Below are 56484 nucleotides of genomic sequence, written 5' to 3'. Positions count from 1 at the left end.
TCATCCCGGTCGCCACCGAGCTGGAGCACCGCGACGAGTACCCGCAGAAAATCGTCGACGGCCTCAAGGAGCTGGGCCTCTTCGGTCTGATGATCGACGAGGAGTACGGGGGCCTGGGCGAGTCGCTGCTCACGTACGCGCTGTGCGTGGAGGAGATCGCCCGGGGCTGGATGTCGGTCTCCGGCATCATCAACACGCACTTCATCGTGGCGTACATGCTCAAGCAGCACGGCACACGGGAGCAGAAGGAGTACTTCCTGCCGAAGATGGCGCTGGGCGAGATCCGGGGCGCCTTCTCGATGTCGGAGCCGGGGCTGGGCTCCGACGTGTCGGCGATCACGTCGAAGGCGGTGAAGGACGGCGACGAGTACGTCCTGAACGGCCAGAAGATGTGGCTCACCAACGGCGGTTCGTCCACGCTGGTGGCCGTCCTGGTGCGAAGTGACGAAGGACACCCGGAGGCGACGGCGCCGCACAGGTCGATGACGACGTTCCTGGTGGAGAAGGAGCCCGGCTTCGGCGAGGTCCGTCCCGGGCTGACCATTCCGGGCAAGATCGAGAAGATGGGCTACAAGGGCGTCGACACCACCGAGCTCGTCATGGACGGGCTGCGGGTGCCCGCTGACCGCGTGCTCGGCGGGGTCACCGGCCGGGGCTTCTACCAGATGATGGACGGTGTGGAGGTGGGCCGGGTCAACGTGGCCGCCCGCGGCTGCGGCGTCGCCCAGCGCGCCTTCGAGCTGGGCATCGACTACGCCCAGCAGCGGCACACCTTCGGCAAGCCGATCGCCCAGCACCAGGCCATCCAGTTCAAACTGGCGGAGATGGCCACCAAGGTGGAGGCCGCCCATGCGATGATGGTGAACGCGGCACGCAAAAAGGATTCGGGGGAACGAAACGATCTCGAAGCGGGGATGGCCAAGTACCTCGCCTCGGAGTACTGCAAGGAGGTCGTGGAGGACGCCTTCCGGATCCACGGCGGATACGGCTTCTCCAAGGAGTACGAGATCGAGCGGCTCTACCGGGAGGCACCGATGCTGCTGATCGGTGAGGGCACCGCCGAAATCCAGAAAATGATCATCGGGCGCAGGTTGCTCGAGGAGTATCGATTCCAGGGTTGATGCCAAGATGATTGTCCGGGTTGGGGGTGTTTTCTAGGGGAAGAGGATCACATCCCGTCACCCCGTCTCAGCCACCGACTCGGCTTCCCGGCTTACCCAGTTGTGACCGTGAGCCGCTACGATCGCCGGAAAGCCGCCGTCCCCCTCACGCAGCGCGGCATTCATCCGCTACGAAGGTCATCCATGCCCCACAGCCAAACCTCTGCACCTCGCGACCGCCTGGTCGGCGCACGCCTCGCGCGCGGAGCATCGCCGTGGCTCCTCCCGACCGTTGCCACCGCAGCCCTCAGCCTCGCCCGGTCGCGCCGCTCCGGCGCCGCCCGGGCCGTGGCGGTGCCCGCCACCGCTCTCGCGGCGGGCATGCTGTGGTTCTTCCGGGACCCCGAGCGGGAGATCACTCCCGGCAGGGTCATCTCTCCCGCCGACGGCGTGGTGCAGAGCATCATGCCGTGGAAGGACGGGCGCACCCGCGTCGCGATCTTCATGAGCCCGCTGAACGTCCACGTGAACCGGGCCCCGCTGGCCGGCACGGTGACGTCCGTCGAGCACATCCCCGGCGGCTTCGTTCCCGCTTTCAACAAGGAGAGCGAGAACAACGAGCGGGTGGTCTGGCACTTCGACACCGAACTCGGTGACATCGAGATGATCCAGATCGCCGGTGCCGTCGCCCGCCGGATCGTTCCCTACCTCCCGCAGGGCACCAAGGTCGAGCAGGGCGAGCGGATCGGCCTCATCCGGTTCGGCTCGCGCGTCGACATCTACCTGCCCGAGGGCATCGAGGTGGCCGTCGAGGTCGGCCAGAAGACCGTGGCTGGGGTGACTCGCATTGACCGTGATTGACCCGCAGACCCAGGCCGGCTGGGCGCCCGAGACCGACGATGTGGACGACGGGGAGGAGATGCCCCTCTCGCTCCGCCTGTCGATAGCGGACACGCTCACCCTCGGCAACGCCACGTGCGGCTTCATGGCGGTGTACTTCACCACCACCGGAATCCTCATCCCGCACCTCACGGGCAGCGACGAGTCGGCGGGCATGGCCCGCCACAGCGCCGCCACCGCGGTCATCCTGATGCTGTGCGCGGCCGTCTTCGACCTGTTCGACGGCCTCGTCGCCAGGAAGCTGCGCTCCTCGCCGATGGGCGCGGAGCTGGACAATCTCTCCGACCTCATCAGCTTCGGTCTCGCGCCGGCGTACTTCGTGCTGGTGTACGGCATGGTCGCCGACGACGCGCACCAGAGAGTGGCCGCGGTCGGTGGCATCGTGGTGCTGCTGGCGGTGGTGCTGCGGCTCGCGCGGTTCTCGTGCGTGACGCTCAAGGACGGCATGTTCCAGGGCATGCCCTCGCCGTTCGGGGCGCTGACCGTCGTCTCCATCGTGCTGCTGGAGCTGCCGTTCTTCGCGACGCTGCTGGCGATCCTCGGCACGGCGTGGCTGATGGTGAGCCGGGTCGAGTACCCGAAGCCGAGCGGACGGCTCGCCGGGGCGGTGCTCGGGTGGATCGTGCTGTCGATGGGGCTGCTGGCCGGGTGGGCGTTCGATGCGCCGAGCGGGCAGCTGCTGTTGCAGACGGGTTGCGCGCTGCAACTGGTGATGGCGGCGGTGATTCCGTTGTTCGCCACGGCTCGCCGTGTGAACAACTTCCGCGGCAACCGCCGCGAGGCGCGGGCGGCCCAGCTCCCGTAGCCCCCGGCTCCCCCGCGCGACGGGCCCCGTACCTCACCGGTACGGGGCCTTTCCCGTCCCTCAAGGGGCGCTGCCCCTTCGACCCCGGACGTGCGGGTGGGTGGGTGGTTGCGCGGGGAACCGGGAAGGGCGGCGGGGGGCGAGGAACCCTTCGGTCAGAGGACCTCGTGGGCCAGGCGTTCCGCGACGCGCTCCAGGAGCGGGCCCGCTTCCGCCACGCAGCGGGCCACATCCGGCTCCAGCTCCGTCAGCGCGTACGCCCGCGAGATCCCGGCCACCGCCAGTGCCTCCGCCGGCAGCGCCAGCCGCCCGCACACCGCCACCACCTCCCGCCCCGCCGCCCGCGCCGCCGCGGCCACCCCCGCCGGCGCCTTCCCGTGCAGCGTCTGCGCGTCCAGCGAGCCCTCCCCGGTGATCACCAGTGACGCCCGCTCCAGTGCCGGCGCGAACCCCAGCACGTCCAGCATCACCTCGATGCCCGCCCGGAACCGCGCGCCCACCAGCAGCGCCCCGAACCCGAGGCCGCCCGCGGCCCCCGCCCCCGGCGCGACGGCGCACTCCGCCGCCCGCGAGCCGACCGCACGCTCCAGTACCCCCACGAAGCGCGCGAGCGCCGCGTCCAGCGCCTCGACGTCGTCCGGCGAGACCCCCTTCTGCGGCCCGTACACCGCCGCCGCCCCCTTCGGCCCGGTCAGCGGATTGTCGACGTCACTGGCGAGCACGAGGTCGACGGAGGCGAGGCGCGGGTCGAGCCCGGACAGGTCGGCTGCGGCGACCCCGGTCAGCCCGCCGCCCCCCGGCGCCACCGGCTCGCCCTCCGCGTCCAGGAACCGCGCCCCCAGCGCGGTCAGCATGCCCGCGCCCCCGTCGGTGCTCGCGCTCCCGCCCACCCCGAACACGAGCGTGCGCGCCCCCGCGTCCAGCGCGGCCCGCAGCAGCTCGCCCGAGCCGTAGGTGGACGCCGTGAGCGGCGCGAGGACGCCCGCGGGCAACCGCTGCAGCCCGCTCGCCTCGGCCATCTCCACCACCGCGGTGGTGCCGCGTAGCGCGAACGCCGCCGACACCTCCTGGCCGAGCGGCCCGGCGACCCGTACCTCCCGGCGCTCGAAGCCGGCCGCGACCGCCGCGGCCACCGTCCCGTCGCCGCCGTCGGCCACGGGCAGCGAGTCCACCTCCAGCCCCGGTACGGCCCGGCGCAGCCCGGTGGTCACCCGCTCGGCGACCTCGACGGCCGTCAGCGACCCCTTGAACTTGTCCGCGGCGATGAGCACCCGGCGCGCGCCGGTCACGGCTGCGTTGGTCACGGCTGCGTTGGTCACCTTGCGACTCCCTTGTTCCCGACCCCCTCGGCCCGGTGCGACCCTATCCACGCCGCTCCCGCGCCGTCATGCCCCCGACCACGCCCTGGACCCCCCTGGGGCTCCGCCCACGGGCCCGGACGGCCGCGGACGGTGGCTACCCTTCCTGGATGAGCACTCTTGACTACGCCACGTACATCGCCGGCCTGCCGCGCGTCCTGGTGGGGGCCGCCGCGCTCTTCCGCGACAAGAAGGGCCGGGTGCTGCTGGTCGAGCCGAACTACCGGGAGGGCTGGGCGCTGCCGGGCGGCACGGTCGAGTCGGACGACGGGGAGACCCCCCGGCAGGGCGCGCGGCGCGAGACGGCCGAGGAGATCGGCCTGGACCGCGCGATCGGACGGCTGCTCGTGGTGGACTGGGTGTCCGGCACGGACCGCCCGCCCGTGGTGGCGTACCTCTACGACGGCGGGGTCCTCACCGACGAGGAGCTGGGGGCGATCCGGCTGCAGGAATCGGAGCTGCTGTCCTGGCGGCTGGTGCCGCGCGAGGAGCTCGCCGACCACCTCCTCGGCGAGCTGGGCCGCCGTCTCCTCGCCGCCCTCGACGTGCTGGAGAGCGGCGGGCACACGGCGGAGCTGGAGGACGGCCACCGGGTGGGCCCGGTGGACGAGGTGAGCCCGGCCCTCTGAACACCCGACGGTCCGCGCGCCTGCGCGGGGGCTACGCCAGTTCCCGCAGCAGGCGGGGCAGTGCCGTGCCGATGGGTTCGCGGACGACCTCGTCGGCGAGGTCGTCGTACGGGGTCGGCTCGGCGTTGACGACGACGAGCCGTGCGCCGTACTCCGCGGCGATCTGGACGAGCCCGGCCGCCGGGTGCACCTGGAGGCTGCTGCCGACGGCGAAGAACAGCGTGCAGGCCTTGGCGATGGCCTCCGCCCCGGCCAGCACGGCCGGGTCGAGCGGCTCGCCGAACATGACCGTCGCCGGTTTCAGGATGCCGCCGCACTCCAGGCACGGCGGATCGTCCTCGCCGGCGTCGATCCGGGCGAGCGCGTCCTCCATGGCGCCGCGGGACCCGCACTTGACGCACTCCACGCCGTGCGCGCTGCCGTGCAGTTCCAGGACCTTGCGGGCGGGCATCCCGGCGCGCTGGTGCAGCCCGTCCACGTTCTGCGTGAGCACCCGTACCGGTACCCCGGACCGGTCCAGCTCCGCCACGGCGCGGTGCGCCGCGGCGGGCTCCGCGCGCAGCGTCCCCATGCGCCTGCGGAGCTGCCAGGAGCGGCGCCGGACGTCGGGGTCGCCCACGTAGTGCTCGTACGTCACGAGCCGCTCGGCCTCGGGGTCCTGCCGCCACAGCCCGGACGGGCCGCGGTGGTCGGGGATGCCGGAGTCGGTGGAGATCCCGGCGCCGCTCAGGAGCGCGACGAGGGGCTTGGTCGTCATGCGGTCGAGGGTAAGGCGGGTGCGCGGGCCGGTGCGACCGTATATTCGGCCTGCCAGGGGCATATTCGGCCGGGCCGCCGGCGGTTGCGGCGCCTCAGAACAGCGCCGCCCCGTCCGCCCCCCGCTCGAACGCCAGCAGCCGCTGCTTGCGCTCGATGCCGCCGCCGTACCCGGTCATGCTCCCGTTGGCCCCCACCACGCGGTGGCACGGGACGACGATGCCGATCGGGTTGCGGCCGTTGGCCAGGCCCACCGCGCGGGAGGCGCCGGGGCTGCCGAGTTCGGTGGCCAGTTCGCCGTACGAGCGGGTCTCGCCGTAGGGGATGCGGCGCAGTGCGTCCCAGACGCGGCGCTGGAACGGGGTGCCGTGCATGCGCAGGTCGAGGGTGAACTCCTTCAGCTCGCCCGCGAAGTACGCCGCGAGCTGCTCCTGTGCCGCCGCGAAGGAGATGTCGTCGGGGGTGCCGAAGCTCTCCTCGGGCGGACGGTGGCGCTGCTCGGTCATGTAGAGGCCGCACAGGACGCCGTCTTCGGCGACGAGGGTGAGCGGGCCGTACGGGCTGTCGATCACGGTGTGCTGTTTCACGGTCACGGATTTCCTTCAGACGGGCAGGACGTTGATCGGATGGTCGTCCGTCGCCCACAGGTACTGGACGGCGTACGCGCGCCAGGGGCGCCAGGCAGCCGCGCGGGCGGTGAGCGCGGCCGGGGTGGCCGGGAGGCCGAGGTCACGGGCCGCGCGGCGGATGCCGAGGTCGGTGACGGGGAAGGCGTCCGGGTCGCCCAGGGCGCGCATGGCGATGACGTCGACCGTCCAGGGGCCGAGGCCGGGCAGCGCGAGCAGCCGGGCGCGGGTCTCGGTCCAGTCGCTCTCGACGCCCAACTGGAGCCTGCGCTCGGCCAGTTCGCTGACGAGGGTGGTGAAGGTGGCCCGCCGGGTACGGGGCATGGCGAGCGCGGCGGGGTCGAGGGCGGCCAGCGCCTCGGGGGCCGGGAAGAGGTGGGTGAGGCCGCCCTCGGGGTCCTCGACCGGTTCGCCGTGCGCGGTGACGAGACGGGCCGCGTGGGTGCGGGCGGCGGCGGTGGAGACCTGCTGGCCCAGGACCGCGCGCAGTGCGAACTCGGACTCGTCGACCGTGCGCGGCACGCGCCGGCCGGGCGCCTTGTCGACCAGCGGCGCGAGCAGCGGGTCGGTGCGGAGCTGGTCGTCGACGGCGACGGGGTCGGCGTCGAGGTCGAGCATGCGGCGGCAGCGGCTGATGGCGACGGGCAGGTCCCGCATGTCGCTCAGGGTGAGCCGGCAGGCGATGTGGTCGGGGCGTGGGGTGAGGGCGACGACGCCGTGGCCGTACGGGAGGCGCAGGGTGCGGCGGTACGCGCCCGCGCGCCACTCCTCCACGCCGGGTACGGCGGTGGCGGCGAGGTGGCCGAAGAGGTTGTCGGGGTTGAGCGGGGCGCGGAACGGCAGCCGCAGGGAGAGCGCGCCGGGGGCGGTCACCTTCTGCCTCGGGCGCCGTGCGCGCAGGTCGCTCGGGGAGAGCGCGAACACCTCGCGCACGGTGTCGTTGAAGGTGCGGATGGAGGAGAACCCGGCGGCGAAGGCGAGGTCGGCCATGGGCAGGGCGGTGGTCTCGATGAGCAGGCGGGCGGTCTGGGCGCGCTGGGCGCGGGCCAGGGCGAGCGGTCCGGCGCCGAGTTCGGCGAGGAGCTGGCGTTCGATCTGCCGGGTGCTGTAGCCGAGGCGGGCGGCGAGGCCGGGGACACCCTCGCGGTCGACGACGCCGTCGGCGATCAGTCGCATGGCGCGGGCGACGGCGTCGGCGCGCTGGTTCCACTCGGGGGAGCCTGGGCTGGTGTCGGGGCGGCAGCGTTTGCAGGCCCGGAATCCGGCCTGCTGGCAGGCGGCGGCGCTGGGGTGGAAGGTCATGTTCTCGGGGCGGGGCGGGACGGCCGGGCAGCTCGGCCGGCAGTAGATCCCGGTGGTCGTGACCGCGGTGAAGAACCAGCCGTCGAACCGCGCGTCCTTGGACCGGACGGCGCGTACGCAGCGTTCGGTGTCGGTGTGCATCGCGTTCCGCATGCGTCAAGGATCGGGCATGCGGGGGGTGGGGGCTGGCGGGAATCCGACATGGAGGTGGGCGGGGCGGAGCCCCCCGGGGCGAGGTGGTGGGGGCGGCTGTTCTGTTTGCGCCCCCACCACCTCGCCCCGGTTCCCCGCGCCCCTAGGACGCGAACGTCGTCGCCGTCGGGCGCCGGGACATCCGCATCGCGTCGTCCACGTCCGTCAGGGGGCGCAGTCGGTAGCTGTAGGCGTAGTCGCGGTCGGGCAAGAGTTTGTACTCGTCGTGGGTGTGGGCGCCCCAGCTGTTGTCGCCGCCGACGCCCATCTGCCGGTGGTTGACCCGCAGCACGACCTCCTCGCGCGGCGTGAGCTGGTAGTCGTGGCGTGCCCCGACGGACAGGTCCTCGGGGGTGAAGTGCGAGGCGTTGACCTCCAGGAGGGCGTCGCCGGTGACGAGGAGCCCGGTGCCGTCGCGGCCGGTGAGGGCGGCCCAGCGGATGTCGGTCCGGTTGCCGTTCTCCTGCGGGCGGATGTACGGGGTCCACTGGTCGGAGACGGTGGACGAGTGCACGCCCACGTCGGTGCCGTCGTTGCGGTCCCAGTGGTTCTCCTCGGGGCCGCGCCCGTAGTAGCGCAGGTGTTCCAGCCGCCCCGGCAGGAGGAGCATGCTGCCGACCTCCGGGATGTACGGCAGGTCGGCCGCGCCCGGGTGCAGGGTGTGGTCGACCTTGATCTCGCCGTTGCCGAAGACGGTGTACGTGGTGGTGTACGCGGACTTCACGGTGGTGGGCAGGGTGCCGGCGACCTTGATCTCGACGGCCTTGTCGCGCAGGGCGCGCACGGTGACGCCGGTGACCTCGCGGCGGGCGCCGGCGTCGCGCCAGGTCTGGTTGCGGATGTGCTGGCCGTTGCCCTTGTCGTTGTCGGTGGGTGCCCGCCAGAAGTTGGGTGCGGGACCGTCGGTGAGCAGGCGGTGCCCTCCGGCCTCGTAGGAGGTGAGGGTGCCGGTCTTCTTGTCGACGGTGGCGGAGAAGTCCCGGCCCCTGACGGTGACGGAGGCGCCGTTCTCGCTGTGGCGCAGGGAGGGCACGCTCTCCAGCGGGACGGGGGTCACCTTCGGGCTGCCCGCGTCGACGGGGATCTGTTCCCGGGCGATCTCGAAGCCGGCCTTCGCCCACGGGGTGCTCTCCCGGGTGGTGAAGGACAGCTCCAGGAAGTACTCCGCGCCGGGTGCCGGGTCCTCCGGGAGCGGTACGGGCACGGTGATCCGCTTCTTCGACAGTGGCGCGAGGTCGAGCTGGGCGCGGGTGAGCCTGCCGTGCCGTACGGTCCGGCCGTCGGCGACGAGGGACCAGCTGCCGTCGAATTCGCGGAGGTTGGTGAACAGGTACTCGTTGGTGAGGGTGAGCGCGCCGTCGGTGAGGGTGTCGTCGCCGGAGGCCGGGGCGGCGTGGATCGCCTGCAGCACGCGGGTGATCTCGGCGGCCTTGCCGGTGTGGCCGCGGTCGGCGGTGACGATGCCGTCGGCGCAGAAGTTGCCGTCGTTGGGGCTGTCGCCCCAGTCGCCGCCGTAGGCGGGGAACGTGCGGGCCCGGGAGTGCTTCTCGGTGTACCCCGCGGTGGCGGCGTCGAACCAGAGGCGGACGCCGTCGTCGTCGGGGCCGCGCCCGTCGGAGGCGAGTTCGGCGGCGGTGAGAGGGCGGGCGTAGATCCGGGCCCGCCGGATCGTGCCGCTGAACTCGCGCAGCGCGTTGTCCATGTCGGTCGCGAGGGAGACGGGGGTGACGGTGCTGTCGGGTCGGGCTGTGGTGGTGCGGGTGGCCTTCACCTCGCCGTCGACGTACAGGGTGAGCGTGCCGGCGTCGGCGTCGAAGACACCCGCGAGGTGGTGTTCGGTGCCGGCCCAGCCGTCGGGCAGTTTCCAGCTCGCGCTGATCCACTGACCGCCGGAATGTATGAAGAACTCCAGGTTCTCGAAGCTCTGCTTCAGCGCGTACTGGGTGTCGCCCTTGACGAGGATGGGCTGGTGGTCGCCGGTGTAGCGCTGGGTGGCCCACGCCTCCAGGGTCAGCGAGCCGGTGAGGTCGAGGCGGTCGTCGCGGACGAAGACGGTGCCGCCGCTGACGCCCTTGTCGCGGTCGAAACCGCCCTGGGGGGCGAGGACTTCGCCGCGCAGCGCGCCGGGGCCCGTCTCGGTGAGCAGGATGCGCGCGGGGGTGGGCCGGTTGAGGCCCTGGTCGACGAAGTCCCAGATCCAGCCGCCCTGGAGGACGTCGTGGGCGCGGACGGTGTCCCAGTACGTCTTGAAGTTGCCGTTGGAGTTCCCCATCGCATGGCAGTACTCGATCATCACGTAGGGGCGGGTGTCGGAGGTGTCCGCGGCCCGTTCGGCGATCCGGGACGGGCTCTCGTACATCGCCGAGCGGATGTCGCTGATCGCGGGGCGGTCGTCGCCCTCGTACTGGATGACGCGGGTGGTGTCGTAGGAGCGGATCCAGTCGTGCATGGCGACGAAGGTGCTGCCGCCGCCCGCCTCGTTGCCGAGGGACCAGATGACGACCGCGGCGTGGTTCTTGTCGCGGTGCACCATGTTCCGGGCGCGGGCCACGCACGCCTCGGTCCAGTCGGCGTGGTCGCCGGGGTACTCGTCGCGGATGCCGTGGGTCTCCAGGTTGGTCTCGCCGACGAGGTAGAGCCCGTACTCGTCGGCGAGTTCGAGCCAGGCGGGGTTGTTCGGGTAGTGCGAGGTGCGGACGGAGTTCATGTTCATCCGCTTGATGATCGTGACGTCCTTGACCATGTCGGCGCGGGTGAGGGCGGTGCCGCGGTCGGGGTGCATCTCGTGCCGGTTGGTGCCGCGGAAGGAGATGGGCCGGCCGTTGATGCGCATGAGCCCGTCCTTCAGGGCGAACTCGCGCAGTCCGACGCGGTGGGAGAGGGTCTCGACCACCTTGCCCGAGGGATCACGCAGGCGCAGGACGGCGGTGTAGAGGTACGGGTGCTCGGCGGACCACAGACGGGGGTCGGGCACGGCGCGGGCGGCGCTCACGGTGACGTCCTCGCCCGGGGCGGCGGAGCCGAGGTCGGCGGACTGCTGCAACGGCCGGGACCAGACGGCGTGCCCGCGGTCGTCGTAGAGCTGGGTCTCGACGGTGTACCGGCCGCCGTCCTCGCCGCCGTAGGCGCGCACACTCGCGGCGACCTTCAGCTCCGCGCTCGTGTACCCGTCGCCGAGCGGCGTCTCCAGCTTGAAGTCGCGCAGGTGGACGCCGGGCGTGGAGTACAGGTAGACCGAGCGGAAGATGCCGCTCAGCCGGATCATGTCCTGGTCCTCCATCCAGTCGCCGTCGCTGTAGCGGTAGACCTCGACGGCGATCTGGTTGGTGCCCGGCCTCAGGTGGTCGGTGATGTCGTACTCGGCGGGGGTGTACGAGTCCTCGTGGTAGCCGACGAGGGCGCCGTTGATCCACACGTAGTGCGCGGACTTGACGCCCTCGAAGTGCAGGAAGGTTCGGCGGCCCCGCCAGTCGTGGGGGACGGTGAAGGTGCGTCTGTACTGGCCGACGGGGTTGAAGCGGGTGGGCGCGGCGGGCGGCTGCGGTTCCTCGCCCCGGCCGTTGGGGCCCCAGTAGGGGTAGGTGATGTTGACGTAGATGGGGGCGTCGTAGCCGTGCATCTGCCAGACGGAGGGGACGGGGAGGGTGTCCCAGGAGCGGTCGTCGAGGTCGGTGCGGTGGAAGTCGGGGTCCCGGTCCTCGGGGCGGTCGCTGTGCGCGAACTTCCAGGCCCCGTCGAGGCTCAGCCGGTACGGGGAGCGGGTGCGGTCGGCGGCGAGGGCCTGCCGGAGGTCGCCGTAGGGCATGAGGGTGGTGTGCGGGGGCTCGGTGCCCACCTCGAAGGTGGCGATGTTCCCGTTCCACTCCGGGCCGGCCGCCGTGCCGCCGGCCGCGGACCGGGGCCGGCCGGCGGCGAGGGCGGCGCCGGGGGCGGCGGAGAGGGCGAGTCCGCCGAGGACGGCGGCCGTGCCCTCCAGCAGACGGCGGCGGCTGACGAATGTCCGGCGTGGGTCCGCGGGCCGGTCGGCGGACGGGGTGTGGGGGTGCGGCATGACCGTGGCCTTCCTCGGTGCGACAGGGGGCGTACGGGGGCTGTGCGCTGACTGAGGTGCGTCTGGTTCTGTTCGCTGCTGTCGGCTGATGTCGGGAGTTGTCGACTGTTGTCGATAACTCCCGGCTCGGCTGATCACACTAGGACCACGCGTAGGGCTCTATCAATGCTGTTGTCGGACTCTGTTCGTTCCCGTCCGTATCCGAGCCCGGGCGTTACCGCGAGCCCCCGGGCGCGCCCGCGAGCTCCTGAGCGCCCCCCGGCTTTCTTGAATGCCCTCGCGGTCAGCCCCGCCAGATGTTGTCGAACGCCGCCTTCTCGATGCTGCGCCGCTGCCGCACGGCCTCCAGCTCCGCCACCGCGTGGTGAACGGCGGCCAGGACGGTGACGAGCGACTCGTCGGCGAGACTGCCGAAGTCCTCGGCCAGTTCGTCGTGGATGCCGAGGGCGGCGGCGAGCCCGGCGAGGACGGGGTCGCCGGCCCGCCAGCGGACGGCGGCGCGGCTCCGGGCGGGTGAGTCCACCAGGGCGGTGCGGCCGGTGCGCAGCGGGATCCACGCGTGCCGCTGCCGGACCAGCAGGCCGTCCGCCTCCAGTCCCGAGTGGTACGCGGCGGCCAGCCCGTTGCCCCGGCGCCACAGCCAGTCCTCGACCGACTCGTGGGGCGGCTCACGCCGCAGGGACGCCCCCGCCTCGCGCAGCAGCCTGTCGTCCGGTTCCGTCGCGTCCTCGGGGGCCGCCGCGCCGGGGACCACGCGGTCGGCGTCCACGGTGAGGGTTCCGGCGCGCAGCAGGTCGATCAGCTCGGCGCCGGCGAGGGCGAGCGAGAGGTCGCCCTGCCCGACCGGGTGAGCGGACGGGACGTCCAGGCTGACGATCAGCAGGTCCCGGGGTGTGGTCATGAGGGCTTCCCGTTCCGTGCGGTTCAGCTGAGCCGGGCGGCGAACGCGTCGTACGTCTGTTCGTCCAGGAGGACGAACCGGACCTCCTCGGCCTCCGTCCGCACGGACCGTACCGTCTCCACGGCGATCCGGGCGGCGTCCTCGACCGGCCAGCCGTAGATGCCGGCGGAGACGGCGGGGAACGCGACGGTGCGGGCGCCGAGTTCGTCGGCGACGCGCAACGACTCGCGGTAGCAGGAGGCGAGCAGCGCGGAGCGGTCCTCGTCGGCGCTGTACCGGGGGCCGACGGTGTGGATCACCCAACGGGCGTCCAGCTCACCGGCGGTGGTGGCGACCGCCTGTCCGGTACTCAGACCCCGGCCGTAGTGCCCGGCACGCAGTGCGCGGCACTCGGCGAGGATCGCGGGGCCGCCCCGGCGGTGGACGGCGCCGTCGACGCCGCCGCCGCCGAGGAGCGAGGAGTTGGCGGCGTTGACGAGGGCGTCGGCGGTCTGCCGCGTGAGGTCGCCGCGGACCACGGTGAGGGTCGTCATCGGTGGTGCGGCCTCCTCATGAGGGCGGGTGCGGGATGCACGGCGCGTGGGGCTGGGGTACGAGGGGTGCTCAGGTGCGGCGCAGGTGCCGCCAGACCGCCTTCGCCGCGTTGTGCCCGGACATACCGTGCACACCGGGGCCCGGTGGGGTCGCCGAGGAGCACAGGAAGACGGCCGGGTGCGGGGTGGCGTACGGGAAGAGGGAGAGCTTGGGCCGCAGCAGGAGCTGCAGCCCGGCGACGGAGCCGGTGGCGATGTCGCCGCCCACGTAGTTGGCGTTGCGCACGGCCAGTTCGGGCGGTCCGGCGGTGGCGCGGGCGAGTACCCGGTCGCGGAAGCCGGGGGCGAACCGCTCCAACTGGCGTTCGATCGCATCGGTGAGGTCGCCGGTCCAGCCGTGGGGCACATGGCCGTACGCCCAGAACACCTGCTTGCCCTCGGGGGCCCGGGTGGGGTCGACGACGCCGGGCTGCACGGTGATCAGGAAGGGCGCGTCGGGCGCGCGGCCCGCGCGGGCGGCGGCGTGCAGTGCGGTACCGATGTCCGCGCTGGTGGGGCCGATCTGTACGGTGCCGGCGGTGCGGGCCTCCTTCGCGGTCCACGGCACCGGGCCGTCCAGCGCGTAGTCGATCTTGAAGACGCCGGGGCCGTAGCGGTAGTTCTCGTATGTCCGGCCGAGGTCCGCGATGCGGGCCAGCGCGGTGGGCGAGGTGTCGAAGACGTAGGCGCGAGCCGGCGGCAGGTCGTCGAGCCGCTTGACCTCGTAGTCGGTGTGCAGGGTGCCGCCGAGCTCGGTGAGGTACCCGGCGAGCGCGTCGGAGATGGCCTGGGAGCCACCGCGGGCCACGGGCCAGCCGCGGGCGTGCGCCGCGAGCGCGAAGACGAGGCCGACGGCGGAGGTGGCGAAGCCGCCGAGGGGTGCCATGACATGGGCGACGAGCCCGGCGAACAGGCCCTTGGCCCGCTCGTCGCGGAAGCGGCGCATCAGCCAGGTGGACGGGGGCAGCCCGACCAGGCCGAACCGGGCGAGGGTGACCGGGTCCCGGGGCAGCGCGGTGGCCGGGAGCGACATGAAGTCCTTCGCCAGCGTGTCCCACTTGTGGAGGAACGGGGCGACGAGCCTGCGGTACGTGCCCGCGTCGCGCGGCCCGAAGGAGGCGGCCGTCTCGGCGACGCTCCGGGCGAGCACGGCGGCCGTGCCGTCCGGGAACGGGTGCGCCATCGGCAGTTCCGGCTGGAGCCACTGAAGGCCGTGCCGCTGAAGGGGCAGCGCGCGGAACGCGGGCGAGTTGATGCCGAGCGGGTGGGCGGCGGAACAGGGGTCGTGCCGGAAGCCGGGGAGGGTGAGCTCCTCGGTGCGCGCGCCCCCGCCGACGGTCTCCTTGGCCTCGAACACGGCCACCGAGAAACCCCGGCGGGCCAGCTCCACGGCAGCCGTCAGTCCGTTCGGCCCCGCTCCCACCACGACCGCATCGAGCATTGACGGCACCTTCGGACTCCTTCGCCGGCCGACGGCCAATGAGGCATCAGGATATGCCGCGCCTTCGGCGGCGCCGGGGCGCGGGTGGGAGGGCGGTCACTCCGCCCGGCCGCCGCGCAGCAGCTCCACCACCCGGTGGGCGGTGGCTCCGTCGCGCGCGGTGGTGAACGGCAGGGTGTTGCCGCCGGTGATGCGGAACGGGACGCCGTCGCTCGTCAGGTGCGTGCCGCCCGCCTCCTCGACCAGGAGCAGTCCCGCCGCGTGGTCCCAGGCGGCCTCCCAGGTGAACGCCGTGGCGTCCAGCTCGCCGCGGGCCACCGCCAGGTACTCCAGGCCCGCCGAGCCGCAGGGGCGCGGGCGGACGCCCGGCGTGCGCAGGGCGAGCAGCGCCTGCTTCTGTGCGTCGGTGGTGTAGTCGGGGTGCGAGGTGGCCACCTCCAGGCTGTGGTCCGGGCGCGGGGAGCCGGACCGCAGGGGGCTGCCGTCGAGGAACGCGCCCCGGCCGCGTATCGCGGTGGCGAACTGCTCGCGGGCGGGGGCGTACGTCCAGGAGGCGAGCAGGTCGCCGCCGCGGGCCAGGGCGACGAGGGTGCAGAAGCCGGTGTCGCCGTGGACGAACTGGCGGGTGCCGTCGACCGGGTCGACTATCCACACCGGGGCCTCGCCGCGTATCGCCTCGTACACGCGTGGGTCGGCGTGGACGGCCTCCTCGCCCACCACGGTCGAGCCGGGGAGGAGCCGGGCCAGTTCTTCGGTGAGGTGGGCCTCGGCGTTGAGGTCGGCGTCGGTGACGAGGTCGTGCGGGCCGGTCTTCTCGTCGACCTCGTGGGCTTCCAGGCGGCGGAAGCGCGGCATGATCTCGGTGGCGGCGGCTGTGCGGATCGCCGCCGCCACGTCGTCGGCGTGGCGGGTGAGGAACTCGTCGATGGTTCCGAGGGTGGTGTCCGTGCTCTCGATCATTGCTCCATGAGAGCACGGGGCACTGACATTCCCGTCCTGCGCGGTGCACTCCGGGCGGAATCGGGGTGAATTTCGGGAGTGGGTGGCCGGGGTCTTCCTCTCGCCCCCGCCGCCCCTGCCCTTCCCGTCCTTTCAAGGGCCTCCGTTCCTTCAAAGGGGCTCTGCCCCTTCGACCCCGGTGGGGCGCTTCGGAGCTCAGGGTGGGTGGGGGCGTGGGCGGGCGCGGGTGGGTGGGGGCTTCTCGCGCAGTTCCCCGCGCCCCTCATGGGCGCGGGGAGTGCGCGCGCCCGCGGTGGAGCCGCGCGAAAGGCACAGCCCCGCGCCCCTGCGGCGGAGCCGCGTTCAGCGGCCGGCTGCGTAGCCCTGCATGCCGCGTGGGTTCGCCGCTGCCGAGAGGACGGTGGTTTCGGGGTCTCGGGCGACGGCGCTCAGCCGGCCTTCGGACCACGGCTCGCCCACCAGCACGTCGTGTCCGCGTCGTCGTAGTTCCGCGATGATCGCCGAATCCGTGCGCGATTCCACGGTGACGGAGCCCGGTCGCATCCCACGCGGGAAGAAGGAGCCGGGGAAGCTGTCGTTGTGCCAGTTGGGGGCGTCTGTCGCACCCTGCAGGTCGAGGCCTCCGCGGACCCGGTCGCGCAGCGCCACGGCGAGGAAGAAGTGGGTCCCCCACTGGTCCTGCTGATCGCCGCCGGGCGTACCGAACGCCAGCACCGGCACGCCCTCGCGCAGCGCGAGCGACGGGCTGAGGGTGGTGCGCGGGCGGCGGCCCGGCGTGAGGGAGTTGGGCAACCCCTCGTCGAGCCAGGTCATCTGCAGCCGGGTGCCCAGCGGGAAGCCCAGTTCGGGCACGACAGGGTTGGACTGCAGCCAGCCGCCGCTGGGCGTCGCCGAGATCATGTTGCCCCAGCGGTCGACGACGTCGAGGTGGCAGGTGTCGCCGCGGGTCGAACCGTCGCCCGACACCCGGGGCTCACCGGCGTCACCAGGCCCCGCGGGCTCCCCCGGCACCGGGGACAGCGGGCTCTTGGCGACGGTCGGTTCGCCCACCCCCAGCGCCTCGTAGCCGGACGCGGCGGGAGCGAGCCCGAGGGCGTACCGGCTGAGGCGGGGCGTGCGTCCGCCGGGCCCGCCCGGCCGCAGCTCGTACGAGGCCGTCTCCCCGATCAGGGCCCGCCGCTCCGCGTTGTACGGGGCGGACAGCAGCTCGTCCAGGGGGACGTCGGCGGCGTCGCCGTACCAGGCCTCGCGGTCGGCCATGACGAGCTTGCAGCCCTCGACGAGGAGGTGGACGTAGTCCGCGGAGGCGTACGGGGGCAGCTCCGGCGGGAGCAGGGCGAGCTGCTGGAGCAGTACCGGACCCTGGCTCCAGGGTCCGGGTTTGCACAGGGTCCAGCCGTTCCAGTCGTACGTCGCGGGCCGCTCCCACGTGGCGGACCAGCCGGCGAGGTCGGCCGCGGTGAGCGTCCCGGTGTGGCGGGCGCCGCTGGTGTCCAGGGTGGGCCGGGCGGCCTGCCGGACCAGCGCCCCGGCGACGAACCCGGTGCGCCACACCTCGCGCGCCGCGTCGATCTCCGCCTCCCGGCCGCCCGCCCCGGCGACCTCGGTGAGCAGCCGTTTCCAGGTGGCGGCGAGGGCGGGATTGCGGAAGAGGCGGCCGGGGCGGGGCGGCTCGCCGTCGGGCAGGTACACCGCGGCCGAACTCGTCCACTCCGTCTCGAAAAGCTCGCGTACGGTCGCCACCGTCCCGCCGACCCGCTCCACCGGCGCGTGCCCGTGTTCGGCGTACCCGATGGCGTACTTGAGGACGTCGGCGAGCGGTTTGGTGCCGTGGTCGCGCAGGAGCAGCATCCAGGCGTCGAAGGCGCCGGGGACGGCTGCGGCCAGCGGTCCGGTACCGGGGACGAGGTCCAGGCCGAGGGAGCGGTAGTGGGCGATCGTGGCGCCGGCGGGGGCGACGCCCTGGCCGCACAGCACCCGCACCGGGCCGCCGGCCGGGGCGACGAGCGCCGGGAGTTCCCCCGCGGGCCCGTTGAGGTGCGGTTCGACGACGTGCAGGACGAAACCGGCGGCGACGGCCGCGTCGAAGGCGTTGCCGCCGTCCTCCAGCACGGCCATGGCGCACCCGGAGGCGAGCCAGTGCGTGGAGGCCACCATGCCGAAGGTGCCTTGGAGAGTGGGTCGGGTCGTGAACATGCGCTCTGAACACCTCACTGTTTCCGTGGGCCACTGCATGGCCCGCGTGTCGAGGGGTACTGCGTAACCTCCCACCCACCACCCACCACCCACCACCCACCACCGAGTACCGAGCCTCCCGCCGGACGGGAGCCCCCACCGTGACGAGCGGCAGGGCAGCTGGGCAGCAGCAGGAAGGGGTGAGCCACGGATGGCGAAGCCGAACCCGGTCGATCTGCGGCGGGCCCTCGCGTCGGCCGACTGTCCGGCCACCGGCGAGGACCTGGCACGGCTCGCCCGCGGCCACGGGGCCGACAGCGCGCTCGTCGACGCCCTCACGGCACACGGCAAGGACGAATTCGACGGCCCGAACAAGGTCAGCCGCGCCGTTCTCGGTTCGGGCTGATCCTCATGTCCGGGTCCGACCGACGACAGGGGTCTCTCATGTCCACGCACTACGGCAACTCCTCCTCCGAGCCGCGGCCCACCACCCGGGTGGAGCCCGCCGGCCTGGTTCCGCCGGGCGAGACCCCGCCGGCCGAGGACGGCATCTCGGGAACCCTGCCCCGTGACATCGGGTACAACCGGTCGCGCGGCTGGGCCAAGGCGCCACTGACGCTCATTCTGCTGCTGGTGCTGCTGTTCGCCGCGGGGTTCATCGGCTACGCGGTCGGGATCTGAACACCCGCCGCCCGGAGCCCGGCGCTCCCGGTCAGCCGGCCTTCTTCCAGGCCGTGGTGCCGAGCCGTCCGGTGTTGCCCAGGTCCAGGCCGCCGTCCACGGTCAGTACCGTCGTGGGACCGCCCTCGACGGGGGTGATACGCAGGAACGGGGCGTTCACGGCGGTCGTGGTGGGATCGGTGACGGTGTTGCGCCACACCAGCGAGGTGGTGGCGCTCTCGCCGCGGGCCAGGGACACCGGGTGCGGGCCGGGGTCGTCCAGGGTGGTGATCTTCCCCGGACCCTTCAGCACCTGGACGTCGAGGGGTTCGCGGTCCTCGTCGAGCACGGTGAGGACGGGGTATCCGCCGAGCTGGTAGATCTCCTTGCCGCAGTTGGTGAGCCGTACCGTCATCGCGCGCAGACCCATGGCCGCGTCGACCGGCCCGGGCTCGGCGCGTACTCCGGAGGCGGGGCAGGAGGTCGTACCGGGCGCGGCGGGGCGGGTCGGTTCCCCCGGGAGTGCGCCGGTCCGGACCGGGGCGGGGACGGTCATGGAAGGCACCGCCGGGGTCGTCGCCGGGGTCGTGTCCGGGCGACGGCCGGGGTCGCTCTCCCGGTCCAGTTCGTCCGACAGCCCGCAGCCGGCGGCGAGCAGGGACACGGCGAGGAGGCCGGCGGCGCTGCGCAGGCGGCGGTGAGCGGTCACGGCGTGATCATGCCACGCGGCCGGAACCAGCGGGCTGACGGCCCGTCACGGTGACGGCGCGGACAAGTGAGCGTGCGGCCACGGCGACCGCGCGGACAAGTGACCCGTGCGGCCACAGTGACCGCGCGGGCACGCAGCGAGTTCGGCCTTTCCCCGCACAGGGAGTCGTGTGAGACTGTGCGTCCCGTCCGCAGTGCGGACCTCTTCCGCACCCTCCCCCACGAGAAGTGCCCGTGCGCCCACTTCCCTTGTCCCTCGCGCTCACCGCGCGGCTGCTGCCGGTCGCCGTGCTCGCCTCGGCGGGCTGGGCCCTGTCCTCCGGCCCCCTCGCCTCCGCGTCCGACTCGGACTCCGGCCACTCCGCGGCCGACCGGTCGCCGAACTCCGGGGACACCGCCGGGAAGAAGGGCGGCGGCGACGCCTCCTCGTCCGCCTCACCGGCGGCCAAGGCGTACGACGCGGCGCCCGCGCCCTGCGGCAGCGTCTCCGTGAAGACGCTCAAGTCCCTTGTGCCGGGCGCCAAGACGGCCGGCAAGGAGATCCCGTCCACCGACGAGGGCGTGCGCCGCACCTGCTCCTGGAACGCGCTCAAGGGCTTCGACTACCGCTGGCTCGACGTCTCCTTCGAGATCGCGGACTCCGTGTCGGCGGCGCAGAAGGCGTACGGGCAGCGCACGGCCGAGAAGAGCGGTGGCGGTGCGGTGCCCGGCCTCGGCGACGCGGGGTACTCCGTCGTCAACCTCACCACCGACAAGAAGCAGCAGACCCGCGAGGGCGTGGTGCTGGCCCGGGTGTCCAACGCGCTGGTGGTCGTGACGTACAACGGCAGCGACTTCGAGTCGAAGAAGGCGCCGGGCACGGACGAGATCAACAAGGGCGCGATCAAGGCGGCGAAGGAAGCGGTCGGGGCGCTCGGCAAGGGCTGACGGCCACCGGCTCGCTTCCGCCCCGTGCGAGCTGGGCCCGTACCTCGCGCGGCAGGCTCATGCCGTGACCGCGCAGGTCGCCGATGAACCGCGCGACGAGCGGATCCGCCTCCGCGGACGTCACCGCCACCAGTTGCCTGACCCAGCGCGGGGAGAACGGTCGCACCGCCCCCGGGAAGCCATGGCCGATCGCGCTCACGGGGCACACGGCGACTCCCAGACCGGCGGCCGCGAGCTGCGGTGCCGTCGCGGTCACCGATGTCCTCATCACCGTCTCGGGGTGGACTCCCGCGTGGGCGAAGGACTGGTCGAGCCAGGCACCGAGGCCGTTGTCCGGCGCGAAGTGTATGAGCGGCGCGCCCTCGAGGTCCTCGAGGCGTACGGCCGACCGTCCGGCCAGCGGATGGTCGGCGGGTGCCGCCCACACGATCTCCTCCTCCGCGACGGGGGTGATCGTGAAGCGGCCGGCCGAGGGAGCCGTCAGCACCGCCACGTCGGCCTCGTCGGAGTCGACGAGGCCGAGTGCCTCGTCCATAGAGGTGGACTCGCGCAGCGTGATCGCGACCTCCGGGTGCCGGCGGTGCCACTGCCGGACGACGGCGGCGAGCAGCGGCACCGTGAGGCTCTGCGCGCAGACCAGGCGCAGCACGCCTCCGGCCGCCCGGCCTGCCGCGCGTGCCGACCGCACGGCTGACTCGGCCGCTTCGATCGCCCGCCTGGCATCCGCGACGGCGGCGCGCCCCGCGGAGGTGAGTTTGACCCCCCGTGGCTCGCGGCGGAGCAGGACCGTTCGGGTCTCGCGTTCCAGCGAGGCGAGTTGATGGGAGACCGCGGGCTGCGAGGAATGCAGCAGCACCGCGGCCTGCGTGATCGACCCGCAGTCCGCGACGGCGACGAGGCACTCCAGTGCCCGCAGGGAAGCCATCCATAAATATTATCGCAGACCCTCCAGGTATGAATGCTGCTGAGGGAAGTCTTCCGGACGCCCGGTTGCTCTCACCCACGAGACCTTCTCGCCCACAGCGGGCGACAGGGCTCGGCAGAGCGAATGAGCAGAGTTAGGGAGAGACCCATGGCACAGGTATTCGTCACCGGCGGTTCCGGCTTCATCGGCCGGGCATTGGTGCGCCGGCTCCTCGGCGAGGGGCACTCGGTGCGCGCTCTGGTGCGCAGTGAGGCCTCGGCCGCGAAGATCTCCGCGCTGGGCGCGGAGCCCGTGCGGGGCGAGTTGACCGACCCGCTCACCTGGCAGGACCGTGTGACGGGCAGCGACGTGGTGTTCCACCTCGCCGCCGAGACCGACATCACCGCCGATCGCGAACGCCAGGAGCTGGTGACGGTGCGCGGCACCGAGGCAGCCGTCGAGGCCGCGCGCCACGCGCGGGTCCCGCGTTTCGTCCTCTGCGGCAGCGAGGCCGCGCTCCTGGCCGGTAGCCCGCTCGTGGACGTCGACGAGAGCGCGCCGCTGCGGCCCGACTCGGAAGCCGCCTACAGCGCCACGAAGGCCGCGGCCGAGAAGATCGTGCTCGACGCGAACGCCCCTGGCTTCGCCACGGTGTCGATCCGCCCGCGGTTCGTCTGGGGCCCCCACAGTTCCCTCGTCGAGGGCCTGGCCGCGGCCGCGAAGGCGGGACAGCTCGCCTGGATCGACGGAGGACGGCACACGACCGACGTCACGTTCGTCGACAACGCCGTCGAGGGGCTCGTACTCGGGTGGCGGCACGGCCGGCCCGGTCAGGCGTACTTCGTCACCGACCGGCACCGCGTCATCCTGCGCGAGTTCCTGGAGGCCCAGTTCGCGCTCTACGGCGTCGACGTCCCGATCCCCGACATGGACGCCGGGACCGCCGCCGGCGCGGTGCCCGTTCCCGCGCGCTGGTTCCTCGGGCAGGAGTGCACCCTGCGGACGGACAAGGCCGTGGCCGAACTCGGTTACCGTCCGGTCGTCGAACACGCCGCCGGCCTGGAGGCCGTCCGGGACTCGGTGGCCGCCGACGGTGCCTGACAGGCCGTACGCGGCCGGTCAGCCGGCGAGTGCGGGGATCACCTCGGCGCCGTACGCGTCGACGACCGCCTCCTGGGCGTCGTGCATGTCGTACACCGCGAACTGGTCGACACCCAGGGCACGCAGCGCCCGGAGCTTCTCGACGTGGCGTTCGACGGGGCCGAGGACACAGAAGCGGTCCACGATCTCGTCCGGCACGAACGCGGTGTCCGGGTTGTCGGCGCGCCCGTGATGGGAGTAGTCGTAGCCCTCGCGCGCCTTGATGTAGTCGGTGAGCGCGTCGGGCACGGCCGTCGAGTGCTCCCCGTACCGGGCGACCAGGTCGGCGACGTGGTTGCCGACCATGCCGCCGAACCAGCGGCACTGGTCGCGGGCGTGGGCGAGCGCCTCGGGCGAGTCGTCGGCGGTGACGTACGCGGGGGCGGCGACGCACACCGTGACGTCGGCGGGGTCACGGCCGGCCGCCGAGGCGGCGTCCTTGACCGTCCGCACCATGGAAGCGGTGAGGTAGGGGTCGGCGAGCTGGAGAATGAACCCGTCGGCCTCCTCCCCCGCCATCCGCAGCGCCTTCGGCCCGTACGCGGCCATCCACACGGGGAGCCGGGCGCCCGGCCGGACCCACGGGAACCGGACGACCGTGCCGCCGCCGAGGTCGGCCGGCTCACCGCCGGCCAGCGCCCGGATCACCTTCATCGCCCCGCTGATCCTGGCCAGTGTGTTCGGCTTCCGGCCGGCCACCCGCATCGCCGAGTCCCCCCGCCCGATCCCGCACACCGTGCGGTTGCCGAACATGTCGTTGAGGGTGGCGAAGGTGGAGGCGGTCACCTCCCAGGTGCGGGTGCCGGGGTTGGTGACCATCGGGCCGACGGTGAGGGTCGTGGTGTGCGCCAGGATCTGGCTGTGGATGACGAACGGTTCCTGCCACAGCACGGCCGAGTCGAAGGTCCAGCCGTGCGTGAAGCCGTTGCGTTCGGCGCGCCGCATCAGGTCGACAACGCGCGAGGCGGGCGGGTCGGTCTGCAGAACGAGCCCGAAGTCCATGCGCCACTCCTAGTCGAGGTACTGGCAGGTGGAGCGCGGCAGGTATCTGCCGTGCCCCGCGCGGCCGGTGAACTCCCCCTTGGTGACGACCGGTTCCCCGCGCGAGAGCACGGTCTCCACCCGGCCGGTGATCCGCCGCCCCTCGTACGCCGAGTAGTCGACGTTCATGTGGTGCGTCGCGGCGGAGAGGACCTGCTCGGCGTGCGGGTCGTAGACGACGAGGTCGGCGTCGGAGCCCGGGGCGAGCGTGCCCTTCCTCGGGTAGAGGCCGAACATGCGGGCCGGGGTGGCGCAGGCGAGCTCGATCCAGCGGCGGCGGGACAGGTGCCCGTCGACGACGGCCTGGTGGAGGAGGTCCATGCGGTGCTCCACGCCGGGCATGCCGTTGGGGATCTTCGAGAAGTCGCCGCGGCCCAGCTCCTTCTGGCCGGTGAAGCAGAACGGACAGTGGTCGGTGGAGACCACCTGGAGGTCGTTGGTGCGCAGCCCCCGCCACAGCGCCGCCTGGTGCTCGCGCGGGCGCAGCGGGGTGCTGCACACGTACTTGGCGCCCTCGAAGTCCGGCTCGGCGAGGTTGTCGGTGGACAGGAACAGATACTGCGGACAGGTCTCGCCGAAGACGGGCAGCCCGTCGTCACGGGCGCGGGCCAGTTCGGCGAGCGCCTCCCGCGCCGAGACGTGCACGACGTACAGGGGCGCGCCGGCGACCTGTGCGAGCCGGATGGCGCGGTGGGTGGCCTCGGCCTCCAGCAGGGCCTTGCGGACCTCGCCGTGGAAGCGGGGGTCGGTGTCGCCGCGGGCGAGGGCCTGTCGGACGAGGACGTCGATGGCGATGCCGTTCTCGGCATGCATCATGATCAGCCCGCCGTTGCCGGCGGCGCGCTGCATGGCGCGCAGGATCTGGCCGTCGTCGGAGTAGAACACCCCCGGGTAGGCCATGAACTGCTTGTACGAGGTCACGCCCTCGTCGACGAGGAGGTCCATCTCCTTCAGCGTCCCGTCGTGCACGTCCGAGACGATCATGTGGAAGCCGTAGTCGATCGCGCAGTTGCCCTCCGCCTTGGCGTGCCAGGCGTCCAGGCCCTCGCGCAGGGTGCCGCCGACGCTCTGGATCGCGAAGTCGACGATCGTGGTGGTGCCGCCCCAGGCGGCGGCCCGGGTGCCCGTGGCGAAGGTGTCCGAGGCGTAGGTGCCGCCGAAGGGCATCTCCATGTGGGTGTGCCCGTCGACACCGCCGGGGACGACGTACTTGCCGGTGGCGTCGATCGTGCGGTCGGCGGTGAACGCCTCGGCGGCCGGGGTGCCGGTCGTGGCGAGGGCGGCGATGCGGCCGTCCTCGATCAGGACGTCGGCGTGGAGTTCGTCGGCGGCGGTGACGACGAGGCCGCCGCGGACGACGGTACGGCTGCTCATGATGCCTGCCTCTGCCTGTCCGTGTCCGGCCGGCGGGGGCTGTGCAGCGCGCGCAGGAGGATGTCGGCGCCCTCCTCCGCCTCGTCGGCGGTGAGGGTCATCGGCGGGGCGATGCGCAGGGCGCTGGTGTTGTGGCCGCCGCCCTTGCCGACGAGGAGTCCGCCCTCGCGCGCGGCCTCCAGCACGGCGGCCGCGGCGGCCGGGTCGGCCTCGTCCGTGCCGGGCCGGACGAGCTCGACGCCGATCATCAGCCCGCGTCCGCGCACCTCCCGTACGCCCGGGTGGTCAGCGGTGCCGGTCCGCAGCCGTTCCAGGAGCTGTCCGCCGACGCTCCGGGCGTTGTCCTGCAGCTCGTGTTCCAGCAGGTAGGTGAGGTTGGCGAGGCCGGCCGCCATGGTGATCTGGGTGCCGCCGAAGGTGGAGATGCTGTTGGCGTCGAGACAGTTCATGATCTCGGCGCGGGCCACCACACCGCCGATGGACATGCCGTTGCCGATGCCCTTGGCGAAGGTCAGCATGTCGGGCGGGCCGTTCTCGGCGTGTGCCTGCCAGCCCCAGAAGTGGTCGCCGGTGCGGCCCCAGCCGGTCTGCACCTCGTCGGCGATCCACAGGATGCCGTGCTCGCGCAGCACCTCGCGGAAGGCCGCGTACAGCCCGTCGGGAGGGGAGGTGAAGCCGCCGACGCCCTGGACCGGTTCGGCGATCAGCGCGGCCGGCGCGCGGGTGTGGCCGAGCAGGTCCTTCAGGTCCTCGACGCAGGCCGCGACGAACTCGGCGTCGCCGAGGTGGGCGTACGGGCCGCGGGTGCGGACGCCGCCGTGCACGTAGAGCGTCTGCAGCGGGGAGAGGGAGGTGGGCGACCAGCCGCGGTTGCCGGTGATGCCGACAGTGGAGAAGGAGCGGCCGTGGTAGCTGTTGCGCATCGCCAGCAGGGTGTTGCTGCGCCGGTGGGTGGTGGCGAGCAGCAGCGCGGTGTCGTTGGCCTCGGTGCCGGAGGTGGTGAAGAAGACGCGGGCGTCCGGGATGCCGCTCAACCCGGCGATGCGCTCGGCCAGTTCGACCATCGGGCGGTTGAGGTAGAGGGTGGAGGAGTGCAGGATGCGGCCGGCCTGCTCGCTCACCGCCTTGGTGACCTCGGGCAGGGCGTGCGCGGTCATGGTGGTGAGGATGCCGCCGAAGAAGTCGAGGTACCTGGTGCCCTCGGCGTCCCAGACGTGCCGGCCCTCGCCGTGGGTGATCTCCAGGGGTGTGTCGTAGTAGAGGGCGAGCCAGTCGGGGAGTACGGCGCGGTGGCGGGCGTGGAGGTCGTCGGTCACGGCTGCACCAGTCCTTCGTACGCGTCGGGGCGGCGGTCACGGTAGAACGCCCACTGCTGCCGTACCTCGTCGATCAGTCCGAAGTCGAGGTCGCGGACGAGGAGTTGCTCCTCGGTGTCACTGGCGGCCTCGCCGACGAACTGTCCGCGCGGGTCGACGAAGTAGGACGTGCCGTAGAAGTCGTTGTCGCCGTACTCCTCCCGTCCCACCCGGTTGATGGCGGCGACGAAGTACTCGTTGGCGACGGCGGCCGCGGGCTGCTCCAGCCGCCACAGGTGGGAGGACAGACCCCGGTGGGTGGCGGACGGGTTGTAGACCAACTGGGCGCCTTGCAGCCCGAGTTGGCGCCAGCCCTCGGGGAAGTGCCGGTCGTAGCAGATGTAGACGCCGACCTTGCCGACGGCGGTGTCGAAGACGGGCCAGCCGGCGTTGCCGGGCCTGAAGTAGTACTTCTCCCAGAACCCGTGGACCTGGGGGATGTGGTGCTTGCGGTACTTGCCGAGGTACCGGCCGTCGGCGTCGATCACGGCGGCGGTGTTGTAGTAGAAACCGGACCCCTCGACCTCGAAGACGGGCACGACGAGCACCGTCCCGGTCTCGCGCGCCAGCTCCCGCATCCGGGTGACGGTGGGCCCGTCCGGCACGGGTTCCGCCCAGCGGTAGTGCTCGGGCTCCTGGACCTGGCAGAAGTAGGGGGCGTTGAACACCTCCTGGAAGCCGAGCACGCGGGCCCCCTGCCGGGCCGCCTCACGGGCGTGCTCCTCATGCTTGGCGATCATGGATTCGGTGTCACCGGTCCAGGTCGCCTGGACCAGCGCCGCGCGTACGACGTGAGCCATGTGCCGCTCCTTCACCTGATGGCCCCCGCACCGGGGACGTCAGAGAGCCTCTACGCCCGTAGACACGGACGCGGAACGACGACCGTAAGCCTCCGGAGCCGCCGTGCCAAGACACCGCGCCCCAGCGGCGCACGGTGCCGCGTCATTCCGCGGCTCCGCCGCGGGGCGCGACCAGCCACCCCCCGACCTCACCCGCGCACACCCAGGCTCCCCTCCCCTTGGGCGCTCCATGCATAACCGCGAAGCGCACGGGCACTCGCCGTCGGACCGGCACGTAGAGCTATGGCGTCCCGGAACCGACCGGGAAGCCAGGGACGGAAGGCCATGACCAGCGGCTTCACCAGTCCGGAGGGCTTCGGTTCGGACCCCTTCGCGGAGTTCTTCGCACGCTTCTTCGGCGGTGCCCGTCCCGGCCCTCGGCAGATCGACATCGGCGGGCTGCTGAGCCGGCCGGCCCGGGAGCTGGTCGCGGGAGCCGCCACCTACGCCGCCGAGCACGGCAGCCGGGACCTGGACACCCAGCACCTGCTCCGCGCCGCGCTCTCGGTCGAGCCGACCCGGCGCATGCTCAGCCGCGCCGGGGCCGACCCCGACGACCTGGCGACGGAGATCGACGAGCGCTCCGGGCCGACCCGGTCCGACGAGGACCCGCCGCCCACCTCCGTCGCCCTCACCCCGGCGGTCAAGCGCGCCCTGCTCGAGGCGCACGACATGGCCCGGGCGAGCGGCGCCGGCTACATCGGCCCCGAGCACGTGCTCAGCGCGCTCGCCGCCAACCCGGACTCCGCCGCCGGGCACATCCTCAGCTCGCTGCGGTTCGGCAGCCCCGGCGGCCCGCTGCCCACCGAGCCGCCGGAGGCCGCGCAGGGGCGCCCCGAGCGGCCCCGGGGAACCGGGACGGGGACCGGCACCCCGACCCTGGACAAGTACGGCCGCGACCTCACCGACCTCGCCCGCCAGGGCCGGGTCGACCCGGTGATCGGACGCGACGAGGAGATCGAGCAGACCGTCGAGGTGCTCTCCCGGCGCGGCAAGAACAACCCGGTGCTCATCGGCGACGCGGGCGTCGGCAAGACCGCGATCGTGGAAGGGCTCGCCCAGCGCATCGCCGAGGGTGACGTGCCGGACATCCTGCTCTGCCGCCGCGTCGTCGCCCTCGACCTCACCGGCGTGGTGGCCGGAACCCGCTACCGGGGCGACTTCGAGGAACGGCTGACCACCATCGTCGACGAGATCCGCGACCACTCCGACCAGCTCGTCGTCTTCATCGACGAGCTGCACACCGTGGTGGGCGCCGGGGGCGGCGGCGAGGGCGGGTCGATGGACGCGGGCAACATCCTCAAGCCCGCCCTGGCCCGCGGCGAGCTGCACATCGTCGGCGCGACGACGCTGGAGGAGTTCCGGCGCATCGAGAAGGACGCGGCGCTGGCCCGCCGCTTCCAGCCGATCCTGGTGCCCGAGCCGTCGGTACCCGACGCGATCGAGATCCTGCGCGGGCTGCGCGACCGCTACGAGGCCCACCACCAGGTCCGCTACACCGACGAGGCGCTCGTGGCCGCCGTCGAGCTCTCCGACCGCTACCTCACCGACCGGCACCTGCCCGACAAGGCGATCGACCTCATGGACCAGGCCGGCGCCCGGGTGCGGCTGCGCTCGCGCACCAAGGGCACCGACGTCCGGGCCCTGGAGCGTGAGCTGGAGCAGCTCGTCCGGGACAAGGACCAGGCGGTCGCCGACGAGAGTTACGAGCAGGCCACCCGGCTCCGTGACCGCATCGCGGAGCTGAAGGAGCGCATCGGCGAGGACAGCGGGGAACAGGCCGTCGACGAAGGGCAGCACCTGGAGGTCACCGCGGAGGCCATCGCGGAGGTGGTCTCCCGGCAGACCGGCATCCCCGTGGCCAGCCTCACCCAGGAGGAGAAGGAGCGGCTGCTCGGCCTGGAGCGGCACCTGCACGAGCGGGTGGTGGGGCAGGACGAGGCGGTCCGCGTGGTCTCCGAGGCCGTACTGCGCTCCCGGGCCGGGCTCGCCAGCCCCGACCGGCCCATCGGCAGCTTCCTCTTCCTCGGTCCGACCGGCGTCGGCAAGACGGAGCTGGCCCGGACGCTCGCGGAGGCGCTGTTCGGCAGCGAGGAGCGGATGGTGCGCCTGGACATGAGCGAGTACCAGGAACGGCACACCGTCAGCCGGCTCGTCGGCGCCCCGCCCGGCTACGTCGGCCACGAGGAGGCCGGGCAGCTCACCGAGGTCGTACGGCGCCACCCGTACTCCCTGCTGCTGCTCGACGAGGTGGAGAAGGCGCACCCGGACGTCTTCAACATCCTGCTCCAGGTGCTCGACGACGGCCGGCTCACCGACTCCCAGGGCCGCACCGTCGACTTCACCCACACCGTGATCGTGATGACCAGCAATCTCGGCTCGGAGGCCATCACCCGGCGCGGGGCCGGACTCGGCTTCACGGCGGGTGGCACGGAGGCCGCCGAGGAGGCGCGCCGGGAACAGGTCCTGCGGCCGCTGCGGGAGCACTTCCGGCCCGAGTTCCTGAACCGGATCGACGAGATCGTCGTCTTCCGACAGCTCACCGAGGACCAGCTCCGCCGCATCACCGACCTGCTGCTCGACCGGACCCGGCGGCGGCTGCGGGCGCAGGACGTCGATGTCGACTTCAGCGACGCGGCGGTCGACCTGCTGGCCCGGCGCGGCTACCGGCCGGAGTACGGGGCGCGGCCGTTGCGGCGCACGATCCAGCGGGAGGTCGAGAACCAGTTGTCCCGCTTCCTCCTCGACGGGAGGGTGACCGCGGGGCACCGGCTGCGGGTGGACGTGGAGGAGGGCGAGCTGGTGTTCGACGCGGAGCGGTGAGGCGGGCGGGCGGTTCCGGCGTGCCCTGGGTACGCCCGCCCCACCCGCCCGCCTCACCGACGGGCTCAGCGCCCCGGTCGTACCACCATCGCCGAGCCGCCTCCCCGGCGGACCCTCTCGGCCGCCGCCAGCCACGTGCCGTTCGGCAGGCGCTGTACGCCGGTCGCCGCGCCGATCTCCGGGTTCGGGGAGAACGCGTGGCCGAGGGCCTCCAGCCGGGCGCGCTGCGCGCTGTCGTACAGGCCCGGTTCCAGTTCCGTCTTCGCCGCGTTGCGCTGGCTGGCGCGGGGCGCGGCGATCGCGTCGACGAGCGGCATCCCGCGGTCGACGAAGTTGGTCAGGGTCTGCAGCACGGTGGTGATGATGGTCGCGCCGCCGGGCGAGCCGAGCGCGACGACCGGCCTGTCGTGCCGGTCCAGCACGATCGTCGGGGAGATCGACGAACGCGGCCGCTTGCCGGGGCCCGGCAGGTTCGGGTCGTGGACGGCCGGGTTGGCGGGGGCGAAGGAGAAGTCCGTCAGCTCGTTGTTGAGCAGGAAGCCGCGGCCGGGGACGGTGATGCCGCTGCCGCCGGTCTGCTCGATGGTGAGGGTGTAGGAGACCACGTTGCCCCACTTGTCGGCGACCGTGAGGTGGGTGGTGTTCTCGCCCTCGTACGTCGTCGGGGCGGCCGTGCCGCCGGTGCCGCAGGCGGCGGGGTGGCGCGGGTCGCCGGGGGCGAGGGGGCTGGTGAGGACCGCGTCGTCCCTGATCAGGCAGGCGCGCGAGTCGGCGTAACTCTGGGAGAGCAGGCCCTTGGTGGGCACCTCCTCGAAGGCGGGGTCGCCGACCCAGCGGCCGCGGTCGGCGAAGGCGATGCGGCTCGCCTCGATGTAGTGGTGCAGATACTGGGTCTCGCTCGCCCTGGAGAGGTCGGTGCGCTCCAGGATGTTGAGCGCCTCGCCGACAGTGGTACCGCCGGAGGAGGACGGGGCGATGGAGTAGACGCCGAGGCCCCGGTAGTCGGTCCTCGTGGGCGCCTGGACCTTGGCCCGGTAGGCGGCGAGGTCCTTCCGGGTCAGCTTGCCGGGGCGGGCGTTGTAGCCGGAGGCGGGGTCGACGGGCGGCTTCCGGGCGGTGGCGGCGATGTCCTCGCCGAGGTCGCCGTGGTAGATCGCGCCCACACCCTTGCGGGCCAGCTCCCGGTAGGTGGCGGCGAGGTCGGGGTTCGTGAAGGTGGAGCCGACGGCGGGCGGTGCGCCGCCGGGCAGGAACAGTTTCGCGGTGGCGGGGAAGTTCCGGAACCGGGCCTCGTTGGACGCGGTCTGGGAGCGGAAGGTCTCGTCGACGGTGAAACCGCGGCGGGCGAGGCGTTCGGCGGGCGCGAGGACCGTGCCCAGCCGCTCGCTGCCCCAGCGGTCCAGCGCCGTCTGCCAGGTGGCGGGGGTGCCGGGGGTACCGACGCTCAGTCCGCTGGTGACGGCGTCCGCGAAGGCCAGCGGCCTGCCGTCCTCGACGAAGAGGTTCTTGTCGGCGGTGAGCGGCGCTCTCTCGCGGCCGTCGACGGTGTGCACCGTGCGGGAGCGGGCGTCGTAGTAGACGAAGTAGCCGCCTCCGCCGATGCCCGAGGAGTAGGGCTCGGTGACGCCGAGGGCGGCGGCGGTGGCGACGGCCGCGTCGACCGCGTTGCCGCCCTTCCTGAGCACCTCGATGCCGGCCGCCGAGGCGTCCGCGTCGACGCTCGCCACGGCGCCGCCGTGACCGACGGCGACGGGGACCTTCGCCGGTGTCGCCGGTGCCGGCGATGTCGTGTCCGTGGCGGCTGCCGGGCCCGGGGGCGCGGACGGGGGCGCCGCGGCCCCCACCGACACCACCGCGGCCGAGACCGCGAGTACCGCCCAACTCCGTGCGACGGGACGACGCATGCGTACCTCCAGTCAAGAACCGTCCGCGCAGCGTAACGCCGCGGCGCCATGACCGCGACAACGCGTGGGGAGGGCGCGCGCGTCGGCGATCGTCGGCGTACGCCGCGGATCGCGTGCGCGGGTTCACGCGCACCTGCCCGCGTGTGCGTGCCCGTCCGCGCGTGCCCGTCCGCGAGGACTGTCGAACACCGTTGCGGCCGGGACCGCTAGCATGCGCGGCCATGACAGACGACGTGCGCAACATAGTTCTGGGTGTGATCGCGGCCGGCCTCAGCGCCTCGCTCGGCTGGCTCACCCGCACCTACCTGTGGAAGCGCAGACTCCGGCGCAAGCAGGCCTTCTTCGGGCTGCCCGCCAACTCGGAGTCGCTCCTGGTGGTCAACCGGGACGCGGGCAGCACGGAGCTGGCGGTGCACCGCTACGACGTGTTCGCACTGCTGGAACTGTCCGCGCTCATCAAGGACTGCGGGGCGGGCGTCCAGGTCGTCACCCAGGACACGGCCCAGCAGGGCTTCGGCGAGCGCACCGAGTTCTGCGTCGGCGGGCCGAGTTCGAACCGCCGGATGGCGGCGCACATGCAGGCGATGCTGCCAGGCGTACGGGTCAACACCGACCCCGAACCGGTCGCCGACCGGGCGGCGTTCCGCATCGGCGACGAGCGCTACCGGATGGAGCCGGGCGTCGCCGAGTACGTGCTCCTCGCACGGCTCACGGCCGGTCAGCCCGACCAGGTGCGGCCGGTGTTCCTCTTCTCCGGGCAGCGGGCCATCACCAACCAGGCGGCCACCCGTTACCTCGCCCGCCACCACACGCGGCTCGCCCGCAAGTACGGCAACGGCACGTTCGTCCTGCTGCTGAAGGTCGTCAACTCGCAGGCGTACGGGCCGGACGTGGTCGAGCTCGTCGCGGACGTGACCCGTGCGGCGCAGGCCCCGCTGCCGGCCGACCCGGCGCCGGAGCGCCCGTCGCACCGGGCGAGCTGAGGGGGCGCGGGAGCCCGGCCCGTCCGGCGTGCAACTGACCTCCTTCTCGTCGGCGGACGACCCGTCGTGCGTGTCGGTTCCACCGAGCGAGCAGTGATCCTCGGCTGCCGCCGGACAAGGCCGGCCGGGTGCGGTGCGCTGCTCCCCCTGGTGACGCGTGCCGTTCGATCGACGGACCGACAGCCGTGCGGAGTCAGCCTACTCGCTGCGGACGCGGGCCTCCCGTACGGGCGCGGACCGGGACGCGCGCGGAAGGGTGCGCAGGCGCGCGCCGCTTCGGGGACGGTGCGATCTCTCCGGCTCACCGGGCGCGGGGTGCCGCCCGGTGGGGTGGCGTGCCGCCCGCCGGCCGGGGTGTGCCCTCACGCCACTTCCGCGTAGACCTGGGACAGTTCCGGCGCGCCGGTCATCGCCCACTCCTGGCCGTCCGTCACCACGTCGATCTCCCGTCCGGTGGCGAGCAGCACCACGGGGTGGCCGGACCGCAGTTCCCAGACGGCGCCGGGCACCGTCCGCACGATGACCGTGCCGAGGTACAGCCCCGCGTCGTTGCCGAGCCAGGGCAGCAGTTCCTCGTCGTCCCGCCAGCGCGGGACCAGTTGGTCGAGTGCCTCCAGTGAGGCCGCGCTGTCGTCCAGATCGACCCCGGCCTGTTCGGCCTGCGCACGCAGCAGTTCGCACTCGGCCAGCAGCGCGCCGATCCCCTCGTCGACGTCGACGGAGTGTGCGGAGTCACCGGCGGTGGCCACCGCGTCTCCGGGGGCCGTCGCGCCATGGCTCTTGCGCCAGTTGCCCAGGAAAGGGATGTTCATACCTCCAGACTGGCACCACCCCCGCTCCGCGCACCACAAGCGCGCGGTACCGGTGTGTTCACCCTCGTTTCGTCGACGAGTCACTTCCGTGTCCTTGGCTTCCAGGGTCTGTCCCAAGCTTCTAGGGTCTGTCTCGATTCCCGTCGTCCGTCCGGAGAGCGGGCCGGGCGGCGTCAGGTGCGTGCCCCGGGGTCCCCCCTGCTCGAAGAGCTTGGGGGAGCGTGCGTGGCGTCGCCCGGCAGACGGGAATCGAGAGACGGGCCCTGGGCACATCTGTGGCGTTCGGGCACATCTGTTGTCGCGTCAGTCCGGTAGACGGATTTTCGGACGGATCGGCTCCCTGGCGCCCCCGGTGAGTCGTCGGACAGAGAGGAGCCCGTGGTGCGACGCCTTCGTCTCGGGTGGGTGGCCGTGGTTCTCGGAGTGTGCGCGGGGGCCGTGCTGCCCGGCCCGCCGGCCCGGTCGGCGTCCGCGGCGAGCGCCTCCTCCGGTGCCGTGCCGGCCGTGCCGCTCGCGCGGCTGTTCGACAACGTGGCCATCAGCGACGACGCCCGGCCCGGCGCCGCGGACTTCGACGGAGCCGGGCGCTCGTTGTCGGCGCGGGACCTCTCGGCGGCCGGCTGGACCCCCGGACGCGTGCTGACCGTCCAGGGTGCCCGGCTGACCTGGCCGGGCACGGCCCCGGGCAGGCCGGACAACGTACGGGCCGCCGGGCAGTCGGTCCGGCTGCGGGGCCGCGGCGACGCGCTCGCGTTCCTCGTCGCCGGAACCGGCCCCGGCACCGGGGCAGGGGGCGGGGGCGCCGCGGGCGGCACCGGCACGGTGCGGTACGCCGACGGCTCGCGTTCCGCCTACCGGCTGGCCGCGCCCGACTGGCGCACCGGCCCCCTCGCCACCAAGGCGGTCGCGCTGCCGCGTCTGAACACCCCCGCGGGACCGCTCGCCGAGCGGGCACGGCTGTACGTGGTGACGGTGCCGCTGGTACGCGACCGGGCGGTGGCGTCCGTCGCGCTGCCCCACGACCGCGACCTGCACGTGTTCGCGCTGTCGGTGCGGTCGGTACCGCCGGTGCGGCCGGCCGGGCGCGGCTGGACGGGGAGCTGGGCCGCCGCGACCTCCGGGTACACCTCGGTCGGCCCCTGGACCGACCGCACCCTGCGGCTCGTGGTGCACACCTCCGTCGGCGGGCCCCGGGCACGGCTGCGGTTCGACAACACGTTCGCCTCGACGCCGGTGCGGTTCGGCGGCGCGACGGTGGCGGTGCGGGGCGCCGGGGCTGCGGCGGCCGGGACACCGGTGCCGCTGGCCTTCGGCGGGGCGCGGGGCGTGACGGTGCCGGCGGGTGCGCAGGCGGTCAGCGATCCGGTCCCGTTCGCGGTGCCCGCCGACGCCGATCTACTGGTCAGCTTCCATCTGCCGGGCACGGTCACGGCGGCGCCCGTGCACCGGCTCGCGCTGCAACGGTCGTACCTCAGCGAACCGGGCGACCATACGGGCGAGAGCGGCCCCGGGGCGTACACCTCGACGCTGACCACCTGGCCGTTCCTCACCGGCGTCGACGTGGGAGGCGGCCCGGGCACGGTGGTGGCGCTCGGGGACTCGATCACCGACGGCGAGAAGTCCGGCACTGACACCGACCGACGCTGGCCGAACGTGCTGGCCGACCGGCTGCTGCGGCAGCGCGCAGTGCCGCGCTACGGGGTGCTCGACGAGGGGATCTCCGCGAACCGGGTGGTCGCCGACCGCTACCCGGGCGACGGGGTCTCCACCGACACCGGCGGGGTGAGCGCGGCGCACCGGCTTGACCGCGATGTGCTGGCGCAGACGTCGGCGCGGACCGCCGTGGTCTTCGAGGGCGTCAACGACGTCCGCTGGGGCGCCACGGCGGACCAGGTGATCGCCGGGCTGCGGGAACTGGGCACGCGGGCGCACGCGCGCGGGGTCCGGGTGCTGGCCGCCACGATCGCCCCGTGCCAGGGCGAGGCGCTGTGCACGGCCGCCGCGGACGCCCACCGGACGGCCGTCAACGCCTGGCTGCGCCGCGCCGACGGCACCTTCGACGGCGTCCTCGACTTCGACGCCGTCCTGCGCGACCCGGGCCACCCGGCGCGGCTGCGCGCGGAGTACGACAGCGGCGACCATCTGCACCCCGGCCCGACGGGGCTGGCCGCGCTGGCGGACTCGGTGGACCTGCGGCTGCTGTGAGGCGGGCCGGGCGGCGCGGGTGACGCCGGTGGCTCGGCGGGGCGGGCGTCAGACGTCCAGGTCCACCACCACCGGCGCGTGGTCCGACGCGCCCTTGCCCTTGCGCTCCTCGCGGTCCACGTAGGCGTCCTGCACGGCCTTGGCGAACGGCTCGTTGCCGTACACCAGGTCGATCCGCATGCCGCGGTTCTTGGGGAAGCAGAGCTGGCGGTAGTCCCAGTACGTGTAGGGGTGGTCGTACTTCAGCGGGCGTGGGACCACGTCCGCCAGGCCCGCCTCGCGCAGGGAGCTGAGCGCGGCGCGCTCGGCGGGGGTGACGTGGGTGGAGCCCTCGAAGGCGGCGCGGTCGTAGACGTCGTCGTCGGCGGGGGCCACGTTGTAGTCGCCGAGGACGGCGAACGGGCGGTCCCCCGCCGCGTCCCCGGCGACCGCCGCGCGCAGCGCCTCGAACCACTGGAGCTTGTAGGCGTAGTGCGGGTGGTCGACCTCGCGGCCGTTGGGCACGTACACCGACCAGACGCGGACCGGGCCGCAGGTGGCGGAGACCGCGCGGGGTTCCTGGACGCCCTCGTACCCGGGGTCGCCGGGGAGGCCCTTGACGACGTCCGCCAGGCCGACGCGGGAGACCACCGCGACGCCGTTCCACCGGCCGGTCGCGTGCACCGCGGACTCGTAGCCCAGCTCGCGCAGTGCGTCGGACGGGAACTGTTCCTCGGTGGTCTTGGCCTCCTGGAGGCACAGCACGTCCGTTCCGCTGCTCTCCAGCCAGGCGAGCAGCCGGGGCAGCCGAGCGGTGATCGAGTTCACGTTCCAGGTCGCGATGCGCATGCCCTACAACGTACCGGGCGGCACTGACAACACGGCCCGGACCGGCTCATGGCTCCGACCGGCTCATGACTCCGACCGGCTCAGAGCTCGGCGGAGGCTCCGGACCCGAGCCGCAGGTGCTCCGCGCCACCGAGACCGCCGATCATGCCGTCGTAGACGGGGCGGGCGAGGTCGGTCAGGAGCGCGTCGTGGACGTCGTACGCACGCTGCGGCTTGACCTCGCGGACGTAGTCGATGATCTCAGCGATCTTGTTCCAGGGGGCCATCACCGGCAGCATCAGCGTCTCGACGGGATGGCCGGGGACGGTGAGCGCGTCGCCGGGGTGGAAGACCGTGCCGCCGTCGATCAGATAGCCGACGTTGGTGATGCGCGGGATGTCGGGGTGGATCACGGCGTGCAGCTCGCCGTGGACCTGGACGTCGAAGCCGGCGGCGGTGAACGTGTCGCCGTGGCCCACGGTGTGGACGCGGCCGGGGAACGCCGCCGAGAGCTTGTCGGCGACCGCCTTCAGGGTCCAGATCCGGGCCTCGGGGTTGGCTTCCAGACCGGCCCGCAGCCGGCCCTCGTCGAAGTGGTCGATGTGCTCGTGCGTGACCAGGATGGCGTCCGCGCCGACCGCGGCGTCCTCCTCGCTCAGCATGCCGGGATCGATGACGAGGGTGCGCCCGTCCTTCTCGAGGCGGACACAGGAGTGGGTCTTCTTCGTGAACTTCATGGTTCCATCCTGCCCCCGCCGAGCCCCTCCCGGAGCACCTCAGAATGGTGCTCGGACTGCCAGGCTCACCCGGAACCCGCGCCCCGGTTCACTCCTCCGGCGTGGTCTCCTCGCGGATCACCTGCTGGGCCACCCGGAAGGCGGCGTGCGCCGCGGGGATGCCGCAGTAGACGGCGGTCTGCAGCAGCACCTCCTTGATCTCGGCGGGGGTCAGCCCGTTGCGCAGCGCGGCGCGCACGTGCGGGCCGAGCTCCTCCGTGTGGCCGCCCGCGATCAGCGCGCCGAGCGTGACGCAGCTGCGCGCGCGGCGGTCGAGGGCGGGTCGGTCCCAGACCTCGCCCCACGCGTAGCGGGTGACGAACTCCTGGAAGTCGCCGGAGAACTCGTCCGCCGCGGACAGCTCCTGGTCCACGTGGGCGTCGCCGAGCACCTCGCGGCGCACCTTGAGCCCCGCCTCGTGCGGGTCCTGCCGGCCCACCTGCTCGGGCTGGACGGCGGCCGGGGCGATCGCCGCGAGGGGCGCGTTCGACGGAGCGGCGACCGGCACCGCCGCCACCGGGACGGCCGGGATCGGGATGTGGCCGGTCGCCGTGTCGAACATCGGCTGCTGCCACGCGCTGGAGAAGTGGCGCACGAGCAGGTCGGTGACGGCGCCGGGCTGTTCGACCGGGACGAGGTGGGAGGCGCCGGGGACGACCGCGAGCCGGGCGTCGGGGATGCCCGCCACCAGGGTGCGGGCCTCGGCCGGCCCGGTGACCTGGTCGTCCGAGCCGGCCAGGACGAGCGTGGGCACGCCGATGCGGCCGAGTTCGTCCCGCACGTCGAACGTGGCGAGGGCCTCGCAGGCGGCGATGTAGCACCCGGGGTCGGTGGTGCGGACCATCTGCACCGCCCACTCGGTGATCGCGGGCTGCGCGGCGGCGAACCCGCCGGTGAACCAGCGCTCCGGAGACGTCCGCGCGATGGGGTCGAGTCCGTTGCTGCGGACGATCACCCCGCGCTGGCGGAACTCGTCCGCCGTGCCGAACCGGGGCGAGGCGGCGATCAGTACGAGGGAGGCGAGCCGCTCGGGGTGGCGCAGCGCCAGCTCGAGGCCGAGCGCGCCACCGAACGCGCAGCCCGCGTACCCGAACCGCTGTACACCGAGCGCGTCGAGCGTGGCCAGCAACCGCCGGGCGAGATCACCGACGGACCCGCCGGGGTGCGCGGGCGCACCCCCGTGCCCGGGCAGATCGAACCGCAGCACCCGCCACTGTCTGCCCAACTCGGGCACCTGCCGGTCCCACATGTGCCATGTGGTACCCAGTGAGGGACCCAAGATCAGGACCGGAGCGTCTTCTGGCCCGTCAAAGCGGTATTGCAGGGTGTTCATCGGTGTCTCACTCACCCGCCTGACCCTCTCATCTGTCACGAGATGTCACATCGCCGGGGTGAACCTCGCGGACCTTGCCACGCTCCGGCACCGCCAGACCTGCCGACGAGAGCGCAGGCATAGGTTATCCGCCATGCACTCGTGGCCGTGTCGACAGTGGGCCCTCCGGGGGCGTGCCCTCCTTTAGTCACTACGAGCAACGCTTTTCCCTTTGATCACGGTCTCCAGGCAGTTCGCGTTGCAGCATCAAGTGTGGTGGCACGGACGAGGCTCGGTGTGACTCACCTGGAAACCTTCCGGAATCCCGCCCAACAGCAGCTTGAACACCACACGGTGAACGCTTGGTAGACGGCTTGGCCGTAGCCGCATGCTCTCAGTGACAGCCACCGGTCCAAAACCAGCAAGCGGACCTCGAATCCACGTCGCCCCAATCCTGCTGGCCATACTGCTCGCAAGTCGCTCGGCTGATAGTCCGCGTGGCTCACTGTTGCCCCTCCGCCGCACCCCCGTGCAGGCCATCCCAAGTCGTGGCGGCTCCGCGCAGATCCTCTACGTCCGGCTTGACGTACCACCGTTTGGTCGTCTTTACGTTCGTGTGTCCGGCCCATCGCGCGAGGATGTGGTCCGGGACACCGTTGTTGGCCAGGAAGGTGAAGCACGACGAGCGTGCGTCGTAGAGCCTGACGCGGCGGAGCCCGAGGAGCTCCATAAGCCGGTACGCGCGTCGGCGAAGTTGCTTGATCGTGAAGGCGTCGCCCGCCTCGTGCGCCAGCACGTAGCCCGACACTGTGTACGCCTCCCCCAGGGCGAGCCTCTCCTCGGCTTGGAGAGCCCGGAATGCCTTGAGGGCTCCCAGCACCAGCGCCGGCAGCGGCAGATCCCGCTCACCCGCAAGAGACTTGGTGTCCTTCTCCACCACGTACCGGTTGCCCATCATCGTGCGCGTGTTGGCAATGACGATCGTGGCGTTCTCCAAGTCAACGTCTTCCCACCGGAGGCCGCAGACTTCAGCTGGACGAAGCCCCATCAGCGAAAGAAGAAGCGCAGCATAGAGCCGCTCACCCCTAATTCCATGTATGAATCTCTGAACCTCCTGGACATTCCAAGGCCGCACCTCCTCTTTAGTCTTCCGCTCTTCCTTGCGCGCCCTCCGAGGAATGGTCACGTACGCAGCGACATTGACGTACACCAATCGGCGGGTAACGGCTCTCCCCAGCGCTTCCTTCAGCCGAGCAAGGCTCATATCCACACTCGTGACACTGAGTGGCGTCCCGGCCCTTTTACCACGCACGCGGCCTTGCGCCAGCGCCCAGTCCCTCCACTCTTCCACGTGCTCTTCAGTGAGGTCCTGGAGACGGATACTGCCGAGCCTCCCCCGAACTCGGTCCAGGGTAATCCGGTAGTTGTAGATGGTGGTTTCTTCGAGGTCCTCCGCTTTCATGGCCAGCCATCGGTCGAGCCACTCATTCACGGTGATCTTGTTGGGCGGCACAAGCGACCCATCATGCCGCCGATTAGTTATGTTCGCGTACTCAGCCCTAGCTTCCTTCAACGAGTCGAAGGTGCGCCTCAACTGCTTACGCTTACCAGTTTCGGGGTCGATTCCTGCGTCGACAACAAACTGGTATCGAACCTTCCCCTTCGAGTTCGGCGGAAGTTTCTTGATGGGATCGGACAGAATACTCACTCTCCTTGGGGGTGTGGAAACTACACAGGAGCGGAGGAGTCACTGCGCTTCAGCGGAGGGTGCCGCCGGCATCACGGCTGCGGCAGCTGATGCTCCTTCTCTTCCTCCCCAGTGGGTTTGGGGAGCGCTGCCTTCTGCTGTGTCCGCCACGGCTCCACCGCCAAGTACAGCCAAATGCGGACCTGCCCAATGGTCGCGACGATCGCCGGTTTGGCTAACCGGCGAGCGTGGTCTATGTTGCGCGCTGCATCACGAACCCGGCGTCTGCTTGGGCTCGCCATCGGCGAGGGAAAGCAGATATGAGCGCAAGGCTCGGGCTTGCCGTCCGAGGCGACCATCAGCAGGCCGTCGTCCGTGAGCCGGTCGAGATTTCGCGTAGCGCGGCGCTCGAGAATCCTGATGGCCTGTGCCACTTGCCGTGTTGTGGCACCGGGATGCCCCGCAACATAGACGAGGACGACACGATCACCGCGGTACCCTCGTTGCAGGAGATCCTCACCGAATAGGCCGGCCGGGCAGACGCAGACGCAGAGCCCGGTGGATACCGCAAGGTAGGCACCCGTCGTTTGGCCGATCCAGGCGTTCAGTCCGCCAAGGACAAAGAGTGCGGGTGAAGTGAAGCGGGCCGATCGGATAGCGGAGTCTGACAGACGGGCCTCCCAGGTAGGGGCCACGCCAGCGGGACAACTCGCGCAACGTGTCATTCCGAGCAGTTTCGGAAACCTGAGCGCAGTCAACGAGTAGCACCCTCTGACCTGGTGTTTCGCGGGACGTTGTACGTTGACATGGCCCCGGCCTAGCTTTCCAGTCTTTCGGCGCTCTTTCTTGTCTGCCGTCGGCGAATCCCCTACTTACCCTCTCATGAGGGGTTGATGCGGCACGGACGCGACGCGGGAAAGGCTCCCCGCAGCATCACGACCGTCCTGGGAAACCGAGGGGAATGATTCGTCCGTTTCCACCCACCCGAATGACGAAGTCAGCGACGGCCGGCGTCGACAGGGCGGGTCCGTCGCGACGAGGAAAGCAACCCGCGGCCGGGCGGTGCGCCGTTGAACGGCATATTAGGTGGCGATGCCTCGGAGACGGCGGCCACGGACTGCGGACGAGATTCCCCGTGTGGCTGGGCCGGGCAGCGGGCAGGAACGCTCGGGCCGGCCCCATCTGCCGTGGGGCCGGCCCGTTGTCGTGCAGTGCTTTAGGACGGGGTCACAGATCGAGCAGGAAGTCGAAGTCCGTGTCCTTCGCGCCGAGCAGCCACGCCTTGGCCTCGGCCGGGGTGAAGACCTGGGGCGGGCGACCAGGGTTCTGCGAGTCACCGATCAGGACGTACCCGTCCTTGACGGCGACCCGCACGCAGTTCCCGCCGCCGCCGCTGTACTTGGACACCGTCCATTCGACCGACGTGAGGTCGAACGAGGACGGGTCCGGCTTCGCTGTCACTGTTCTAGCTCCTTGATCCTTTTCTTGAGGCGCGTGCGCGTCTCGTCGGGGTCCAGCGCCCGCTCCCACAGGTTGGTGAAAGCCGCGGTGTAGCGCTGCACATCATCTTCCCCGTCGAAGTACAACGAGCTGACCATCGTCTCGACCCACACAACCTGGCGGGCGGCCTCCGGAAAGGCCATCAGGACGAACGGGCCCGCAGACCCCGGATGCAATCCGACGGCGTCTGGCAGGATACGGATGGTGTTGCGAGGATCTTCGGACTCCTCCAGAACTCGTTCCAGTTGCCGCCTCGCCATGCTGAGGTCGTCGTCGGCGATATGGAGCGCACGCTCATCCACCAGGGCGCGGAGCTCGGCGAGTGCACCCTCTCGCACCTGCTGCTGGCGGTCCATGCGGACGTCGACGAGTGCCTTGACCTCGGAGGGACGCAGATCGGGCCGCATCTGGGCGATAACCGCGTAGGCGTAGTCCTCGATCTGGCAGAGCCCCGGCCAGATGTCCCGTTCATAGTTGGACAGCGCAGCGGCCCGGCGCTCCATCTTCAGGAAGCCCTCGAACTGCATGGGTCCCAGCAAGTGTGCGTTGCGTCGCCACAGGGCAGGACGTGGTCGACCGGCCGGAGTGGTGTCCGCCCCCAGTAGTGCCAGGATTTCTGAACTCTCGGAGTCGCTGGCCTGGTAGACCTCAAGCAGCGCTTCGATGAGATCCCGGGCCACACGTCGGCGCTGCCCTCGTTCGAGTCGGCTCAGCCCGCTCTTGTCGATCTTGACTCCGCGCCGGCGCAGCACTTCGTGGCCTGCAACATCGCCCTGCGTGAGGTCCCGGCGTTCTCGCAAGTCCTCCAGGCGCAGGCCGACTTCACTGAGGGTCAGCGACCACGGCGTCTTCGCTTCTGGCATGGTGGCCAGTCTGACGGCTCGTCGCCTTCCCTACAAGCAATATGGTCGCGCAATTTGCTCGACCATATTGCTAACGGCTTGCCTTTGGGAGCATCCTAGCCAGGGTCACGAAGCGTGCAGCGCCCGTCGCCATGCGTGGAGGCCGCTCCGCTGCTCCGCTGTCCGCACACGCCCAGGGAGGGGCCGCCGCGATGCGTCGGACGCTGTTCAGCCTCCTGTTGAAGAAGCAGAACCTCACCACCTGGGAAGTGTTCTGCGTGCCCTACACGGCCACCGGCCGGGAGCTCGCCCGCAAGACCGGCAACCGCCGTCTCGCCACGGTCAGCCTGGGGCGCACCACGTTCGACCGATGGTCCTCCGGCAGCTGGTACGGCCGGCCCCGCGGTGAAGCGGCGCAGATCTTGGAGCGCATGTTCGGGCACCCCGTTGACGTTCTGTTCAGCCCGGCACCCGATGCAAGCGAGTCCCCGGTGGCCGTGGGGTCGGTGGCAACGCGGATCGGATCCCGCTGGCCCACTTCCAGCATGCTGATCCCCGCAGGCGGCCCCGCTGGGACCTGGGAGATCACCGGGCGCCACCGCTTGGACGGGACGAGCGCCGCAGTTCACCTTCTCCCGGTCATCAGGCGGGGCGAGGAAGTGAACCCCGACGACCTGAGCCAAGACGGCCAGCGCGACCTGGAGGGGTTCTTACGGCCGGCGCGCCGCGGATTCATCGTCGGTGTCGAGGAGCGACGCGGCGACCTGGACCTGTACGTCCGCGAAGCCGCGTCCGCCCGCAGGACGGGCCGACCAGGACCGCAGTCCGCCGGAACCCTGTCGATTCCCTCGGCCTACCTCCTGGACGACCTCACGTATGGCATCGTCTGGGCGCTCACTCAACTCGACGACGGCCTCCTGGCCGACGACCAAGTCCTCGACAGCGAGCGGCACCTCATCAGCACCTACCTGTCCTTACCGAGATCAGCGCCCAGCCAGTTGCTCGTAGACCTCACCGCCGCAGGCAGCAGCTGGATGGGGTCGGCGTTCTGCGCCCAGCACATCCAGCAGGAGCTGGCCAACGCCACCGAGGTGCCTACCTTCTGGACACGCGAGCAGAGCGGGGAGGAAGCGGCCCCCTGGCTGTTCTTCAAACACAAGCTCGACTACCTCCAGACGCTCACGCGCTTCCACAGTGCCTCTACGCAGACCGTCCGGGTCTTCTGCCTGCCTGAAGGTGAAGTCGCCCAGTCCGAGCGGTACGAGAGAGTTCTGCTGCTGTTGGCGATCGCCCTCATGGAGCGCGTCGGTATCCGGGTGCGGGTAATACCGAAGCCGGAATACTCAGAGGTGGACGGCGTGGCCCTGGTCCCCGGTCAGCAAGCCGTTGTCGCCAACTGGGTGCGGGTTCCCGGCGGGGCGCTCTGGGCCGCCGGCAGCACGTCGACCCGGGGTGACCTGCGCACGTACGCGGCAGCGTTCGCCGACGCACAGGGCAACGACGTCCTGTCGGGCGCTGCGGACTCGGCGAGCCGGCTGCGGGCCCTCTGCGGCTACCTGGGCCTGGACTGGGACTGGTTGACCTCCCGGTGCCGCTCCCTGGGTGAGTACGGTGTCGCCGGACTCGTTCGACCGCGTAGCCGCCTGCTGACGGTGAACGCGCTGGATGAGACCCTGCTCTTCCTCGGCAAGCTCACGTCCGACCAATGAGACCTGTCCACGCCGCCCCCAGGCATGAAAGGCCCTTCGTGTCCTCCGCTGACCGTGACCCGCACCGCTCCGTTCTCGTCCTGGCCCTCGGCGGCACCATCGCCATGACCCCCACTGCCTCGGCGTCCGGGGTCGCGCCCACTCTGACCGGCGCCGATCTCGTTGCCGCCGTGCCCGGCCTCCAGGGCACCGCGGTCACCGCTGAGGACTTCCGGAAACTGCCCGGCGCATCCCTGACGACCAGCGACATCGTCGACCTGGTGGGCCGGCTGGAGCAGGCCGATCGTGAAGGCGTCGACGGGATCGTGGTCACCCAGGGCACCGACACCCTGGAGGAGACCGCGTTCCTGGCCGACATCTACTACCGGGGCAGCGCGCCGGTGGTCTTCACCGGGGCTATGCGCAGCGCCGCGTCAGCGGGTGCCGACGGTCCGGCGAACCTCCTGGCCGCCGTGCAGACCGCCACGTGCGCAAGTGCACGGGAACAAGGGGTTCTTGTCGTCCTGGGTGACGAGATCCATGCCGCCCGGCACGTCCGGAAGATGCACACGACCAGTCCGGCCGCCTTCGGTTCCCCGGCGACCGGCCCGCTCGGCCGTCTGGTGGAGGGAACAGCGCGGCTCCAGCGCGCCCTGAAGAGGACCGGAGCCGTCCCGCTGCCGCTCGGCGCCCCGGGCGCCCCGTCCGAGGTAGAGGTCGTCACCGCGTCCCTGGGCAGCAGCGGAATCCTGCTGGAGGGGCTGGAGGACAAGGTCTCCGGGCTGGTCGTGGCCGCCTTCGGTGCCGGCCACGTCCCCCAGACGTGGGTTCCCCGGCTGGAAGCGCTGGCGGCTGCGATGCCTGTCGTCCTCGCGTCGCGCATCGGCACCGGGCCCGTCCTAACCTCGACCTACGCCTTCCCGGGCTCCGAGAGCGACCTGTTGGCCCGGGGCCTGGTCGCCGCGGGCACGCTCGACCCGTACAAGGCCCGCCTGCTCCTGGTCGCGCACCTGGCCGCAGGCACACCGCGCTCGGAGATCGCCAAGGTCTTCCTCAATTACTCCTGATCCCGCCCCAACCAGCACGAAGGACGCCCCCGACCATGCGCTTCGCCCAGGTCCGTTCCGGCCGGCAGTTCGTTCTCGCCCTCGACCACGGGGAGGACCTCCTCGACGGACTAGCGCGGTTCTGTGAAGAGCAGGACATCCGGTCCGGATACATCCCGACGTTCGTCGGCGGGTTCCGCTCTGCGCGCCTGGTGGGCTCCTGCGAGCCCCTCGCTGACCCCGAGGCCCCCCTGTGGGAGGAGATCACCGTCGAGACGCTCGAGGCGCTCGGTGGCGGGACGCTCGCGTGGGACCTGGAGAATGACTGCCTGGCACCTCATATTCACGTCGCGGCCGGCATCAAGGGCGCGTCGGCCGACGGGCGGGTGTCTCACTTGCTCGGCGCGAAGGTGCAGTTCATCTGCGAGATCCCCATCGTCGAATTCGTCGGCGACGCGCCGGGCCCGGCGCTGACGCGGCGCCGCGATCCGAACCTGTACGACGTCCCTCTCCTCGGCTTCGGCACGGGCAGCTGAGGGGGAGACCGCGATGCGCAGGTCGATCCTCTTCCCGAAGGTGGTCGAGGCTCGGCGCATGCGCGTCTACGAGACGTTCACGGTGCAGTTCGAGCGGGCTGCCAAGGAGGTAGCCCGGCTGGACGGTGACGCCACTCTCGCCTCGGTGTACGTCTCCCGGTCCACCTGGGACCGGTGGATGGTCGGGGACATCAAGGGGCTGCCGCGGCGCCCAACTTGCCGGATCCTGGAGCACCTTCTCGGCGAGACGGCTGAGCGGCTGTTCGGGCCGGCCCATCCGGACGCCCACCAGCGGGCCGAGACCGGGGCAGCAGCAAGTGCCGAACGCTCGCTGGGAAATCTCGGGTTATCACCGCACGTCGCCGCTATGGAGTCGTTCCGGCTCGCGGACCGCCAGCTCGGTGGAGGCCACGTCTACCGGTCTGTGGTGCACTACCTCAACACTGTCGTCGCCCCGGGCCTCTTCAGCACGACGGACCAACGTGAGAATGGCGAGGTCGCGTTCGGGGCGGCGGTCGTGCTCACGGAGATGGCGGCGTGGATGGCTCACGATGTCGGACGGGACGACCTGGCCTCCGGGCACTTCGATCGCGCGCTGCGTCTGGCGCAGAGCCTTGTAGACGTGACCGCGGGCGCGAACGTGCTGGCGGGCATGAGCCACCTGGCCTTGCAGACCGAGCAGGTCACCGCCGCCGCTGACCTCGCCCGCAGCGGGCTGACACGACTTGCCGTCGGCCCCCGGGTCCCGGCCCTCTCGGCCCGCCTCCACGCCATGGAGGCCCGCGCGCTCGCCCAGCTCAACGAGGGACGCGACGCCCAGCGGGCTCTCGACTCGGCACGTAATGCCCTGGCTCTTGCGCGTTCCGTTCCGACTTCGCACTGGGTGGCGCCGTTCGACGAAGCGGCGCTGGCCAGCGAGGCCGCCTCCGCGCTGCTGGATCTCGGCGCGCTCGACGCTGCGGCCCAGGAAGCGGAACGTGCCCTGGCGCTGCGCGACGCGAGCCGGGTCCGAAGCATGGCGTTCGGACAGGTCACGCTGGCGCGGGTCTTGCTGGCGCAAGAGCAGGTCGACGCGGCCTGTCAGGTCGGCGTGGAGCTGCTGACCGCTGGCCAGTCGGTCACCTCTCTGCGGCTGAGCAGTCAACTCGACTCGCTGCAGGCCGAATTCGATCGGTACCGCCAGGTGCCCGAGGTCCGCGACCTGCTCTCGCGTATGGCCGCGGCTGCTCAGCACCGTAGATTGCTGCTCGGCAGTCTCGCGCTACCGGAAGGTCCGCAGTGAACGATGCCCCCAGGCCGGGAGACCCTGGCCGCAACGCCTACCTGGCCGAAGGCAACGCCAAGCAGGCCCGGAAGCGGGCCGCTGCCGATGCCCTGGTTCGAGACGGGGACGGCCGACTGCTTCTGGTGAACCCGACCTACAAGGACGGGTGGGATCTTCCCGGGGGCATGGCGGAGGCCAACGAGCCCCCCGATGCCGCTCTTCGCCGGGAGCTCCGCGAGGAGCTCAGCCTCGACATCACCAGCCTGCGGTTCCTGTGCGTCGACTGGGTCGAACCGCATGGCCCATGGGACGACTACCTCGGCTTCGTCTTCGACGCTGGCGTTCTGTCACCCGAACAGGCCGCCAAGCTGAAGCCTTGCGACGAGGAGATCTCCGAGCACGGCTTCTTCGACGTCACCGAGGCGCTGCGTCTGCTGCCGGACCGGCAGCGGGCCCGAGCGCAACAAGCCTTGAAGGTGCTGGACGACGGGATTCCGCGCTACCTCCGCAACGGGGTGCCCTGCTGAACGGGGACGGCTGCGCGCCCGTCTCGGCTGGTCACCTCCCCGGAGAGGCTACGGTCCTCGGTAGGGCTCACCGTGCTTCGGATGCGGCGGAAGACCTCCTCGATCACCGTCAGGTCCTTGGCGCACAGGGGCTGGCCGAGAGAGTCAAAGTACCGGCCGACTTGTTGCCGATCGCCCACGCCGACGATCACCACTGCGTTCTGCACCTGGTGAAGGATGAACCGTAAGGCCACCCGAAGCAGGGCATCAGCGGACGAGCCAAACCGGTCGGACAGTACGGCGAGGCCGTGCGTGATAGCCGATGTCTGCATGTCCGTTCGGTCGTCCGCCAGGCCCTCCGTCCGCGGGCGGCGGCCAGCGAGGACGCCGTTGGCCAGCGGAGAGGCGACCAGCAGGCCGACGCCGCGGCGGGCGGTGAAGACGCCGAGGTCCTCGCCGTCTCCGAGATCGGCCAGCGGGAGCAAGCCGCTCGCCTGCGTCCAGACCACGTTGGGGCGAATCTGGTCGAAGAGGTCCAGGAAGCGGCGGATAAAACGGGCCGAGGAGCGGCCATCCGGGCCGCGCAGACCGATCGCTCGTATCTGGCCCAGATCCCGTAGCACGCGCATCTGCTCGATGACAGGGCCGAGGTAGCGGTCGCCGGTGCCGAAGTCGTACGACTCAAGGGTGTAGACGGCGAGTTCGTCGAGGTAGAGGTTCTCCAGAGTCTGTTCGAGCTGGTGCCGCAGGCGCGGACCGGCATACGGGTGGGGAGCAGAGCCCCGGACCCGGCCGACCGTGCTGGATACCCGCACGTTGTGGCCCGGGTTCTCCTTGAGGATCTTGCCGATGAGCCGCTCGGCGTGGCCGTACCGGTGGCTGTCTGCCGTGTCGATGAGTTCCACACCGGACTCCACGGCGCGGCGCAGCCCGTCGAGCAGTTGAGCGTCGTCCGGCTGAACGGCGGTCTGGGCCCACCGGGAGGTGCCTGTGCCGATGCCCAGAGGGCCCAAGAGCAAGTCCCGAGCCACGGGGCGGTGGGTGAGATCATTCGGCAGCATCAGTATGTGTCACCCGCTCGATGCAGAAAGACCGCGACGACTCGTTTCCCCGCGTCGTCGTACTGAACCCGCCAGGCACTTGCCAGTGCGTTCACCAGAAACAAGCCTCTCCCGTCCACATCGTCATCGTCGGCCCGTACCGGATTCCGTGGCACCGCGGCCGTGTCCCGGCCGCCGTCGCGGACCTGGACAACCGTCCCCCACGGGTACAGATCGAGGGAGATGCCGAGGGCCTCTCCGGCGTGCTCGAGGGCGTTGCCCACCAGTTCGTCGGCGACCAGCACCACGTCGTCCTTGTACTCCTCGTCGGGGGTCTCCGTGAGCGCGCTGCGGACTATGCGGCGGGCGGCGCTCTGCGGCGCGTCGAGGCCGCGGAGGTCGAGCGCGGCATGCTTCACGGGGCCGCCGGCGGCGCGGTCTTGGCCGCGTGCCAAGGCCGTACTGGTGGGACCAAGCACGGGATCACTCCTCGCTGCGTTCGCGATGCCCGGGGAAACGGACTGGCAAGTCCTGGCGAATACCGTGGCCCATCACGCAGCGCTGGCGACAGCGAAACGGACCCCCCACTTCTCCCCACTTCGCCGCCGGGCTCGCGAACGTACCGAGGCGGGACGACAGTCACAGAGGAAAGGATCCGCACAAAGGATCGGGATTTGCGCAGCTCCCCCAGCACTGCGACCACGAACAAGGCGTCCTTTGCGCCCCGATTCTGACCGCGTGCTGACGCCGACAGGATTGCCGAGAGCGGCTTTTAGCTGGCAGAACGCAAATGAGGGGGACCCTTCAGCCCCACTATCCCACCCGCGAGCGCCCTTATCACCATTCACGCATTTCAGTCAAGCACTTCCAGTGAAGTGGGGTGAAGTGGGGGCGGCGCGGCCGGCCTCTAGCGGTGGGCCCTCACACAAGCCTCGACACACTGATTAATGACCGAATTCACCCCTTTTGCCTGCGGGACCGGTGACGCGTGGGCGAAATCCCGACTGTGCTCGCCGATGTCGAAGTGGGGAGAAGTGGGGGTCCGTTTTCGCTACCGACAACGCCCCCAAGGGGCAACGCTATTCACAGGTTCACGCAACGCCAGGCACACGTAATTCGGCTGGACAGCTCCGCCTGCCACCCGTTGTCTGCCGCGGCGAGGGCTTCCGCCGCAGCAGCCGGTCTCTTCCCTCGTCAACCCGCCCGTGCCATCCCCTCCAGCTCCGCTTCCCCCAAGGATTCGCCATGTGCCAGCACAAGCCCGCCTGCCCCTCCGCCCAGGCCACGGACCGCGAGGCCGCCACCGTGGTCTCGGCGCACCCGGACCAGGGCTGGTCGCTTCTGTGCAACGGCGTGGTGCTCTTCGATGACACCGGCGAGATCCTTCCCGACGGGAAGATCGTCGCCCCTCGTCGAGTGACCGGCGTCGTGGCGTGTGCCGCCGCATGACCAGCCATCGGTACATGCAGGGTGGCCTTCCGGTGCCGTACGTGACCGCGTGGACCGCGGAGACGCACACGGTGCCCCCCGTGGTCCTGCACCGCACCAGGCAAGGGATCGGCTACGCGGACGAGGTGCCGTACGACCGCGACATGGAAGGCGTGCTGTGGATCCGGCAGGCCATCGCCCCGGGATCCGGCAGGGCGTTGTTCCCGAGCGTCCACGCTCTGCGCCAGCGGCGGGCGATCAGCCGAATGCTGTGTCAGGTGTGCGGCGCCGACACCCTGGAGCAGGATCCGGAGCGGCAGTTGTTTCTTCTCAAGGACGTCGGCCGGCCGGTGGGCCAGGGAGAGCTGACCACCGCCGCACCAGTCTGCCCGCCGTGCGCGCTCATCGCGGTCAGGCACTGCCCGCATCTGCGCAAGCACGTCGCGGCCTGGGTCGAGCGGCCGGTGACCTGGGGAGTCACGGGCATTCCGTACGACCGGCGCACTCTGCTGCCTGTTCCCGGCGACGACCTCGCCATGGTCGCCTACGACGATCCCGCGGTCCGCTGGCTCGTGGCCACACGTCAGGTGCTGTCTCTCGAAGGCTGTACCGCCGCGAGCCTGAGCGACCTCAGCGCGACAGCCGGTGCCCGGTGACCGAGGTGTCGACGTGCCCGTCCCCCGGCATCCGGCCGCGCTCGCCGGGACTTCGGTCCCGTCCGCCCCCCGTGCACCGCCGTGGCATTGGCCGAGCCGCACATCACCCGCTGCTACCCACCCGCGCTCCATGCCCCCGCAGGCATCGGGGCGCCCGCACCTACTGAGATGGATATTCCATGGCTGGGCGTATCGAGGACTACGCACTCATCGGGGACATGCAGACCGCCGCCCTGGTATGCCGGGACGGCAGCGTGGACTGGTTGTGCCTACCCCGCTTCGACTCCCCGTCGGTCTTCGCCGGGCTGCTCGGCACCAAGGAGAACGGCTTCTGGCGCCTGGGACCGGCCTGCGCCGACGGGGTGAACCCGCCGGCCGCCGACCGGCGGGACTACGAAGGGGACTCGCTGATCCTCCGCTCGGAGTGGGACACCCTCCAGGGCACCGTGCGCGTCACGGATTTCATGCCGCCACGAGACGGCGCCCCTCAGTTGGTCCGAATCGTCGAGGGCCTGAGCGGCCAGGTGCAGATGCGCTCCGCGCTGCGGATGCGGTTCTCCTACGGCCGCGTGGCGCCGTGGGTGAACCAAGTCGGTGCCCGCACCGCGGCCGTGGCCGGGCCCGACTCGGTCTGGCTCGACGCCTCAGTGGCCTCGCGAGGTGAAGACCGCACGACATATTCCGACTTCACCGTTCGGGCCGGCGAGCGGATCGCCTTCACCATCAGCTGGCAGCCCTCCCACAAGGGCGAGCCCCCGCTCCCGGAGCCGTATTCGGCGCTGGAGACGACCGGCGAATTCTGGCGCGAGTGGGTCGACCAGTGCACGTACAGCGGTCCGTACCGCGATGCGGTGGTCCGCTCGCTGATCACACTGAAGGCGCTCACCTACGCCCCGACCGGCGGGATCGTTGCCGCCCCGACCACCTCCCTGCCGGAGGAGATCGGCGGGGTGCGGAACTGGGACTACCGGTACACCTGGCTGCGGGATGCGGCCATCACGCTCTCCTCGATGTTGCGCACCGGCTACCGCGAGGAGGCGCGCGCTTGGCAGGACTGGCTGCTGCGGGCGGTGGCCGGGGACCCGGAGAACCTACAGATCATGTACGGCATCGCCGGCGAGCGCGAGCTCGCCGAGGCGGAGCTGGACTGGCTGGACGGGTACGAGGGCTCTACCCCGGTCCGTATCGGCAACGGAGCTGCCGACCAACTCCAGTTGGACGTCTACGGCGAGACCATCGAGGCGCTGCACCTGGCCGACGAGGCCGGGCTGGCGCCGAACGACCACACGGCCGCCCTGCAACTCAAGATGATCGCCTACCTGCAGGACCACTGGAGGGAGCCGGACGAGGGCATCTGGGAGATCCGCGGCCCGCGTCGGCACTTCGTCCACTCCAAGGTGATGGCCTGGGTCGCCGTCGACCGAACCATCAAGCTGATCGAGGCTGGGCGCGCGGTCGGGCCGCTCCAGCAGTGGCGCGAGCTGCGGGATGCCATCCATCGGGACGTCTGCGAGAAGGGCTTCGACCAGGAGCGGAACACGTTCACCCAGGCGTACAGCTCCCGCGAGCTGGACGCCTCGTTGTTGCTGATCCCCCAGGTCGGCTTCCTGCCGCCCGAAGACAAACGCGTCATCGGCACGGTCGAGGCGATCCAGCGGGAACTGTCGACCAAGGACGGGTTCATCCTGCGGTACCGCACCGGCGGCCCGAAGGCGAGTCTGGACGGGCTGTCCGGTGACGAGGGCGCCTTCCTGGCTTGCTCCTTCTGGATGGCCGACGACCTCGCCATGATCGGCCGCGTCGACGAGGCGCAACAGCTGTTCGAGAAGCTCTTGGCCCTGCGCAACGACCTGGGATTGCTCGCCGAGGAGTGGGACCCGCGGCTCAAGCGCCAGGTTGGGAACTTCCCTCAGGCGTTCAGTCACGTGCCGTTGATCGACACGGCGCTGCGGCTCCAGCGCGCCCGTTCTCTTGCGGAGGCGGCATGAACCCGCAAAACCCGAGGGTTTTCGATCTGTTCCGCGCCTGTGCCGGCCCGGAACCAAGGCTGTTCCCCGTGGGTGCCCGCTTCGAGGTCCTCACACTGCCCGAGGGCGATGCCCGGGCGGTGATCGGAGTGCTGGCCCACCACGAGCCGCATCCGGTCGGCGCGGCCATCGCCGCCGACGGCGGGTGGAGTCTGCTGCTCCCGCCCGGCTCCCACTGGGAGGTGTGGCCGCCCGGAGCGAAATACCAGAACTCGGGCTCGTTGGTGGTGCCGCCGGTGATCGGAACCCAGAACGGCTCGCCGCGGTGGGCGAGGTTCGGCAACGCGGCCGGACGCGCCTTCACGGCCCCGCTCCTTCTGAGTCGTGCACTGGCCGCGATCAGCGCACACGAGGAGAACGACAGCGGTCCGGCGACGGTGCCGCCCCGCGTTCCGACACCCGAACTCGTATGAGGACCTGACCTGATGACCGCCCTGATACAGGACGCCGCGCTTGCCCTGCTCGCGCCGGGCTTCGTCTGCGCGACCGTTGCCGCCGTCCGCTACCGCCGGACAGCACACAGCCACGCCACCGACAAGGCCGAACTGGAGGAGGTCCTCCAACGAGCGCAGAGCCTTTCCGCTCTGCGGGACCAGGAGATACAGCACCTGGCCACGCACAGGCTTCCCGCGCTGGCCGGGGAGCTATGGGGCGGCTCCGGTGGCGACGCTGGGCAGCCGCTCCACCCTGAGCTGGCTGGCACCGTGTTCGCCCAGGCCGAGAAAGAGATCCTTCAATACTTCGGCACCCTTGCGGAGCAGGCGTCCACTCGCGCGGAGCAGGCGGCCCAGGCTGCCGTGCAGTCCGTGACACGAGCACTCCAGGCGCTGGTTTACGAGCAGCAGCGCGCGATCAGCTCGATGATCGACCATCACGACGACGAGAAGGTCCTGGCCGACGCCTACGAGATCGACCACGCCTGCAGCCAGCTCGCCCGCAAGGCCCAGATCGTCGGGCTCTTGGCTGGCGCGTGGCCGGGGCGGCAGCGAGACGAAACCCCGTTGCTGGACGTCGTGCGCGGGGCCGAGTCGCGCATCAAGGATTACCGCCGGGTGCGGATCACTGGGGAGCCCACTGAGTACGTCCGCAGCACCGTCGTCGAGCCGGTCGTCCTGGCCGTGGCCGAACTCCTGGACAACGCCGCCCGCAACTCGCAGCCGGGAACGACCGTGGAGGTGTACTTCGTCCACGCGCACAACGGCGTCAGCATCGTCATCGACGACGCCGGCATCGGGCTGACGCCGGAAACCCGCGCTGACGCCGCGCGGCTGCTGACCGGGAAGGAGCCGGTACGCCTGACGCAGCTGCGCAACCCGCCCCGGCTCGGGTTCCTCGGCATCGGCGCGCTCGCCGAGCGCTACAGCTTCCACGTCTCCGTGGCACAGCAGTCCGACCACGGCGGCGTGCGCGCGATCGTCCACCTCCACCGCGGCCTCCTCGTGCCCGCCCCGGCACCGGCCGCACGGCAAGCGCAACTGCAGACGCCGCAGCCGGACACCGGCTTTGCCCCTTCCGGCTCTTCCCCGCACCCGCACCCGCACCCGCCGGAGGCTCCCCAGAACAGCGGCGCGTATCCGGTGGCCGACGACGGCCTGCCCATGCGCCGCCGCGCCAAGCGTGCGCACGGCCAGCCGGCCACCCAGCCTGCCAGCCAGCCGCCGACCGACGGCGGCCGCAACCTTGCCGCATTCGTCCGCGGCACACGAGCTCCCCACCAGAACCCCACCGACGAGGAGAACACCCAGTGAGCGCCCCTTCCGCACCCTCCGCTGACCTGAGCTGGATCCTGGACGAGCTCGTCAACGTGCCGCACATCCGGCACGCGGTGTTGCTGTCCGCCGACGGCCTGCTCACCGCCGCCTCCTCCGGCGTCGACCGGGAGTTGGGCGAAACGGTCGCCGCGATCGCCTCGGGCATGCAGTCCCTCAGCCGTGCGGGGGCCGCCTTCGCCAGCGGTGACCCCAACTCGCCGTGGGAGCAGACGCTGACGCAGTTCGGTAACTCCTTCCTCGTCCTCATGGCCGCGGGCGACGGCAGTTACCTGGCCGTCGGCGCCGACCGGGACGCGGACATCGGGGATGTCTCCTACCGCACGGTCAAGACGATCGACCGCGTCGGTCAGACCCTGGGAATCGCGCCGCGGCAGGACCGGACCGGCAGCGCGTGAACGGGTCCCGAGCCAGCGGCGGAGACCGGCTGGTCCGGGCCTACGTGGTCACCGGTGGCCGAACCGCCGCCGCGCGCAACCACTTCGACCACATCACCCTGATCAGCCTCTCCGCCTCCTCCCCCCACCTCGACCGCACCCGACTGACCCCCGAGCACCGGGGCGCTCTGGACCTGCTGTCCATCAGCGCCTACTCGGTCGCCGAACTCGGGGCGCACCTGGTCCTGCCGCTGAGCGTGATGCGGATCCTGCTGGCCGACCTCATGGAGTCCGGCCACATCACCACCCAACGACAGATCACCCAGACCACTGGGCTCGACATCAAGCTCCTGGAGGACGTCCTTGCCGGGCTTCAACGCCTCTGACACCCGGGTGGCGCCGCCCCTGCGCGGCAACGAGCGCACAGCGAAGCTCCTGATCGCCGGCCACTTCGGCGCGGGCAAGACCACGCTCGTCCAGACTCTCTCCCAGATCACCCCGCTCAGCACCGAGGAGGTGATGACCAGCGCCGGCGTCGGCACCGACCACACCGACCTGCCGGGCAAGACCAAGACAACCGTCGCCATGGACTTCGGCCGGCTCTCGCTCAGCGACGACCTCGTGCTCTACCTGTTCGGCGCCCCCGGCCAGAAGCGGTTCTTCCCTGTCCTGCGTGACCTGTCCTTCGGCTCGCTCGGCGCGCTGCTCCTTACCGATACACGCCGCCTGACCGACACCTACCCGATCCTGGAGCTGATCGAGGGCCTCGCGCTGCCTTACGCCATCGCCGTCAACGCCTTCGACGACGCCCCGGTCCACACCGACGAGCGACTGCGTGAGGTCATGGACCTCGAGCCCTCGACACCGCTGGTGACGTGCGACGCGCGCGACAGACGCAGCTCCACCAACGCCCTGATCGTCCTGATGCGCCACCTGTTGTCCCTCGCCCCGGAGGCATCCCGTTGACCACGCCCCAGCCCGCATCCGGCCGCTGCCCCGCGCATGTCGGCGAGGCCGCCCGGCCCGACCGCCCCTTCCGGCCGCTGCCGATCTACGGTCCCGAGTTCAACGCCGACCCCCACGCCACCTACGCGCTGCTGCGCGCCCAGGGCCCGATCGCCCCGGTGGAGATCTCCCCCAGCGTATGGGGCTACCTGACCACCACCTACCGTTCCGCGCTGTACCTCCTGCGCAACACGCCGAACCGGTTCGCGAAGAACCCCCGCCACTGGCAGGCGCTGGCCAATGGCCAGGTCCCGCCCGACAGCCCGGCGCTGATGATGATGCAGCCGCGCGACAACGCGCTGTGGATGGACGGCCATGAGCACGCGCGGTTCCGTCACGCCATCACGGGGAGCCTGGCCCGCGTCGACACTCACGCCCTGGCGGCCACCGTCACCCAGATCGCCGACCAGCTCATCGACGCCTTCGCCCCGACCGGTGTCTGCGACCTGGTCGCCCAGTACACGGACCCGCTGCCGATGCTGACGGTGATCGAGGTGTTCGGCAGCCCGCCCGAGATCGGCCGACGCATCACCACCGCCATCGCCCGCCTGTTCGACACGGACCAGGACGCCGCGGCGGCCAACGCCGACCTGGAATACGCCTGCCTGGCCCTGACCCACCTCAAACGGGGAGCACCCCAGCGGGACGTCACCAGCTGGCTGATCGAGGCCGGTCTCAGCGACGAGGAGATGGTGCAGACGATCCTGCTGGTCATCGGGGCGGCCACCACCCCGAGCAGCAACCTGATCATGAACGCCCTCCAGCGGATCATCAC

At 71.5% G+C, this 56484-nt stretch carries 52 protein-coding genes (2 of these 52 cut by a window edge); 25 read left to right on the top strand and 27 right to left on the bottom strand.

Annotation, left to right across the window (positions count from 1 at the left end):
• From QFZ64_RS29055 to pssA, 3 genes are all read left to right on the top strand, one after another.
• On the top strand, positions 1–1121 hold the 3' portion of the coding sequence (locus QFZ64_RS29055; protein WP_307070442.1) for an acyl-CoA dehydrogenase family protein. 85 nt of this gene lie to the left of the window's left edge; 1121 of the gene's 1206 nt are visible here — the last part of the coding sequence; the start codon falls outside the window, past its left edge; its stop codon occupies positions 1119–1121.
• Between the two features lie 183 nt (positions 1122–1304).
• A complete protein-coding gene (locus QFZ64_RS29050; RefSeq protein ID WP_307070441.1) occupies positions 1305–1961 on the top strand; it encodes a phosphatidylserine decarboxylase in 657 nt (218 codons plus the stop codon).
• A gap of 58 nt (positions 1962–2019) precedes the next feature.
• The gene (pssA, locus tag QFZ64_RS29045) at positions 2020–2805 is read left to right on the top strand and encodes a CDP-diacylglycerol--serine O-phosphatidyltransferase (RefSeq protein WP_307071906.1); all 786 of its coding nucleotides are present in this window, start codon (positions 2020–2022) and stop codon (positions 2803–2805) included.
• A gap of 155 nt (positions 2806–2960) precedes the next feature.
• Here pssA and QFZ64_RS29040 read toward each other — a convergent pair whose 3' ends face one another.
• A complete protein-coding gene (locus QFZ64_RS29040) occupies positions 2961–4094 on the bottom strand; it encodes a glycerate kinase (protein WP_307071905.1) in 1134 nt (377 codons plus the stop codon).
• A 179-nt stretch (positions 4095–4273) separates the two neighbouring features.
• On the opposite strand from QFZ64_RS29040, the gene QFZ64_RS29035 reads away from it, so the two are divergent.
• The gene (locus tag QFZ64_RS29035; protein ID WP_307070440.1) at positions 4274–4792 is read left to right on the top strand and encodes an NUDIX hydrolase; all 519 of its coding nucleotides are present in this window, start codon (positions 4274–4276) and stop codon (positions 4790–4792) included.
• Positions 4793–4823: 31 nt separating this feature from the next.
• Here QFZ64_RS29035 and QFZ64_RS29030 read toward each other — a convergent pair whose 3' ends face one another.
• The 9 genes from QFZ64_RS29030 to QFZ64_RS28990 form a co-directional block, all read right to left on the bottom strand.
• The gene (locus tag QFZ64_RS29030) at positions 4824–5549 is read right to left on the bottom strand and encodes a Sir2 family NAD-dependent protein deacetylase (RefSeq protein WP_307070439.1); all 726 of its coding nucleotides are present in this window, start codon (positions 5547–5549) and stop codon (positions 4824–4826) included.
• A 94-nt stretch (positions 5550–5643) separates the two neighbouring features.
• On the bottom strand, positions 5644–6135 hold the full coding sequence (locus QFZ64_RS29025) for a methylated-DNA--[protein]-cysteine S-methyltransferase (protein ID WP_307070438.1): 492 nt from the start codon (positions 6133–6135) through the stop codon (positions 5644–5646).
• A 15-nt stretch (positions 6136–6150) separates the two neighbouring features.
• Positions 6151–7617 carry a DNA-3-methyladenine glycosylase 2 family protein gene (locus QFZ64_RS29020; protein ID WP_307071904.1) on the bottom strand — a complete coding sequence of 489 codons (1467 nt, stop codon included), beginning with the start codon at positions 7615–7617 and terminating at the stop codon, positions 6151–6153.
• Positions 7618–7771: 154 nt separating this feature from the next.
• On the bottom strand, positions 7772–11719 hold the full coding sequence (locus QFZ64_RS29015; RefSeq protein ID WP_307070437.1) for a glycoside hydrolase family 2 TIM barrel-domain containing protein: 3948 nt from the start codon (positions 11717–11719) through the stop codon (positions 7772–7774).
• Positions 11720–12002: 283 nt separating this feature from the next.
• Entirely contained in the window at positions 12003–12620 is a 618-nt protein-coding gene (locus QFZ64_RS29010; protein WP_307070436.1) for a GPP34 family phosphoprotein, read from the bottom strand.
• A 23-nt stretch (positions 12621–12643) separates the two neighbouring features.
• On the bottom strand, positions 12644–13153 hold the full coding sequence (locus QFZ64_RS29005) for an O-acetyl-ADP-ribose deacetylase (protein ID WP_307070435.1): 510 nt from the start codon (positions 13151–13153) through the stop codon (positions 12644–12646).
• A gap of 70 nt (positions 13154–13223) precedes the next feature.
• Complete coding sequence (locus QFZ64_RS29000) at positions 13224–14633, bottom strand: NAD(P)/FAD-dependent oxidoreductase (protein ID WP_307070434.1); 1410 nt, start codon at positions 14631–14633, stop codon at positions 13224–13226.
• A 96-nt stretch (positions 14634–14729) separates the two neighbouring features.
• A complete protein-coding gene (locus QFZ64_RS28995) occupies positions 14730–15593 on the bottom strand; it encodes an inositol monophosphatase family protein (protein WP_307070433.1) in 864 nt (287 codons plus the stop codon).
• A 342-nt stretch (positions 15594–15935) separates the two neighbouring features.
• The gene (locus tag QFZ64_RS28990; RefSeq protein ID WP_307070432.1) at positions 15936–17789 is read right to left on the bottom strand and encodes a gamma-glutamyltransferase family protein; all 1854 of its coding nucleotides are present in this window, start codon (positions 17787–17789) and stop codon (positions 15936–15938) included.
• Between the two features lie 190 nt (positions 17790–17979).
• Between QFZ64_RS28990 and QFZ64_RS28985 the strand changes: the two genes are divergently transcribed.
• Both QFZ64_RS28985 and QFZ64_RS28980 read left to right on the top strand, forming a co-directional pair.
• Positions 17980–18174, top strand: a complete 195-nt coding sequence (locus QFZ64_RS28985) for a DUF2795 domain-containing protein (RefSeq protein ID WP_307070431.1) — start codon at positions 17980–17982, stop codon at positions 18172–18174.
• A gap of 38 nt (positions 18175–18212) precedes the next feature.
• Complete coding sequence (locus QFZ64_RS28980) at positions 18213–18449, top strand: DUF6480 family protein (protein WP_307070430.1); 237 nt, start codon at positions 18213–18215, stop codon at positions 18447–18449.
• 31 nt (positions 18450–18480) lie between these two features.
• On the opposite strand, the gene QFZ64_RS28975 is transcribed toward QFZ64_RS28980, so the two are convergent.
• On the bottom strand, positions 18481–19137 hold the full coding sequence (locus QFZ64_RS28975; RefSeq protein WP_307070429.1) for a DUF4232 domain-containing protein: 657 nt from the start codon (positions 19135–19137) through the stop codon (positions 18481–18483).
• A 233-nt stretch (positions 19138–19370) separates the two neighbouring features.
• Here QFZ64_RS28975 and QFZ64_RS28970 point away from each other — a divergent pair, with 233 nt between their 5' ends.
• On the top strand, positions 19371–20063 hold the full coding sequence (locus tag QFZ64_RS28970) for a hypothetical protein (protein WP_307070428.1): 693 nt from the start codon (positions 19371–19373) through the stop codon (positions 20061–20063).
• Here the strand turns inward: QFZ64_RS28970 and QFZ64_RS28965 are convergent.
• Positions 20020–20988, bottom strand: a complete 969-nt coding sequence (locus QFZ64_RS28965) for a LysR family transcriptional regulator (protein WP_307070427.1) — start codon at positions 20986–20988, stop codon at positions 20020–20022. The two genes, QFZ64_RS28970 and QFZ64_RS28965, sit on opposite strands and share 44 nt — an antisense overlap.
• A 147-nt stretch (positions 20989–21135) precedes the next feature.
• On the opposite strand from QFZ64_RS28965, the gene QFZ64_RS28960 reads away from it, so the two are divergent.
• On the top strand, positions 21136–22068 hold the full coding sequence (locus QFZ64_RS28960) for an NAD(P)-dependent oxidoreductase (protein ID WP_307070426.1): 933 nt from the start codon (positions 21136–21138) through the stop codon (positions 22066–22068).
• 18 nt (positions 22069–22086) lie between these two features.
• Here the strand turns inward: QFZ64_RS28960 and QFZ64_RS28955 are convergent, their stop codons facing one another.
• Genes QFZ64_RS28955 through QFZ64_RS28940 form a run of 4 tightly spaced genes read right to left on the bottom strand, consistent with a single transcriptional unit; the run spans position 22087 to position 26677 of the window.
• Positions 22087–23109, bottom strand: coding sequence for a TIGR03842 family LLM class F420-dependent oxidoreductase (locus QFZ64_RS28955; protein WP_307070425.1), 1023 nt, complete (start codon positions 23107–23109; stop codon positions 22087–22089).
• A 9-nt stretch (positions 23110–23118) separates the two neighbouring features.
• On the bottom strand, positions 23119–24522 hold the full coding sequence (gene hydA, locus QFZ64_RS28950) for a dihydropyrimidinase (RefSeq protein ID WP_307070424.1): 1404 nt from the start codon (positions 24520–24522) through the stop codon (positions 23119–23121).
• The gene (locus QFZ64_RS28945; RefSeq protein ID WP_307070423.1) at positions 24519–25838 is read right to left on the bottom strand and encodes an aspartate aminotransferase family protein; all 1320 of its coding nucleotides are present in this window, start codon (positions 25836–25838) and stop codon (positions 24519–24521) included. Before QFZ64_RS28945 ends, hydA begins: the two co-directional genes overlap by 4 nt.
• On the bottom strand, positions 25835–26677 hold the full coding sequence (locus QFZ64_RS28940) for a nitrilase-related carbon-nitrogen hydrolase (protein WP_307070422.1): 843 nt from the start codon (positions 26675–26677) through the stop codon (positions 25835–25837). Before QFZ64_RS28940 ends, QFZ64_RS28945 begins: the two co-directional genes overlap by 4 nt.
• A gap of 324 nt (positions 26678–27001) precedes the next feature.
• Between QFZ64_RS28940 and QFZ64_RS28935 the strand changes: the two genes are divergently transcribed.
• Complete coding sequence (locus QFZ64_RS28935; protein WP_307070421.1) at positions 27002–29539, top strand: ATP-dependent Clp protease ATP-binding subunit; 2538 nt, start codon at positions 27002–27004, stop codon at positions 29537–29539.
• Positions 29540–29604: 65 nt separating this feature from the next.
• Here the strand turns inward: QFZ64_RS28935 and ggt are convergent, their stop codons facing one another.
• Positions 29605–31443, bottom strand: a complete 1839-nt coding sequence (gene ggt, locus QFZ64_RS28930) for a gamma-glutamyltransferase (protein WP_307070420.1) — start codon at positions 31441–31443, stop codon at positions 29605–29607.
• Positions 31444–31664: 221 nt separating this feature from the next.
• On the opposite strand from ggt, the gene QFZ64_RS28925 reads away from it, so the two are divergent.
• A complete protein-coding gene (locus QFZ64_RS28925) occupies positions 31665–32426 on the top strand; it encodes a hypothetical protein (protein ID WP_307070419.1) in 762 nt (253 codons plus the stop codon).
• Between the two features lie 362 nt (positions 32427–32788).
• Here the strand turns inward: QFZ64_RS28925 and QFZ64_RS28920 are convergent, their stop codons facing one another.
• A complete protein-coding gene (locus QFZ64_RS28920; RefSeq protein WP_307070418.1) occupies positions 32789–33238 on the bottom strand; it encodes a DUF6278 family protein in 450 nt (149 codons plus the stop codon).
• Between the two features lie 381 nt (positions 33239–33619).
• Here QFZ64_RS28920 and QFZ64_RS28915 point away from each other — a divergent pair, with 381 nt between their 5' ends.
• A complete protein-coding gene (locus QFZ64_RS28915; RefSeq protein ID WP_373430677.1) occupies positions 33620–35443 on the top strand; it encodes an SGNH/GDSL hydrolase family protein in 1824 nt (607 codons plus the stop codon).
• A gap of 48 nt (positions 35444–35491) precedes the next feature.
• On the opposite strand, the gene QFZ64_RS28910 is transcribed toward QFZ64_RS28915, so the two are convergent.
• The 7 genes from QFZ64_RS28910 to QFZ64_RS28880 all read right to left on the bottom strand — a co-directional run bounded on the left by QFZ64_RS28910 (position 35492) and on the right by QFZ64_RS28880 (position 42388).
• Positions 35492–36271: an exodeoxyribonuclease III gene (locus QFZ64_RS28910; protein WP_307070417.1), complete on the bottom strand. Its 780-nt coding sequence runs from the start codon at positions 36269–36271 to the stop codon at positions 35492–35494.
• Between the two features lie 80 nt (positions 36272–36351).
• Entirely contained in the window at positions 36352–36987 is a 636-nt protein-coding gene (locus QFZ64_RS28905) for an MBL fold metallo-hydrolase (RefSeq protein ID WP_307070416.1), read from the bottom strand.
• An 88-nt stretch (positions 36988–37075) separates the two neighbouring features.
• Complete coding sequence (locus QFZ64_RS28900) at positions 37076–38374, bottom strand: alpha/beta fold hydrolase (protein WP_307070415.1); 1299 nt, start codon at positions 38372–38374, stop codon at positions 37076–37078.
• A gap of 466 nt (positions 38375–38840) precedes the next feature.
• Complete coding sequence (locus QFZ64_RS28895) at positions 38841–40046, bottom strand: site-specific integrase (protein ID WP_261994930.1); 1206 nt, start codon at positions 40044–40046, stop codon at positions 38841–38843.
• 71 nt (positions 40047–40117) lie between these two features.
• Positions 40118–40459 carry a hypothetical protein gene (locus tag QFZ64_RS28890; protein ID WP_187285955.1) on the bottom strand — a complete coding sequence of 114 codons (342 nt, stop codon included), beginning with the start codon at positions 40457–40459 and terminating at the stop codon, positions 40118–40120.
• A gap of 793 nt (positions 40460–41252) precedes the next feature.
• Complete coding sequence (locus tag QFZ64_RS28885; protein ID WP_148013087.1) at positions 41253–41486, bottom strand: DUF397 domain-containing protein; 234 nt, start codon at positions 41484–41486, stop codon at positions 41253–41255.
• Positions 41483–42388, bottom strand: a complete 906-nt coding sequence (locus QFZ64_RS28880) for a helix-turn-helix transcriptional regulator (RefSeq protein WP_307070414.1) — start codon at positions 42386–42388, stop codon at positions 41483–41485. The genes QFZ64_RS28885 and QFZ64_RS28880 overlap by 4 nt, the downstream gene beginning before the upstream one ends.
• A gap of 191 nt (positions 42389–42579) precedes the next feature.
• Here QFZ64_RS28880 and QFZ64_RS28875 point away from each other — a divergent pair, with 191 nt between their 5' ends.
• Genes QFZ64_RS28875 through QFZ64_RS28855 form a run of 5 tightly spaced genes read left to right on the top strand, consistent with a single transcriptional unit; the run spans position 42580 to position 47428 of the window.
• Positions 42580–44076, top strand: a complete 1497-nt coding sequence (locus tag QFZ64_RS28875) for a hypothetical protein (protein WP_307070413.1) — start codon at positions 42580–42582, stop codon at positions 44074–44076.
• A 38-nt stretch (positions 44077–44114) separates the two neighbouring features.
• A complete protein-coding gene (locus QFZ64_RS28870; protein WP_148013090.1) occupies positions 44115–45122 on the top strand; it encodes an asparaginase in 1008 nt (335 codons plus the stop codon).
• Between the two features lie 35 nt (positions 45123–45157).
• The gene (locus tag QFZ64_RS28865) at positions 45158–45637 is read left to right on the top strand and encodes a PPC domain-containing DNA-binding protein (protein ID WP_148013091.1); all 480 of its coding nucleotides are present in this window, start codon (positions 45158–45160) and stop codon (positions 45635–45637) included.
• Positions 45638–45650: 13 nt separating this feature from the next.
• Positions 45651–46919, top strand: a complete 1269-nt coding sequence (locus QFZ64_RS28860; RefSeq protein WP_148013092.1) for a hypothetical protein — start codon at positions 45651–45653, stop codon at positions 46917–46919.
• The gene (locus tag QFZ64_RS28855; protein ID WP_148013093.1) at positions 46916–47428 is read left to right on the top strand and encodes an NUDIX hydrolase; all 513 of its coding nucleotides are present in this window, start codon (positions 46916–46918) and stop codon (positions 47426–47428) included. The genes QFZ64_RS28860 and QFZ64_RS28855 overlap by 4 nt, the downstream gene beginning before the upstream one ends.
• Here the strand turns inward: QFZ64_RS28855 and QFZ64_RS28850 are convergent.
• Positions 47401–48468: an aldo/keto reductase gene (locus tag QFZ64_RS28850; protein ID WP_148013094.1), complete on the bottom strand. Its 1068-nt coding sequence runs from the start codon at positions 48466–48468 to the stop codon at positions 47401–47403. The genes QFZ64_RS28855 and QFZ64_RS28850 overlap by 28 nt on opposite strands.
• Positions 48468–48902 carry an ATP-binding protein gene (locus tag QFZ64_RS28845; RefSeq protein WP_307070412.1) on the bottom strand — a complete coding sequence of 145 codons (435 nt, stop codon included), beginning with the start codon at positions 48900–48902 and terminating at the stop codon, positions 48468–48470. The genes QFZ64_RS28850 and QFZ64_RS28845 overlap by 1 nt, the downstream gene beginning before the upstream one ends.
• Before the next feature lie 790 nt (positions 48903–49692).
• Here QFZ64_RS28845 and QFZ64_RS28840 point away from each other — a divergent pair.
• From QFZ64_RS28840 to QFZ64_RS28800, 9 genes are all read left to right on the top strand, one after another.
• Positions 49693–49896, top strand: coding sequence for a DUF5999 family protein (locus tag QFZ64_RS28840; protein WP_148013095.1), 204 nt, complete (start codon positions 49693–49695; stop codon positions 49894–49896).
• Positions 49897–49976: 80 nt separating this feature from the next.
• A complete protein-coding gene (locus tag QFZ64_RS28835) occupies positions 49977–50531 on the top strand; it encodes a hypothetical protein (protein ID WP_307070411.1) in 555 nt (184 codons plus the stop codon).
• A 179-nt stretch (positions 50532–50710) separates the two neighbouring features.
• Complete coding sequence (locus tag QFZ64_RS28830; protein ID WP_148013097.1) at positions 50711–52519, top strand: glycoside hydrolase family 15 protein; 1809 nt, start codon at positions 50711–50713, stop codon at positions 52517–52519.
• 68 nt (positions 52520–52587) lie between these two features.
• On the top strand, positions 52588–52971 hold the full coding sequence (locus QFZ64_RS28825; protein WP_307070410.1) for a hypothetical protein: 384 nt from the start codon (positions 52588–52590) through the stop codon (positions 52969–52971).
• Positions 52972–52983: 12 nt separating this feature from the next.
• Positions 52984–54306 carry an ATP-binding protein gene (locus tag QFZ64_RS28820; protein ID WP_307070409.1) on the top strand — a complete coding sequence of 441 codons (1323 nt, stop codon included), beginning with the start codon at positions 52984–52986 and terminating at the stop codon, positions 54304–54306.
• Positions 54303–54725, top strand: a complete 423-nt coding sequence (locus QFZ64_RS28815) for a roadblock/LC7 domain-containing protein (RefSeq protein ID WP_148015018.1) — start codon at positions 54303–54305, stop codon at positions 54723–54725. The genes QFZ64_RS28820 and QFZ64_RS28815 overlap by 4 nt, the downstream gene beginning before the upstream one ends.
• Complete coding sequence (locus tag QFZ64_RS28810; protein WP_222723906.1) at positions 54722–55090, top strand: DUF742 domain-containing protein; 369 nt, start codon at positions 54722–54724, stop codon at positions 55088–55090. Before QFZ64_RS28815 ends, QFZ64_RS28810 begins: the two co-directional genes overlap by 4 nt.
• The gene (locus QFZ64_RS28805; RefSeq protein ID WP_261995125.1) at positions 55068–55670 is read left to right on the top strand and encodes an ATP/GTP-binding protein; all 603 of its coding nucleotides are present in this window, start codon (positions 55068–55070) and stop codon (positions 55668–55670) included. Before QFZ64_RS28810 ends, QFZ64_RS28805 begins: the two co-directional genes overlap by 23 nt.
• Positions 55667–56484 carry the 5' portion of a cytochrome P450 gene (locus QFZ64_RS28800; protein ID WP_187286141.1) on the top strand. The gene runs 454 nt beyond the window's last position, so 818 of the gene's 1272 nt are visible here — the first part of the coding sequence; its start codon is at positions 55667–55669; the stop codon falls past the right edge of the window. The genes QFZ64_RS28805 and QFZ64_RS28800 overlap by 4 nt, the downstream gene beginning before the upstream one ends.

The sequence above is a fragment of the Streptomyces sp. B3I8 genome, from assembly GCF_030816915.1.
GTDB lineage: Bacteria > Actinomycetota > Actinomycetes > Streptomycetales > Streptomycetaceae > Streptomyces.
The sequence above is the reverse complement of the archived record's forward strand: the minus strand, read 5'-3'. Positions and strand labels throughout refer to the sequence as shown.

Excerpts from the sequence above, each read along its gene's own strand:
- QFZ64_RS29050 (WP_307070441.1), top strand. The coding sequence starts at position 1,305 with ATGCCCCACAGCCAAACCTCTGCACCTCGCGACCGCCTGGTCGGCGCA.
- pssA (WP_307071906.1), top strand. The coding sequence starts at position 2,020 with ATGCCCCTCTCGCTCCGCCTGTCGATAGCGGACACGCTCACCCTCGGC.
- QFZ64_RS29035 (WP_307070440.1), top strand. The coding sequence starts at position 4,274 with ATGAGCACTCTTGACTACGCCACGTACATCGCCGGCCTGCCGCGCGTC.
- QFZ64_RS29030 (WP_307070439.1), bottom strand. The coding sequence starts at position 5,549 with ATGACGACCAAGCCCCTCGTCGCGCTCCTGAGCGGCGCCGGGATCTCC.
- QFZ64_RS29020 (WP_307071904.1), bottom strand. The coding sequence starts at position 7,617 with ATGCACACCGACACCGAACGCTGCGTACGCGCCGTCCGGTCCAAGGAC.
- QFZ64_RS29015 (WP_307070437.1), bottom strand. The coding sequence starts at position 11,719 with ATGCCGCACCCCCACACCCCGTCCGCCGACCGGCCCGCGGACCCACGC.
- QFZ64_RS29010 (WP_307070436.1), bottom strand. The coding sequence starts at position 12,620 with ATGACCACACCCCGGGACCTGCTGATCGTCAGCCTGGACGTCCCGTCC.
- QFZ64_RS29005 (WP_307070435.1), bottom strand. The coding sequence starts at position 13,153 with ATGACGACCCTCACCGTGGTCCGCGGCGACCTCACGCGGCAGACCGCC.
- QFZ64_RS29000 (WP_307070434.1), bottom strand. The coding sequence starts at position 14,633 with ATGCTCGATGCGGTCGTGGTGGGAGCGGGGCCGAACGGACTGACGGCT.
- QFZ64_RS28995 (WP_307070433.1), bottom strand. The coding sequence starts at position 15,593 with ATGATCGAGAGCACGGACACCACCCTCGGAACCATCGACGAGTTCCTC.
- QFZ64_RS28990 (WP_307070432.1), bottom strand. The coding sequence starts at position 17,789 with ATGTTCACGACCCGACCCACTCTCCAAGGCACCTTCGGCATGGTGGCC.
- QFZ64_RS28985 (WP_307070431.1), top strand. The coding sequence starts at position 17,980 with ATGGCGAAGCCGAACCCGGTCGATCTGCGGCGGGCCCTCGCGTCGGCC.
- QFZ64_RS28980 (WP_307070430.1), top strand. The coding sequence starts at position 18,213 with ATGTCCACGCACTACGGCAACTCCTCCTCCGAGCCGCGGCCCACCACC.
- QFZ64_RS28965 (WP_307070427.1), bottom strand. The coding sequence starts at position 20,988 with ATGGCTTCCCTGCGGGCACTGGAGTGCCTCGTCGCCGTCGCGGACTGC.
- QFZ64_RS28960 (WP_307070426.1), top strand. The coding sequence starts at position 21,136 with ATGGCACAGGTATTCGTCACCGGCGGTTCCGGCTTCATCGGCCGGGCA.
- QFZ64_RS28955 (WP_307070425.1), bottom strand. The coding sequence starts at position 23,109 with ATGGACTTCGGGCTCGTTCTGCAGACCGACCCGCCCGCCTCGCGCGTT.
- hydA (WP_307070424.1), bottom strand. The coding sequence starts at position 24,522 with ATGAGCAGCCGTACCGTCGTCCGCGGCGGCCTCGTCGTCACCGCCGCC.
- QFZ64_RS28940 (WP_307070422.1), bottom strand. The coding sequence starts at position 26,677 with ATGGCTCACGTCGTACGCGCGGCGCTGGTCCAGGCGACCTGGACCGGT.
- QFZ64_RS28935 (WP_307070421.1), top strand. The coding sequence starts at position 27,002 with ATGACCAGCGGCTTCACCAGTCCGGAGGGCTTCGGTTCGGACCCCTTC.
- ggt (WP_307070420.1), bottom strand. The coding sequence starts at position 31,443 with ATGCGTCGTCCCGTCGCACGGAGTTGGGCGGTACTCGCGGTCTCGGCC.
- QFZ64_RS28925 (WP_307070419.1), top strand. The coding sequence starts at position 31,665 with ATGACAGACGACGTGCGCAACATAGTTCTGGGTGTGATCGCGGCCGGC.
- QFZ64_RS28920 (WP_307070418.1), bottom strand. The coding sequence starts at position 33,238 with ATGAACATCCCTTTCCTGGGCAACTGGCGCAAGAGCCATGGCGCGACG.
- QFZ64_RS28910 (WP_307070417.1), bottom strand. The coding sequence starts at position 36,271 with ATGCGCATCGCGACCTGGAACGTGAACTCGATCACCGCTCGGCTGCCC.
- QFZ64_RS28905 (WP_307070416.1), bottom strand. The coding sequence starts at position 36,987 with ATGAAGTTCACGAAGAAGACCCACTCCTGTGTCCGCCTCGAGAAGGAC.
- QFZ64_RS28880 (WP_307070414.1), bottom strand. The coding sequence starts at position 42,388 with ATGCCAGAAGCGAAGACGCCGTGGTCGCTGACCCTCAGTGAAGTCGGC.
- QFZ64_RS28875 (WP_307070413.1), top strand. The coding sequence starts at position 42,580 with ATGCGTCGGACGCTGTTCAGCCTCCTGTTGAAGAAGCAGAACCTCACC.
- QFZ64_RS28865 (WP_148013091.1), top strand. The coding sequence starts at position 45,158 with ATGCGCTTCGCCCAGGTCCGTTCCGGCCGGCAGTTCGTTCTCGCCCTC.
- QFZ64_RS28860 (WP_148013092.1), top strand. The coding sequence starts at position 45,651 with ATGCGCAGGTCGATCCTCTTCCCGAAGGTGGTCGAGGCTCGGCGCATG.
- QFZ64_RS28850 (WP_148013094.1), bottom strand. The coding sequence starts at position 48,468 with ATGCTGCCGAATGATCTCACCCACCGCCCCGTGGCTCGGGACTTGCTC.
- QFZ64_RS28840 (WP_148013095.1), top strand. The coding sequence starts at position 49,693 with ATGTGCCAGCACAAGCCCGCCTGCCCCTCCGCCCAGGCCACGGACCGC.
- QFZ64_RS28830 (WP_148013097.1), top strand. The coding sequence starts at position 50,711 with ATGGCTGGGCGTATCGAGGACTACGCACTCATCGGGGACATGCAGACC.
- QFZ64_RS28820 (WP_307070409.1), top strand. The coding sequence starts at position 52,984 with ATGACCGCCCTGATACAGGACGCCGCGCTTGCCCTGCTCGCGCCGGGC.